Source organism: Allokutzneria sp. A3M-2-11 16 (assembly GCF_024213555.1).
In the GTDB taxonomy this organism is placed as follows: domain Bacteria; phylum Actinomycetota; class Actinomycetes; order Mycobacteriales; family Pseudonocardiaceae; genus Allokutzneria.
On the sequence record NZ_JANAVO010000020.1, the window covers coordinates 1 to 55,592 of the forward strand.

A 55,592-nucleotide genomic window follows, 5' to 3' on the forward strand; every position below is an offset into this window, starting at 1 on the left:
AGGGCCGGGGTTTCATCCCGTGCCCCCGAGAGGCCCAAGGGCACGCGCAAGGGGCCCCCAGGTCAAGCCGACCCCCAGGCTGGAAGCCCAGCGCCCCACGCTGGAAGCCCAGCCCACGAAAGCTGGAAGCCCAGCCCGACTGGAAGCCAAACCCCTAAGACTCAGCCAACCTCTCCCCCGCACTCTGCGTCTTCAACGGAATCTGCTTGATGAACAAAATAGCCACCAACGCCAACACCGCCATAGGCACACCAATCAAAAACAGCTCACTAGTAGCAACCCCATAAGCACTGCGCACCACCCCAGCCACCCCCTCCGGCAGCTGCGACAAATTCGGCACCACTCCATGTCCCGACACCGGAATTCCCGCCGCGGCGAAACCTTCAGCCGTCAAAGTGCCGACGCGGTTCGCCAGCACCGCGCCGAGCACGCTCACGCCGATGGAACCGCCGAGGCTGCGGAAGAAGGAGATCGACGAGGTCGCTGCGCCGAGGTCTCTCGGCGGCACGTCGTTCTGCGCCACCAGGACCAGGTTCTGCATGAGCAGGCCGACGCCGAACCCGAGGACCGCCATGAAGCAGCCGAGCAGCACCACCGGGGTGGTCGCGCTGATCGTGCCGAGCAGGCCGAGTCCGGCGATGAGCAGCACGCCGCCGAGCACCAGGTGCGACTTCCACTTGCCGGTGCGGCTGATCAGCTGCCCGGAGACGGTGGACGAGATCAGCATCGCGAAGATCATCGGCAGGCTGAGCAGCCCGGCCTGGGTGGGGGTCTTGCCCAGCGAGAGCTGGAAGTACTGGGACAGGAACACCGTTCCGCCGAACATCGCGACGCCGACCAGGAAGCTCGCGGTGATCGACAGCGTCACCGTGCGGATGCGGAACAGGCTCAGCGGCAGGACCGGCTCCGGCACGCGGGACTCCACGACCAGCGCCGCGACCAGGATCAGCAGGCCGCCGCCGACGAGGACCACCGTCCACCACGAACCCCACGGGAACTGGTTGCCCGCCAACGAGGACCACACCAGCAACGTGGAGACCCCGGTCATCAGCAGGGCGGCGCCGAGGTAGTCCACGCGCACCTCCTTGCGCGTGGTCGGCAGGTTGAGCGTGCGCTGCAGCAGCACGATCGCGACCGCGGTCAACGGGACGCCGATGAAGAAGCACCAGCGCCAGCCGAGCCACGGGGTGTCCACGAGCACGCCACCGATCAGCGGTCCGGCGACCGTGCCGACCGCGAACACCGCGCCGAGGATGCCGGAGTACCTGCCCAGCTCCCGCGGCGAGACGATCGTGGCCAGGATGACTGGGGCGAGCGCGGTGAGCCCGCCCGCGCCGACGCCCTGCACGATCCGGCTGACCAGCAGCACGTCGATGCCCTGGGACAGGCCCGCGACCAGCGAGCCGACCAGGAACAGCCCGAGCGAGAGCTGGACGAGCAGCTTCTTGCTGTAGAGGTCGGAGAGCTTGCCCCACAAGGGAACCGTGGCCGTCATGGCCAGCAGCTCGGTGGTCACCACCCAGGTGTAGGCCGACTGCGAACCGCCCAGGTCGGAGATGATCCTGGGCAGCGCGTTGGCCACCACGGTGGAGGCGAGGATGGACACGAACATGCCCATCATCAGCCCGGACAGCGCCTGGAGCACGACGCGGCGGCCGGGCTCCCGGTGCTCCTGCCGGGGCGCCGGTGGTGGCGCGGTCGCGGTGCTGGTCATGAGTTCCCCCTGGTTGGTCTGTGCGCGGGCACGGGCAGCCCGGCGCCGAGCGAGTCGATGGCGGCGCGGATCAGCTCGGCGGCCGGTCGCCGTCCGCCGTGGTGCGCCCAGAGCTTGATCGCGGACTTGACCGCCGCGCCGAAGGCGGCGAACAGCAGCGCGGGGTAGAGGTCCTCGGTGCCGTGGAGGCCGGTGCGCTCGGCGATCGCGTCGATCATCTTCCGCTCGCCGCTGAGCTGGCCGGAGACGACCCGCGCCATCAGGGCCGGGTGCCTGTCGACGATGGCGAAGCGGCTCAGCCACTCCTCGCGGTTCTCGTCGAAGAGGACCAGTTCCTCGGACATCATCCACAGCAGGGCGTCGAGTGGGCCGAGGTCGGCGGGCGCGTCCAGGAACCGCCGGACGAGCTGCTCACCGCGCTGTTCGGACTCCGGGTAGGCGACCAGGATCGCGTCCTCTTTGGACGGGAAGTAGTTGAAGAACGTCCTCGGCGAGACGCCCGCCTCGGCGCTGATGTCCTCGGCGGTGACGTTGTCCAGCCCGCGCTCGGCCACCAGGCGCAGGGCGGCCTTGGCCAGTGCCCGGTGCGTCTCCAGCTTCTTGCGGGCGCGCAGGCCCATCCCCTGGTCGGTCGGTGACATGCGACCACGCTAGCAAAAATCTTGCAGTCTCTGCACAGTTGCAGTCTCTGCACGTTTGTGCGGCCGCGCACACGCGCAACGGGGGCACCACCGCGCGACCCGCGGTGGTGCCCCCGTTGCGAGGACTGGGTGTTCGCCTAGTTCTTGGACGCCTCGAAAGCCTGGATGACGTTGCTCGGGATACGGCCCCGGTCGGAGACCTCGTGCCCGTTCGCCTTGGCCCAGTCGCGGATCGCGCGGGTCTCGTCCTTGCTGCGGGTCGAACCGGCCCGGCCCGGCGCGGTGCCCCGCTTCGCCCGGCCGCCGACCCGGCGCGCGGCGTCGACGTACTGCGCGAACGCGTCCCGCAGCTTCGCCGAGTTCTCCTCGTTCAGGTCGATCTCGTAAGCGACGCCGTCAATGGCGAACTCGACGCGCGAGATGTCCTCGCTACTGGTTCCGTCCAGGTCATCAATGAGCTGGACGATGGTGAGCTGAGCCATGATGTGCCCCCGTGAAGGTGTGGTCAGGTCGGGTTTGGCCGGTTATGTCGCCCCGTTGGGCGCGACAGTAGCAAATAACCCGCGCGGGGTTCGACATAGCCCGTCCCGCTTTTGCGCCGGGCGCCACCGTCGCATTCACGGACACGGCACCCGCCCTGGACCGTCGTCCGGGGTCAACCCCGTGGTCACGGCGTTGCGCACCGGCTGGGCGTCGGCCCTGATCGAAATGTGGAGGAAATCCCTCAATTGATTAGCGCGGCGGGCGCGCCGGACCCCGACCCCGTCTCACGTTATGTCACCTTGTCGCGATTGCGGGCGGCCCCGCAATCGCAACAGCGCGGCATAACGCCTCAGCCGAAGAACCTGCGCAGTTCGTCGAGGACCGCGCGCGGCTGTTCCTCCGCGAGGTAGTGACCGCTGCCCGCGACCTTGACCACCCGGAAGTCCGTCGCCTGTTTCGGCAGGACCTGACTCAGGCCATCGTGGCCGAGGCTGCCATTGACCAGGCCGAGCAGTGGGACGGACACCTTGGGATAGCCCTTCACGTCCTCGATGTCCTGGTTGAACGTCTGGTACCAGCCGTTGCCGCCGCGGATCGCGTCCGGGGTGGCGTAGGCCCGCGCGAACACCTGCCGCGCCCGTTCGTCCACGCTGGCCTGGTCCACGAGCATCCGGCCGAGCATCCAGTCCAGCATCTCCCGGGACCGGCCGCTCACCAGCTGCTCCGGCAGCCCCTCGACCTGGTTGAAGGCGAACCACCACAGGTGCGCGGCGCCCTTGGGGTCCGGCAGCAGCGTCAGCTGCCGCAGGCTCTCGTCCGGGTGCGGCACGTCGAGCAGCGCGAGCCTGCGCACCGCGGCCGGGTGGTTCGCGGCGAGGCTGTGGGCCACCATCGCGCCGATGTCGTGCCCGGCCAGGTTGACCTTGTCGTGGCCGAGCCTGCCGATCAGCGCGTGGATGTCGGCGGCCATGGTCTTCTTGTCGTACCCGACCCGCGGCTTGGCCGAGCCGCCCATGCCGCGCAGGTCCACCGCGATCACCCGGTAGTTCTTCGCCAGCTCCGGCATCACCTTGCGGTACTGCCACCAGGTCTGCGGCCACCCCGGCAGCAGGACGAGCGGTTCCCCCCGCCCGCCGACGACGTAGTGCAGCCGCGTGCCGTTGACGTCCGCGTGCTCGCTTCGGAAGTCCCCGGGCAGCGAGCGGGCGAGCGCGCCGTCCGACAACGCGTCCGGCGTGCCCGCACCGGTGCTGAGCACCAGCACGGCCGCGACGACTCCGGCCTTGAGGCGTAAGGACCAGCCCATACCGACTCCTTTAATAGATCGATCGTTCCAGAAAAAGGGCAGCACAAAGGACGCCCGGAGTATCAGTTGAGCAGCGTCAGCGCCTGCTCGACCGCGTCGGTCAACCGGCGCCGGTTGCCGGTCCTGGCGATCACCTGGAGGCCCTGCAGGAAGGTCACCAGGAACCGGGCGATGGCTCGCGGATCGCGGTCCCCGGCCAGCTCGCCCTGGCTCTGCGCCCGGATCAGCCCGCCGGTGAGCGCCGTCTCGATCGCGTCGTGACTGGCGTCGACGCGGCGCGCGGCCTGCTGGTCGTGCGGCAGGCACTCGACCGCCGTGTTGGTGACCATGCAGCCCTTGCGTTCCTCGTCGGCGAGGGCGTTCTCCACGAAGGACCGCAGCACCGCGCGGACCGCGGGCAGCGCGGGCCCCGACTGGGACAGCGCGGCGAGCGTGGTGCCGTCCATGCCCTCGCAGTAGCGGTCGAGGGCGCTCAGGTACAGCTCGTGCTTGCTGCCGAACGTGGCGTAGATGCTGGCCCGGCCGATGCCCAGGTGGTCGACGAGGTCCTGCATCGAGGTGGCCTCGTAGCCCCGCCGCCAGAACAGCTCCATCGCCGCCCGCAGCGCCACATCGGGGTCGAACTCCTTGGTCCTGCCCATGACGCAGACTGTAGCAACTCTGGAACGCTCGGTCCAGTAACCCTCGCACTCCGCCGCGCTTATTCCCTGAACGGGTCGTTCGGGGCGTTGAGGTCCCTGAACGGGTCGTTCGGGGCATCTAACGCCCCAAAGGCGAAGTCTCATTTGGTTGCATAACTGTGACCTGCTTCAGACGCCGCGCGGATGTCGCCAGGAGCTGGGTTGCGCACGTCGGCCGTTCTTCACTTCTGAGGCGGACGAGCTTGGCTGACTGCATCGGCCAAGGCCACTGGCGCAACGTCCTCGTTACGCGTCACGGGGTAGGTCAGCGTCGTCAGCCGAGCCCACAGCAGCCGATCAGCGGCTGTTGCCTCGCCCTGCCGTTCCACCGTGATCTGGTGATCAGCCACAGCGGTGGCGAGTCGCAGCAGGGCCGACTGGGCACCTTCGAACGTGAGATCCCCCGTAAGTTGGCGTACGCGGTGCACGATCTGTTCGAGGCGTAGGACGACCCGCGACCGAAACGTCAACGCACGCCCCTTCCAGCGCTCGTATTCAGCGACGGCATCACACCGTTGCCGCTCGGTGATCACACCAGCCTGGAAGGCTGCTCGGACCTCGCGAAGTTCAGCGTTGCGGTGGGCAAAGGTGATCTCGATCGTGCGATAGATCGACTTCAAGACGCGATGGGTCTGGATGACGCGTTCGTCAGTGATCATGGCCCGCCAGCGGGTGACGTCCGGCGACCGTAGTTCGATGCCGATCAGCTCTTCGGCTGTGATGTCATCATCAGGCTCATATGGCAGCCGCATGCCTTCTTCCTTCAGGCTTCAGCCGTTCCGGGTGCAGTACCTGGCGCCGAGTGGCCAGGAGCGCGATAGCGGCGTTGGTCCATGAACTCGATCAGCACATCATTTGCCGAATCGTCTCCGGCGTCCACATTGGACATGAACAACGCGAACAGTGCGCGGGCGGCGCTATCCTGGCAGTCGATCACTGGCTCAGCGAGTCGGCTCTGCGTGCTCGGCTTGTCGAGTGGATGGCTGTTCATCGCGCACCCTCTGGGAAGTTGCGCAGAACGCCGAGGCAGCCAACGCACGGTCGGCCGGACGGTGCTGACATGGGCAATGGTTCGACAATGTGCCCGCACAGGGCGACATAGCGCCCGGCGGGCTGGCCCTTGTGGAACGACGTGTCGGTGACGTGGTGCTCCCGCCCGTCGTACCCGCATGTGATCGCGTTGGCATAGATCCGCTTCTGCGGCTCCAGCGGCCTGGAAGCCAACAAGCGCTGCCGGGTCGGGATCGCGCGAACTAGGTCGATGAGAGTCCACGTACCGGTTGCGAGCGTGACGAGCGCCAGCGGGGCCAACGCCCACCATCCTTCTTGCGTCATCGCAGCCCCTCGCAGAGTGGATGTCCAGGCGGCGCCATAGGGGAGTTCGGAGCCATCGGCCGTCGGACACGGTCGGGCATCCGTGCCAAGACGGGTCATGCTCGACTAAAATCAGCGTGTCTCAGGCGCTCATTTCGTCGCCAGGTCGCGCCGGGGACACGTTGGGGACACTCCGAGGCCAGGCAGTTGGGAAGGGGCGGTGAGATGACAGCCAGTGATCAACGCGAGGGCTCTCCGCGTACGGTTCTTGAGCTAAAGATCCGCCAGCGAAATCAGACACTTGCGGAGTTCGCCACGGCCGCCGAAGAGTTCGCACGCACCTTCGGAGAACCGGGTTCGATCAGCGAGCGGCACTTGAAGCGCTTGATCGCTGGATGCAAGTCGGACGGTTCTCCGGTCGGTCGGCCTCGTCCGGCCACGGTGCGGCTGCTTGAACGAATGCTGGACCTCACCATTGATGAGCTGCTATCTCCGCCCGACACGCTACGGCGGGCCGACACTGGGGACGTGGAGCTAAAGCAGCAGTTGAGCGCTGCCCGCCGAGTGAATGCCGAAATCCTGACCTTGATACACGACCAACTCAACACCGTTCGTCACCTTGATCGACAGTTGGGCGCAACCACGGCGCACGATGAGGTAGCGATCAAGATTCGGCAGCTCATGCGCCTACGGTCACATAGCCTGACTCCGAGAATTCGTGAACGACTCGCGGCACTGCTTGCCGAGTTCGGCACGCTTGCTGGGTGGCAGGCGCTTGATATGGGCTCCGTGGCTAACGCGTGGCAGTTCTACGAACAAGCTAGAGACGCAGCCCGCGAAACCGAAGATGTGGCATTCGAAGTACACAGTGCCGCCGAACAAGCCTTCGTTTTAATCGAGGTCAACGAGGCAGCGTCCGCCGTTGAGCTGCTGCACAACGCCGAGCGGCGCGGCCAACGTGTCATCAGCCCCCTGCTCCAATCCTGGCTTGCAGCCGCGCACGGCGAAGCACTCGCGGCAGACGGAAAGCGATCGGCAAGCTTGCGTGCTTTCGACCGCGCATCGACGCTACTGCCGACAGATGTATCCACAATGGACGGGCCATTTGTGGTGCTCGACCCTGTACATCTCGCGCGATGGCGCGGGCATGCCCTCGCGCGCATCGGCGAACCGGAAGCGGTCGACGTTCTTTCATCTGCACTGAATTGCCTTGACCCTACGTTCACCCGAGCTGAGGCGGGACTGCGGGTCGACTTGGCAACAGCTTTCCTGGCCATGGGCGAGCGCGAACAAGGCCGCGCACACGCGGCTCGTGCGCGTACGTTGGCAGCCGAGATCGGATCGGTGCGCCAGCAACGGCGGATTGCCCAGCTCCGCGAACTGGCGAGCTAGCCATCGACTGATTGTCTATGGCAAGCAACGCTCTGTTTCTAGCCGCAGGACGAAAAAGAATTACTTCTCCAAGAGAATTGAATATCGATCCCCGCCGTCGACTTCCTGCCATCCGAATCAGCCATTAGCCATTTTCTTGGACTGGAGAAAACTTCGAGCAAGGTGGTCAAAACGTTTGACCGGAGACGCCAAATCGTGACCAAGTTTACTTGACTGCCCCATGCCGGTCGGGTAAACCAAAAGAGGATGCTAAAAGCGTCCAGCGGTTCGGTCACTAGCTCAGCTCTAGGAGTTGGGCAGCAGTGATAATTGTCGGCTTCGGCCGTTCACTTCGGTGAGACTCGCATGCGGGTGGTGTCTTTGATGTTTATTTACAACCGCAATAGGTTGGTGGCCGAACCGCCCTTATTGGAAGCCATCAAGAAGTTGGAGAACAGATCATTTGCCACATATTTGGCAAGAGTGCAGGCGCACAAGAGGATAGTCAGACTTAACGCTTCATGGAACACTTCACTAATTGCCCTAGCTACGTCAACGACCATCGCATCGACCGGCCAGCTGGTTGAACCCAAGATGTATGGCAACGGCGGGAACGCCCTGATGGTCGTTTTGTCAGTTTTCTCTCTGGTTGTCTCATTGGTGGTGTCCAGCGTAAATTACGGAGCTCGGGCACGATCAATGGAAGCTAGCTATAAGCGCATCCAGCAAATCTCACTCATGGCGGAGCGCCTACCTGTGATCGCAGTCGCAGAGAATCTGGCGCAGCGCTACATTGAACTCCAAAAAGAGTACGAGATCGCCATAGAATCCTCAGAGAACCATGCTAAAGGCGACCACGATCGCGCAACCGGGACGCTGACAAAAGACACTATTAAGAACTTCTTCCTAGACGTTCTCCCGTATCTCACCCTCTCAATCCCCGTTCTCCTGTTGATCCCATTTATTGGCTGGTTCTTCAATGGACTCTGAAACCGCTTCCTCTCTATTCAAGAGACTGACCAGTCAAGAGAGTTTGATGTCGACCTTTTCAGAGCAAGTCGAAAAGAAGTCGGCACGTGGTCGAGACGGGGTGTCTCCTGCGCTGTTTAGGGAGAATCTAAATTTCTCCTGCGAAGAGCTTTCGCGAAAACTGCGGTCGGGAGAGCATGAATTTACTCAGTATCGCGAGTTGCTTAAGTCCAAGGGGGCTGGCAAGCCGCCGCGAGTCGTTTCGGTTCCCACGGTTCGCGATCGTGTAGCCCTACGTGCGGTGGCAGAGGTTCTAGGCCGCGTTTATCCGGAATTCAAAGGATCTATTCCGCAAGCTAAAGTTCAGCTTGTAAAAGAGGCCCTCGAACTGGGTACTTATGATTCATTTATCCGGCTAGACGTCAAAGAGTTCTATCCCAATATTTCTCACGAAAGAGTGATTGCGCGCCTGCGTTGGCGAGTGCGAAAGAAGGAATTACTTTCGCTGATTTTGAAAGCTATCAAGACGCCCACTGTTCCTGATCGTGCGAAAAAGAAGGTTGAGCTTCAAGGCTCTGGCGTGCCGCAAGGATTGGCAATATCGAACATCCTAGCAGAGCTTGTAGCGAGGCCAATCGATGTCAAAATGCAAGCAGACGAGCGCTGTTTTTATGTACGTTTTGTCGATGATGTGCTGATTCTGTGCCACAGCAGCGATGTGGATAGCCTCAAGAAAAAGGCGGGCAGACTATTTCAGAAGGAGCACCTAGAAGTACATGATCCGAATGAGCGAGGCGGGAAATCTGGTGCGGGATCGATTTCCGAAGGCTTCGAGTACTTAGGGTATCGATTTTTCGGCACCAAGATTTCAGTGCGTTTTGCGAGCGTACATAAAGTCGAGTCATCATTGGCGCGCGCTTTTACAAGGTACGCTAAGTCTTCATCAGGAGAGTCTGAGAGGGTTGCGCTCGCCCGGTGCCAATGGAAAGCTAACCTAATTATCACGGGATGCATATACAAGAATACGGCTCGCGGATGGGTGTTCTATTTTCGGCAGGTGAACGACCTGACAGTTCTAAAAAATCTTGACATGACAGTGAAGAGATTTGCAGCACGGTTCAACTTGCCGGATACCCTCAAAGTCAAGACCTTCATGCGGACGTACTGGCAAATACGGTCAGGGCAACATGCCCTTTCCGGGAATTCATACGTGCCGAACTTTGATCTTATTAGTATCGATGAGATGAGGGTGATTCTTTCAGAAGCTTTTGCCTATCGCAATATTGAGCTTCTTTCCGATAAGGAAGTTGAGTTTCAATTCAACCGGCTTGCCGGAAAGGCGATCGCTGAACTTGAGGAGGATATAGGAGATCTTTCGTAGTCGTTGCGGCGAATCAAGTTGGATATGGCCAATTGCCGCAAGGATCTAGGGCGCCACTCTGCGGCGGACGTCGCAGTTCGCCAACAGAAACTCCTGGCGACCTACTCAGGCCGTAGGCTGCGCCCTGTGTCTGACGAGCATGGGTCGTGGAAGACGTTCGGTGAGCGGCTGGTCTATGACAACCGGTGGGTCAAGGTTGGGTTGACAGACGTTCAGGCGCCGAACGGGGAGCGCTGGGAGTACCACGTGGTGCACCTCGCGCGGATCGCTATTGCGCTGATCGTGAACGACCAGGATGAAGCGCTGATGTTGTGGCGCTACCGGTTCGCCACCGAGCAGTGGGGGTACGAACTGCTCGGCGGCATGGTCGACGACGGGGACGACTCAGCAGGGACGGCCGCGCGGGAAGCCGCCGAAGAGAGCGGCTGGAAGCCGGTCGGCGCACCCGAGCACCTTGTGAGCTTCGAACCGCTGCCGGGACAGGTCACGGCGCCGGTCGATGTCTATCTGTGGCGCGCGGCTGAGCATGTCGGCGAGCCAACCGACACCGAGGAAGTCGGGCGGGTCGAGTGGGTGTCGCTGTCCCGCGTGAACGAACTCGCGCAGCGCCAACAGCTACTTGGCTCCGGCACGCTGGTGTCCCTGCTCTACTACCTGAATTCACGCCGAGCGTGAATCGCCTGGCAGCACAAGCCGTTCGAGCCGGTGCCGGAGCCTCACGGAGCCGACCTGGGAGATGATCCGTCGGGCCTGCTGTGCGTAGGTCCGGGCGGCTTCCCGGTCGCCAGCGGCGCTATAGGCGGTGGCGAGATCGACGTAGATCGCGGCGCTTGCACGGACGAACGACGGTTGGGTGTCTGCAATCAGTCCTTCGAGGTGGCCAATCGCTTCTGGCGCACCAAGGTGAACGAGCGCGTTGCCGCGCCAGCGTTCGAGGTGAGTACCGCCGAGGAAGAGAAACGGTAGTTCGGGGTGAGTAACCTCGGTTGGTAGCAGCGCATCGGCTTCGTCGAACGCGCGCAACGCTCCATCACGGTGCCCGGCGATTGCGTGGGCTTCTCCCTCTGCGGCAGCGAGCCACGTGCGCAACAGGCGCGGCGCGTGCTCACTGATCGACCGTGCTTCCGCGAACAGCGCAAGCGCGTCGTCGATGTTGCCCGCGTCGATCAGCACATACGCCTGTTCAGCGGTGGCGTGGGCTAGCAGAGCTGCCGATCCGGACTCCAGTGCAGCGGATTTTGCGCGCTCGTAGTGTGTCCACGCCTGATTGAGCGAGCCGATATCGAGTGAGGTCCATCCGGCCAATGTGGACGCTTCGACAAGCACCGCCGCCAGCGGCGCACGATCGCGCCGCAACAACGTATGCCGCAACAGGTCTTCCACCTCGGTGATGTGGCCGCGCAGCCGATCGAGCCGGACAGCTGATCCGAACCGGCGGTCGGCATGTCGGACGCTATCGACCTCCTGACGGAACAGCGTGATGGTTCGGGCATCGACACGCTTGGCGATGATCAGCCGTTCGGTCAACTCCTCGCCGAACGCGGTGTCATCGGACGGGAAGCCAAGATCGGTGTCCGTGCGGCCGTAGATCTCGCGCAGGACGGCGCGCATCGGCGCCTCCGGCGTGACGTGCCCGTTCTCCCATCGGGATATGTCGGTCTTCCGGCTCGCGATGGAGCGCACGGCCAATCCATGCGCAAGGGCGCGGTCGTTGATCGCCCGTGCGAGTTTCTCTTGACCCCAGCCAAGCTCGACTCGTGCGGCCTGCAAGGGCGTTGCCGCAGTCATGATGACCGGTCCTGATAACGGCATCCATCTGCGGAAATAACACGAGTTAACACGGGATGTGTCAACCGCTGCCAGCTCCCGGCAGGCGCGAAGATGCCGTTTCGTTGAGGCATGGCACACGAAAGCAACGAACTCCGAACGGCCAATGAGGCCGAACGGGAAATGGGGTTTCGGCTAAGCGCCGCGATTCCCGTCACGCCGCACCAGTCCGGTGATATCTGTCTGAAGGTCGACAAGCTGTTCGGTGATCTCCGACAGCCGACGCTCGATCACGGCCAGGCGGGCCGACACGGCGTCCTCCATGTCTTCGCGCGGCTGTCCCAGGCTTGGCGGGATGCGCCCGTGCAGCACGGCCGCCAGGTGTTGAGGGTGCAGCCCGAGGGCCACGGACAGCGCCTCAAGGGTGCGGTCACTGCGCTTGCGCTCCACCGTGTGGTTCTGGATCTCGCGGACGATCGCCTGGGAGACCTGCGAGCGCTCGGCCAGTTCGCGTTGTTTCCAACCGAGCTCAAGGACGCGCTCGTTGATGGTCTTCGCGACCGCCGCCCAGTCTTCCGACACCCATTCCTCCGTGGTCCGCCTCAGCGCCGAGATTAGCGCTTGACGCGATTCCGCGGCGCCCCAATCAGGCATGCGTCGCGCATTTGGACCCCTCTGCGCATTCGCGCGACTAAATCAGCTTGTTTTTCTCGCTGAAATCAGCGAGTCGACTTAAGGACTTATCCAATGCAGAAGAAAATGCCCGACGCCGGTGGTCCGGCGTTCTACACGGTGGCCGACGCGGCGTGGATTCTCGGCGTCCACCGCAAGCAGCTCAATCGCGCGATCCGGGTCGGCGTCGTGCGTACCGTCCTGCGCCGTTCGCGGCTCGTGATCCCCGCCGCCGAGTTGCGGCGGGTGCTCGACAGGGGTGCGCGATGACCGACAACGACGAGGAGTTCTCCGACAAGGTGGCGGCCGATTTGGATCGGTTCGCCGACACGTCTACCGGCGAGCTGTGGGATGTGGTGTCGCGGGACGGGTTGTGTCAGTGGCTCTACACGTCCGGGGATGCGCCGGATTGGTCCGGCGACGACCGGGCGGACCGGCTGAGAGCGGCGCGGATCTGTGCGGGGTGCCCGGTTGCCGCCGAGTGTCTGGAGTGGGAGTTGCGCACCGCTGGCTACGCCACTGCCGGGATATGGGGTGTGCTCGACGCGGAGGATCGGCGTCGGGTGTTCCTGTCCTGGTCGCAGCGTCGGGGCGGGGGTGAGCGGCAGTGACGTCGATGAGTGTCACGACATCTCAGCTGGTTGCCGCTGGCGTGGTGTTGGTCGCGTTGTTCGTGTTGTGGTTGACCGTGGTGCGCAAGGCTCGTGCGGCACGGGAGGCGGCTCGTTCGAGTGTCCGGCTGTTGTCGTTGGCGGGGCGGGTGTTCTTCACGGCGGCGTTGATTGTGGCGGTTCAGTGGGTGGTGATCACGCATCCGGGGCGGAATTTCTGGACTGTGGTCGCTGCGTTGGGGTTGCCCGCGTTGCTGGCTGCGTTCGTGTTGGTTCGGGCGTTGACCGTCACCGCGCTGGATGACCGGCGGGGTGGTCGCCGATGACCTCCAACGTTCGGTCTGTCCACACGGGACAGAGCCAGGCTGTACCGCTGTCACGGGTAGAGAAGCTGGTCGCGGACGCGGCGGAGGCCGCCCGGCTTCGCGCCTACCAGACCCACCCGGATGTTATCGCTCTGCGGGTGGAACGTATCCGTGCTCAGGTGGATCGGTTGTGTTGGTCGGGGATCGTGCTGGGTTTGGCGTTCACGATGTCCAACGTTCAGCACTTCGCCGCCGCTGGATCGGCGTCCTGGTCGCTGCCGTGGTTGGCGGCGTGGTTGCTTGATCCGACGGTGTCCCTTGTGCTGCTGGCGATTCTGCGAGCGGAGCAGGTGACCGCCCGGTACCAGGTGGCGACGGGGCCGTGGGTGCGTCGCGCGAAGTGGTTCACCCTCGCCGCGACCTATGTCATGAACACGTGGTCGTCGTGGGCGGTTGGGTCTGTGGCTGGGGTGGTGCTGCATTCGGTGCCGCCGCTGGTGGTGTTCGTGGCCGCCGAAGCGGTCACCGACGTGCGCGACAAGCTCACCGAAGCCGTGCATGTCGCGTTCACCGATGCCGTGAACCGGACGGGCGTTCATGAACCGGCCGCGCCCCGTCGTGAACGACCAGCTCGACGGGCGTCGTTTGCCGACTACCTCAACCAGGCGCGGCAGGCGTGGACACCGGGCATCGAGGTCACCCCGGCGTGGGTGCGTTCGGTGACGGACTGCTCACGAGGGCTTTCGCCCCGCCTGGCTGCCGCCCTGGCAGCCGAAGTCGCCGGGGGTGCGCCGTGAACACCCCTGATGACAACGAGGCCGTGAACGGCGACGTGAACGCGTTGGTGCCCAAGGTGTTCGAAGCCGAACTCGTCCGCGACACCGTGAACGGTGAGCCGGACGAGCTGGGTGAGCCGGTTCGGGCGCGGCCGGTTCGAGCGATGTGGGCGTGGCTGGCCGCGCGGTGGAAGCGAGCGGTCCGCGCGGTGTCCACGTCGGACAGAGCCCGCCACATGCGTGCGGTGATGGCTTATCGGGTGCAGAAGGCACCGGTGGATTCCTTGCGGCTGGTGTGGTTCGCCCTGCGGGGTACCGGGCGGTGGGTCGTGAAGGCGTGGACGTGGTTCACCTACGGCGACCTTCGCGCGGACGCCCGTACTGCCCGTGTCGCTGGTGATCCTGAGGCACGGCGGCAGGCTCAGGAGTTGATTCGTGCCGACGCGAAAGCGCGGTGGGCACGGTTCGGGATTGTGTTGCAGCGCAGCATGATCACGGTCGCTGTCCTGGCCGTGTTGGGTGGGTTGTTGTGGTTGATCGCCTCGTTCCTCGATCGCGCGGACATGTGGGACTGGCTCGCGACCGTCTACGAGGTGATCGACACCCTGTGGCTGATCACCGCCACCACCGGCCCCTGGCTGACCGTGGCCGGAGTAGTCGGGGTGCTTGTCGCCGCGACCTGGGAAGGCAGGGACACGTCTCCGGGTGCGGGCTGGTTGGTGCGGCCCGAGCGTGAGGACGCGGATTCGTGGGTGGACGAGCGGATGGTGTCGAAAGCGTTGGCACACTTGGGAATCGCGCCACTGACCCAGTTCTTCAAAGGCGGCGGAGCGCTGCATTACACGATCGCCGCCCGCAAGGACGGGGACGGCACCGCAATGCAAATCCGCCTACCAGCGGTCGGAGTCACCGCCGATCACGTCGCGGACCGGCGGGACCGGCTGGCCGCGAACATCGGACGGGCCACGCTGGAGGTGTGGCCGACCATGGGCGATGAAGCCTGCATCCTCGATCTGTGGATCGGCGACAAGGGCGCGTTGTCCAGTGGTGCCGGGGAATGGCCGTTGCAGCACGACGGCACGGTGGATGTCTTCGACGGTGTCCCGTTCGGCCTGTCCCAGCGTGGGCTGGTCATCAACGCGCCGTTGATCGGCGCGAACTGGTTGGTCGGTGGCCGACCCGGACAGGGCAAGTCCGCCGCCCTGCGGACGCTGCTGCTCGGTGCGGCACTCGATCCGACTGTGGAGTTGTGGGTGTTCGTGATGGGCGAGTCTCCGGATTTCGACCCGTTCACACCGCGCCTGGCCCGCTACCACATGGGCATGGACGACTCGGTGGCCGAAGCCGCCGTGAAAGCCCTGTCGGACCTGTTGGAGGAGATGGAACGACGCGGCAAGGTGCTCGGTGAGCAGCTGGGCCGTCCGCCGAAGGTCTCCCGCAAGCTCGCCGACCGGCGCTCACTCGGGCTGCATCCGCTGATCATGGCGATTGACGAGTGTCACGAACTGTTCCAACACGAGAAATACGGCAAGGAAGCGGCGGCACTCGCTGTTCGGTTGATCAAGCGCGGACGCAAGTACGGGATCATCCTGCTGCTGGCGACCCAGTCACCGACCAAGGACAGCATCCCCCGTGAGGTGACCCGCAACGTCATGTGCGGCATGGCGTTCAGCGTCGCCGATCAGGTCGCCAACGATGGGTTGTTGGGGTCCGGCAAGTACGCGGCGGGTATCCGCGCGACTGAGTTGAGGATGGGCAAGGATCGCGGGACCGCCGTCGCGGTTGGCTTGACGGACAACGTGTTTGAGTTGGTGCGGACCTTCTATATCCCGTTCGAGGACGGGACCGACATGGTGTCCCCGGTGATCGCCCGCGCACTGTCCACAATGGAACAAGCCGGGCGTGAGATCACGGCGTCAGGCCGGTTGGAGATCGAGGCCGCGCCGGTCGATCATCTGGCCGACATCGCGCACGTTCTCGGCGGTGACACCCGCGCGAGGACTCAGGCGGTGCTCGGAAGGCTCGCCGCGCACAACCCCGAGGTCTACGACAACTGGAGCTTCTCCGACCTGAAAGCCGAACTGGCCACGCACGGCGAACGGCCGCGCAAGATTCGCGGACACATGTACGTCATCGCCAACGAGGTCTCCCGCGCGATCACCCGACGCGAGAGCGAAACAGGTGGGGAGACACCGGGGGAGGCAGTGGGGAGCGGGGGAGTTCTCCCCACCCGGCTCCCCCGCCAAACTCCCCCACCTGACCAGGCGAAACGTGGCAGGGGGAGGCAAACCCGCACCGGAGAGACACCACCGCAAACCCCCCAGAAACGCGGTATCCCGACCCAACCCGGCAGCCTCCCCGATGAGGAGATCGGGGGTGCCGATGGCGGCTAACCGAGCCAGATGCACGGATGAACAGACCGCACCCGCACTCCCCGCGAAGGAAGATCATGATGGACTGGCTGAGCCGATCGATGGTGAGGGACTGGAGTACTGGCGTCGGGCGTGCGCCACCATGCCGCCCATGACGGCCGAGGCGATCGAGCGGCTTGCCGTTGTCCTCCGCAGGATCGACCAGAGACGCCGCACCCAGTAAAGGACGACACAGAGAAGGGGACCTCCACGCCCGTGGAGGTCCCCTTCTCTGTGTCGTGTCTCTACTCAGCGGTGCCGCTGGGGTCTTCGGGGTCGTCGAACGTCAGCCGCTCGCGGTCGAAGACCCGTGCACCGGTCCGCGCGGCTGGCTTCAGGTACAGCACGTTCTTCTCCAACGCCGATGTCAGCATCGTCCGCCTCTCGCTGACGTCACCGTCGTCCCACTGCCGCGCGACCTCCTCCGGCGGCTGGGCCTCCACAGGGCCATCAGCGTTGCCGCCGGAAAGTTGATCCCGTTCCGCACGCAACCGCGCCAGATCAGCGGCCAGAGGCTTGTTCGCCCGGTCGAAGGCATCCAAGCGGATCTCACGTAGCCCGAGGCGTTCCGACAACGCCTCCTGAAGCTGTTCACACTCGCCGATCTCCGCACGGAGATCGGCAAGCCGATCGGCTACCCGTGCCCGAGCAGCGGCCACGGCCGAGGCGTGCCGGGAATCGGACTGCCGCGCGATCACCAACAGCCGCAACTCATGATCAATCGCGCGCCGGTCGCCGTAGACCTTGCCGCACCCGCGCCGCTGCTTGTTACAGAAGTACACCGCGCGCCGCTCCCCGGTGTCCTTGTACACGGTGTCTTTGGGGGCCGCTGACAACTTCATCCTGCACAGCCAGCACCGCAGAATCCCGGTGCCGATATAGCGTTCGCCGACCACCCGACCGCGTCGCCGCGCGGCGTAGATCGCCCGTAGCCGCTCGAAATCCTCCGGGTCCACGATCGGATCGCCTTCCATCCGACCGACCAGCTTCCCGTCATGCTCGATCAACCCGGCATTCATCGGCCGCGACAACACAGACTTCACTGTGACGGCGATCCACTCACGCCCCAACGCCGTGCGCAGCCCAGCCGCGTTCCACTCGTTGGCGATCGTGCCTTGGCCGATCCCCGCCAACTGGGCATCGGTGCCCTCCCGCAGGGCCGTCCGCTCCCGCTCGACCTGATCGGCCGTGACGTCGGGGCGGTCCTTGTCCGTCTCCTCCGGCCCAGGGACCCATGCCAGGTCCTTGCCTGGCCACCCGAACCGGCGCGGGCCACCGAGGTACCCGGCGCCCTGTTCCCTCTTGGTGGCGAACCGTCGCTTGATCCTCCGCGACGTGTCATCCGAGGACTTGCATGCTTGGGCGACCTCGATCCGCAGAATGAACCGGTCGTCCGCCCTCGACAGATCCCGCTCACCATGCGCCGAGTAGATCTTGAACCCGCGTTCCCCGAGTTCGATCAACTTCTCCAAGTCGCGCGGCTGCCGGAACAACCGGTCGGTGTGCCAGACCACGATGCCGTCCGACTCGCCCGACTCCACACGCTCAAGCAGCCGCTCCCACCCCGGTCGCCGGACGCTGCGCTTCCACGCTGACAAGCCGTCCTTCAACTGCTCGCCCAGGCTCGCGCCGATCCGCTCGATCACCTTCCGGTTGTCGGCCCACTGCGTGTCGATCTTCTCCAGTTCACCCGTCTCCGGCACCCGCGACAACCGGCCGTAGGAGTCCAGCACCAACGGCCGATCGCCACCCTGACCTGCGCTAACATCGCGTTTACTGCCCATGTGACGAGGTTATGACAGCAAATGAGACCTCGCCAACGCGTCATTGGCGAAGTGCCTCGTTGAGGCTGGGCAGGCTTCTGGATCGCGCGCTCACCCTGCCCCCCGTAGACCCTGGTTGAACAGGCATTCTTTGGTCAGCCCACGCTTCTTCAGCTCTCGATCTCCGCATCCGGATTGCCCCGAACGACGCGTTTGGGGCGTTGGGTTCCCCGAACGACCCGTTCAGGGCGTTAGCGGCCCCGAACGACCCGTTCAGGGCGCTCAAGTGCCTGAATGACTCGTTGAGGTACTTGAGCGCCCTCAATGACTCATTCAGCACGTAAGCGCGGGGAGGGGGTTAGACGGCGCGGGGGTCGGGGGCGCGGTGGCGGGAGCGGCGGGATGGGCGGGCGAGTTGTTCGGGGATGGCGTCCTGCCACAGGGCGGAGACGGTTCGCCGCGACTGGTCGGCCTGGCGGTGTTCCTGGACGCTGCCGAGCAGTTCGAGGAACCGGTCGTGGGCGTTCTGCGGGTCGAAGCCGTCTGCGGCCAGGGACGCGCGCGCGGCGCGCAGGGCGGTCGCCACGGGATCGGAGTCCGGAGTGACGGAGAGTCGCGACTCGGTCTGCGCGGCCACCGCCTCGAACTCGACCGCGATCAGCGCGGCAGCGGCGAACGGCAGCGGTTCGGTCGGGAGGCGCTCCAGCCCGGTCAGCGCGCGTTCGACCGCCCCCGTCAGGGCTTGAAGTGCGTCGTTCGTTACCACCCTGGCGATCCTAGGGGCGGGCGCACGAGCACCGGGGGCAGCGCGGCGCGATGATCACCCATCCTGGACGAGCGGCCACCGGATCATGGGTAGCCGCACCACCGCGATCACGCTCCGTCATCGAGGCGGGCGACCGTGCCCTGGGCGACCGCGCACAGCGTCGAAACGCCGGAGCTGTCCACGGTGGACAGGTCACAGCGGCAGACGACGCGGGTGCGCCCCGCACGGACCACCGAAGCGTGCGCGCGCAGCAGGACGCCGTCGGCCGGGCGCAGGTAGTCGATGGTGAAGCCGGAGGTCATCACGCGCGCCCCGGCCGCGGCGCCCGCGGCGAAGGTCAGCGCGTTGTCGGCCGCGTAGCCGAGCACGCCGCCGTGCAGGACGCCGTTCTGCTGGCGCAGCTCGTCGCGGATGTCGAGCTCCAGGGTCGCGGCGCCCTCGCCGAAGGCCGTGAGCCGGGAGCCGAGCAGCGCGCTGAACGGCTGGGCCGCCAGGACGCGCCGCGCGGTCTCCAGATCGGGGATGTCGTGCACGAGCCACCTCACTTTGATAGTGAAGTGAGCATTGCGAGCGCGTGGGTGTCTGTCAAGATCGACGCATGCCCGAGCCCGATCAGCGCCTGTTCTTCCTGCTCCAGCGGGCGGCGCACCAGTTGCGCACGGTGGCCGACCGGCGCTGCGTCGCCGCGGCCGGGATCACCACGGCGCAGCTCGGCGCGCTGTTCGCGGTGCGCGAGCGGCCGGGCGTCACCCAGCAACAGCTCGCCGCGGCGCTCGGGTTGCGCGAGTCCGCGGTCACCGCGCTGGTCGGCAGGCTCACCGCGGCCGGGCTGGTCACCAAGGGCACGCACCCGCGCGAGTACCGCGCCGTCGTGCTGGAGCTGACCGCGGACGGTGCCGCCGCGATCAGCGCCGCGCGACCGGAGATCGAGCGGTTCAACGCCGAGATGCGCGAGCTGCTCGGCGAGGACGGGTTCACCGGGACGGCCGCCGCCCTCGACCGGCTCGCCCACTGGCGGCCCTGACCGGCCCCGCTACGGTGGGCCGGTGGACGATGATCTCGCTGGCCTGCCGATCGAGCGCAAAGTCCGGTTGCTGACCGGGAAAACCATGTGGCGCACGCATGCCGAGCCCGCCATCGGCCTGCGCGAGCTGGTGATGTCGGACGGCCCGATCGGGGTGCGCGGCGAGAAGTGGGACGAGCGCGACCACTCGCTGGCGCTGCCCTCCCCCAGCGCGCTCGCGGCCACCTGGGACGCCGAGCTGGTGCACGGGCTCGCCGTGGCGCTTGCCGCGCAGGCCCGCCGCAAGGGCGTGGACGTCCTGCTCGCGCCCACGATCAACCTGCACCGTTCGCCGGTGACCGGGCGGCACTTCGAGTGCTTCTCCGAAGATCCGTTCCTGACCGCGCGGATCGGCGCGGCCTACATCCGGGGCGTGCAGTCCGGCGGGGTCGCGGCGTGCGCGAAGCACTACGTGGCCAACGACTCCGAGACCGACCGGATGACGCTGGACGCCCGCGTGGACGAGCGCACGCTGCGCGAGCTGTACCTCGCGCCGTTCGAAGCGGCGGTCGAGGCGGGTGTGTGGGTGGTGATGGCGGCGTACAACGCGGTCAACGGCACGACGATGACCGAGAACCCGTTGCTCGCCGAGCCGTTGAAGGGCGAGTGGGGTTTCGACGGCGTGGTGGTCTCGGACTGGGGCGCGGTGCGCTCGGTCGCCGCGTCCGCGAACGCGCCGCAGGACCTGGTGATGCCCGGTCCGCGCAGCCACTGGAGCCTCGGGCTGGCCGAAGGGGTCCGGTCCGGCGAGGTGCCCGAATCGGCGCTGGACGAGAAGATCCGTCGTCTGCTGCGGCTCGCCTCGCGGGTCAGCGGCCCCTCGACCGTGGAGCCCGGCGACGATCGCGAGCTGCTTCGCTCGGCGGTGACGGCCAGCACGGTGTTGCTGCGCAACGAAGGCAACCTGCTTCCACTGTCCACTGTGGAGCGAGTCGCGGTGATCGGCCCCAATTCGGCGGCCGTGCGCTTCCAGGGCGGCGGCAGCGCGGAGGTCTACCCGACCGCCGTCGTGTCCCCTGTGGACGGCCTGCGCGCCGCGCTCGACGGCGTCGCCGAGGTCGTGCACTCCCCCGGCGTCCGCACGACCACCAAGCCGACTCCGCTGCACCGGGGCAACTCCACCCACCCGGTCACGGGCGAGCCCGGACTGCTCGTGCGCGTGCTGGGCGCCGATGACGCGGAGCTGCTCACCGAACACCGGCTCACCGGCAGGCTGCCGGAACCCAGCCGCGCCACGGGTGAGGAAACCGTCGAGATCCAGGCCGTGCTGCACCCCGACGTCTCCGGCGACTGGCAGGTCTCCTTCGGCGCGTGGGGCCCGGTTTCCCTTGTGGTGGACGGGAAAACGCTCGTCGACGAGGTGATCGAGGTCGACACGGACGATCCCGCGACGCTCTTCCTCGACCCGACCTGGCGCACGGTCACCGTCCCCCTGGAAGCCGGTAAGCCCGCGCACATCGTGGCCCGCCGCCAGCTCTCCCCCGACTCCAGCCGCGCCTCCGTGCTCTCCGCCGACGCCCCGCACGGCGACCACGAGTTCGCCGAGGCCGTGGAACTGGCGCGCACGAGTGACGTCGCGGTGGTCGTGGTCGGCACCACCGACGAGTCGGAGAGCGAGGGGTCGGACCGGTCCACGCTCGCGTTGCCCGGCAGGCAGGACGAGCTGGTGCGCGCCGTGTGCGCGGCGAACCCCAGGACGGTGGTCGTGGTGAACTCCGGAGCCCCGGTGCTGCTGCCGTGGCGCGAGGACGTGCCCGCGATCGTGCTGAGCTGGCTGCCCGGCCAGGAGGCGGGCGCGGGGCTGGCCGACGTGCTGCTCGGCGCGGCGGAACCCGGCGGGCGGTTGCCGACGACCTGGCCCGCCGAGGACGTCTCGGCCGAGTCGGTCACGCCGGTGGACGGCAGGCTGGAGTACTCCGAGGGCCTGGACATCGGTCACCGCGGGTGGCTCCGGGACGGCGCCGAGCCCGCGTACTGGTTCGGGCACGGGCTGGGCTACACGTCGTGGGAGTACGAAGAAGTCCTTGTGGAGGAAGGAAATCGCGTGCGCGTACGGCTGACCAACACCGGGTCGCGGGCCGGACGCGAGGTCGTGCAGGTCTATCTCGCGCGGCCGTCCTCGAAGATCACGCGACCAGTGCGGTGGCTGGCCGGTTTCGCCGCCGTGACGGCCGCACCGGGCGTGACCGCCGAGGCCGTCGTGGACCTTCCGGACCGCGCCTTCCAGCACTGGGCTGACGATAAGTGGGAGCGGGAGCCCGGTCCGTTCGACATTTTGGTGGGTCACAGCGCGGGCGACATCAGGCTGCGGGCGGCGTCCTGGTAGGAAAGCGCACCATGAGAACGATCCGACTGGTCGCGGTCGCGGCCGCACTGGCACTGGCGGGCACCGCGTGCGGCGGGGGCGGCGGGGGCTCCACCACTCCCGCCGGGCCCGGCGGCAACGACGGTGCGACCGCCCCGGAGACGACGAAGAAGCCGCAGACCTTCGCCGACCTACCGGGCGAGGCGCTCACCTTCCAGGGGAGCTCGCGCAGGGGGGTCAACAAGGCCAAGGTCTCGGTCAAGGTCCTCAAGACGGAGTGGACGGACGACTACACCGGCCACATCAAGCCCGCGCCCGCCGGGTCCACCTTCCTCAAGGTGTACTTCGCGGTCGCCTCGGCCGACCCGGCCGTGGAGGTCGAGGACTTCGGCCCGCGCGACCTGAACGCGCGGTGGGCCACCTCGCAGGCGCCGTCCGTCCAGTGCCCCACCGGTGCGTACAACCCCATCTTCGTCACGGGGTACTGCCACGTGGAGACCGAGATGGGCACCACGAACCTGGCCCCGCTCGCCGGCGACTGGGCCAAGGAGGTCTTCCACTCCTCGCACAGCGTCGACGCGCAGATCAAGCCGAACACCGCCTACGTGACGCTCGGCCTGTACAAGATCCCGGACGCGGTCAAGGGCGACCTCTCCGTCTGCGCCTCCGGCATGCACAAGACCGGCTCGGAACAGGGCACCCCGTGGCCCTGCCAGAAGCTGCAGCTCCCGCCGCGCCCCTGAGCGCCCGACAGGTTCTGACCGCGCGGTCCATTCTCTGACCGTGCGGTCAGAACCTACCTTCATCGAGCGGCAGCGGCGCGCGCAGGTCCTGGCGGGCGCCGCCGCGTGCATCGCCGAGCACGGCTACGGCAAGACCTCGCTGTCCCTGATCGCGAAGCGGATCGGCGTCAGCAAAGGCGTGCTGCTGGGCCTGGGCTCCAGCCGCTTCGCCCCGACCACCCTGGGTGGGCTGGACCTGGGGCCCGCGCTCAACATCGCGAGCGCGAAGGCGCTCGGTGTCGTGGTGCGGAAGGCGTTCGGCGGCGTGGTCGGCGAACTGCGCGGCAAGCTCGGGCTGCGGCCCGGAAACGCGCCGGAACCGTTGGTGCTGCACGGTTTCAGCCCGTCCGTGGTGCCACTTCCGGCGGCCGGGTTCTGGTGGCCGCCCACCCGGGAGGACTGGACGCCACCGCGCGAGCTGGTCGCGCTCGTCCTGGCCGTCGGCGCGAGGCGATCGCCACGCGATTGTCCACAGAGGACGGTGCGGCGGCGGTCACTTCGGCTCTGGCAGCGGTTCGCCGGTCTCCAGCAGCGTCTTGAGGCTCGACAGCAGCGGCAGCCAGCCCTCGCTCACCATGCCGAGCAGGGTGCTGTCCGGCCCGAAGCCGTCGTGCAACACGGTGAGCTTGACCAGCTCGCCGGCGGGCTCCAGGTCGAAGCTCACCTTGGAGCGCGGTTCGGCGTTGAGCGCCGCGGCCGTCTCGGCGTCGATCTTCTGCTCGGCGACGAACTCCGGCGTGAAGCTGTGCCAGGTGTAGGACAGCCTGCGGTACGGATCGGACTCCAGCACCACCTGCTCCGGGCCGGACATCCGCACGTCGCCCATCACCCAGGTCACCCGCGAACCCTTCGCCCAGTCCGTCTCGAAGGTGACGCCCCAGTACCGGCTGGTGAAGGCGGGATCGGTGAGCGCCTGCCACAGGCGCTCCGGCGTGGTCTTGATGTAGGTGGTGTAGCTGAACTCGGTGTCGCTCATGGTTTCCTGCTCCAATGCGGTCTTGAGATCGGCCAGCGCTCGCACACGGGCCCTGGCGTACTGGCCGATCCAGCGATCGGCGATGGCGTTGATCGGCTCGGCGTTGAGGTAGTGCAACTTCTCCCGCCCCCTGCGCGCGGTGACCACCAGGCCCGCCGCCTCCAGCAGCGCCAGGTGCTTGCTGACCGACTGCCGGGCCATGTCCAGCCCGGAGCACAGCTCGCGCAGCGTCTGCCCGTTGCGCGCGTTCAGGCTGTCCAGCAGGCGCCGCCTGCTGGCGTCGCCGAGCGCCTTGAACACCTCGTCCATCGCGTCTCCCAATATGCAGCCTTCCGGCTGCCTGAAATATAGGCAGCTGTTTGGCTGCATGTCAACCTCGGCGCTCCCGGACCGCGAGCCCGAGCGCCACCAGGACCAGGAGCACCGCGCAGCCCAGGGCCGCCGCGAGCCCGGCCCGGTCCCCCGCCTCCGCCGCGACCACGTGCAGCGCGGCGACGAGCAGGGCCGCGCCGATCGCGGTGCCGATCCGCTGACCGGTCTGGAGCACCGCGCCCGCCACCCCCGCCATCTCGCCGCGCACGTTCTCCAAGGTCATCGTGGTGTTCGGGGAGATCACCATGCCGCCGCCGAGCCCGGCGACCGCGAGCGCCAGCGTCACCGACAGGCCCAGGCCCTGCGGCGGCACGGTCAGCACGAGTGCCCCGGCGACGGCGAACCCGGCCGCCACCAGGCACAGGCCGACGATCGTCAGGCGGCGCCCGAAATCGGCCACCCGACGGCCCGCGAGCGGGGCGGACACCGCGGAGGCGAGGGCGAACGGCGTCACCACGAGGCCGGACTCCAGCGCGGTGTAGCCCTCCCCCGACTGGAAGAACATCGACACCACCACGAAAACCCCGGTGAAGCCGCAGAAGTAGGCCGCGCCGATCGCCGCTCCCGAGGAGTACCCGGCGGTGTCGGTGAACAGCCGGGTGTCCAGCAACGGCGACCGTCCACTTCGGACGGTGTAGCGCTCCCACCGGACGAACGCCCAGCCGAAGACCGCCGCGAACGGGAGCGGCCACCAGACCCCGTCCTCGAACAGCACCAGGGGGAGCAGCACGCAGAGCACCGCGAGACCGAGCAGCAGCGCGCCGAGGAAGTCGATCTCATCGCGGATCCGCGCGGGGCGACGGCGGTCGACCGGCAGCAACCGCACCGCGAACACCAGCGCCAGCACCCCGATCGGCAGGTTCACGAAGAACACCCAGCGCCACCCGTGCTCCACCCCGAACGCCGCGATGATCAGTCCGCCGAGGACCGGGCCGACTGCCGTGGACACCCCCGCGCAGGCACCGAACAGGCCGAACGCGCGTCCGCGCTCCGGGCCGCGGAACAGGTCCTGGATCAGCCCGGTGTTCTGCGGGGTGAGCAACCCGGCCGAGGCACCCTGGAGCAACCTCGCCACGACCAGCGTGGTCGTGTCCGTCGCCATCCCCGCCAGGGCGCTCGTCAGCACGAAGCCACCGAGGGCGAGCAGGAACATCGTCCGGCGGCCCAGCGCGTCCCCGAGCCGACCGCCCGCGACCAGGGTCAGGCCGAAGGCGAGCGCGTACCCGGAGACGACCCACTGGACGGCGCCCGGCGAGGCTTGGAGGCCGGACTGCATCGACGGCAGGGCGACGTTGACGATGCTGACGTCGAGCAGGCCCATGAACCCGGCGCTGAGGCTGACGGCCAGGGCTTTCCAGCGGCGGGGGTCGGGCGGGTCGTGAGTCATGATCGCAGTCTGGCGCGGGTGGGGTGCGGGTGCAGTTCCTGGGGGCTTGGTTTCGGTGTGGGCTTAGCCCGTGTCCTGCAAGCCCCCGCCCGCACTCCGCCCACCAAGTAAACTCCGTCCCATGCCCCACACCCGCCCGCACACCCCAACCCCCGCAGGCGCCGTCTAGAGAACCCCGTTTCGTACTCATAACGGGAAAAAGAGCGCTCCAAAAACCCGTTTTGAGTACGAAACGGGAATTTGGGCTGCGCTGGGGATGGTTCGGGGCGAGCGGTCACGATCGTTGGGGAGCGCTTGTGGGACGCGTGGGCTAGTCGTCCCACTCCCATTGGATGCCGACGACGCCGGAGGTGCCGTCCGCGACGAGGACGTGGACGCCGTTGCGCTCGTTGAGCTTCAGCTCGCCGGTGATCCGCTTCGGGCTGTAGAGGTCACCGCGCTCGTAGGACTGGCAGCGGGTGGGGCGGCGGTCCGGGTGGAAGCGGACCTCCATCACGTACTGCTTCTCGTGGTAGCGGAACGCGTGGGCGAACTCGGTGCTGCGAACGGGATGGCTGTTGACGCCCCGGTACTCGAAAACCCATGTGTCACCGGCGCGGAGGGTGTGGCCGAACAACAGCTCGGCGACCATCACCGGGGAGCCGGGGTGCCTGCGGACGCGGCCGATCTCGCAGTTCTCCAGCGCCTGCACGCCGACCTTGTCGATCACGGTCTCCTCGCCGCCGAAGTAGCGGACCAGGAAACGGTCGACGCCGTCGCGGCGGGCGCGGATCGCGGTGCGGCACAGGTAATGCGCGAAGCAGCCGTGCTCGTCGATGACGACGCGGTTGTAGCGGTTGAGCACGGCGAGGTGCTCGGGCTGGGTGTCGTCGATCTCCGACAGCAGCTCGCCGAGCGGGCCGACGTGCTCGCTCAACCGCTGCGGCGTGGCGCGGGCGAGCAGGGTCACCAGCGACAGCTGGGGCAGGAACAGCACCTCCTCCAGCGCGCGGACCACGTGCTCGGAATCGGCGCGGCCGGGGCGGCTGTGGCCGTGCTGCCAGTTGCTGAGGCTGGAGAGCCCGATCGAGACGCCGTGCCTGCGCAGGTGCGCGCGCAACCGCTCCAGGGTCAGCCCGCGTTCCTTGATGGCCAGCCGCAGCGCCGCGTGGAAGGGGCCGGTGCGCAGGAGAGCGCCGAGCTCGCGAGAACGCCCGGTCTGGGTCACGCCCGGGAGTGTAAGCCGATCAGGGCCGTCAGATCCCGGTCTGATGCGGAGGCGTGTTCTCTGGATCGAACAGGGTCCGCGCGGGCCACCGGCGCAGCTCCGCGTCGGTGGGATCGCGGAGCTCCGAGTACACCTCGCGGCCGTCCTCGACGGTGTCGCCGAGCAGGTCCAGCGTCGCGACGTCGATCAGCTTCCACTCGACCCGGCGGCCGTAGCCGTTGAGGTAGCCGTGCTCGTCGCGGCGGGCGATCTCCAGCGCTCTGGCCTGGGCGTCCTCCCACAGCCGGGCGCCGGAGTCGGGCACCTCGAAGACCCAGACGGAGCGGCTGACCGTGCTCAGGCCGTCGCACTCGACCGTCGAGGCGTACCGCGCGGACGCGCTGAACCAAGGCATGTCCCCAGCATGCCCGATCACGACCAGGCCAGCTCCAGCCGGTTCGCGGCGGTGACCAGCTCCCCCGGCGGCAGCAGCGCGTAGGTCAGTCGAACGCTCGGCCGCTCCACGGGGCCGAAGCGGCTCCCGGCGAGGACGCGGACGCCGTGGCTCATCGCCGAGGACACCAGCTCCTCCTCTCGATCGTCTACAGTGGACTGGATCCAGAGGTAGAACCCGCCTTCGGGCACGGCGAGGGCGAACCGGTCGCCGAAACGGTCGCGCAGCCCCTCGGCGAGGGTGTCCCTGCGGTGCACCAGCTGCGCGCGCAACCACATCAGGTGGCTGTCATAACCGCCGTCGCGCATCAGCACGGCGACGGCCAGCGAGGCGAGGTGGTTCAGCGAACCGCCAGCGGCCACCACCCCGGTCCCGGTGAGCCGGTCGACGACCTCGCGCTCGGCGATCAACCAGCCCAGCCGCAACCCGGCCGCGAGGGTCTTGGCGAAGCTGCCGAGCCGGATCACGCCGCGCTGCCTGGTCAGCCCGCCGAGCGAGCAGGGCGGGCGCCGGGGTCCGAGGCCGAGATCGGCGTAGGCGCAGTCCTCCACCAGCATCAGGCCGTGCCGCGCGGCCACCTCGACGATCTCCTTGCGCCGCTGGACGGGCATCACCAGGCCGGTCGGGTTCTGGAAGGTCGGGTTGAGGTAGGCGAAAGCGATCCGGCCGCCCTCGGCGGTGATCGCCGCGTCCAGCGCGGCGGGGTCCATGCCGTCGCCGTCGGCGGGCACCTCGCGCACCCGCAGCCCGGCGTCGGCGAGGACGCGCTTGGCGTGGTCGTAGCCGACCTGGTCGACCAGGACCACCTCGCCCGGCCCGGCCAGGGTCGTCGCGAGCAGGTGCAGCGCGGCCGAGACCCCGGAGGTGATCATGACCTGGTCCGGTTCGCAGGCCACGCCGTCCGCCCGCGCCGCCCGCACGGCCAGCGCCTTGCGCAGCGCGAGCGCGCCCCGGTCGGCGCCGTTGGCCAGTGCGGCCGAGCCGAACTCGGCGAGCGCCACCGAATAGGACTCGCGCAGCAGGTCCACCGGCAGCAGGGACGGGTCCAGATAACCGGGGCCGAGGTCGAGGATTTCCGGCGGGGCGACGTCCTGAACCGTTCCGGCACGCCACCACCTTCGGTGCGACAGGGGGCCGGCGCCACCGATCGCCATGCTCATCCGAATTCGGCCGTTCTCGTGCGCACGTGCCGCTTCGTATTCACGCACTCCCCGATCCCCTGCACCGACACCGCGACCGTAGGGAGCCGTTGCCGCTGGTGACAAGCTCGGGAAGTGAGCGACCTGGGCGTTTCGCCCACAAATCAAGCCTTTGACCACGGGAGTGGGCGACGAGCACGGTATTCGACCAGTGAGCGCCCGGAGTGGCCATTTCGGGCCCGGAAAAGAATGCGAGGTTCCGGCCCGTGTCAACACTCTCGGATGTATCAGAACGACCGGCGGTGAAACAGGACCCGCCGGAGCCGGTGCGCTGGCTGCCGCTGATCGGCGTGTGCGCCGCGCTGGTGGCGGGGCTGCTCGCGGTCGCGGGGCGCTACGGCTACTACATGGACGAGCTGTACTTCCGGGTCTCCGGCGGGCACCTCGACTGGGGCTACGCCGACCAGCCGCCGCTGGTGGCGCTGCTGGCCAAGGTGCAGGTGACGCTGTTCGGCGACAGCGTGTTCGCGTTGCGGATCATCCCGGCGCTGTTGGCCGGGGTCACGGTGCTGGTGACCGCGCTGATCTCGCGGGAGCTGGGCGGTTCGCACCGGGCGCAGCTGCTCACCGCCGTGGCCACCGCCGGATCGCTGGCCTCGCTCGTCGCCGGGCACGTGCTGCACCCGACCGCGGTCGACCACGTCGCGTGGATCACCGTGTGCTGGCTGGTGATCCGGCTGATCCGCACCTCCGACACCCGGCTCTGGCTCGCGGTCGGCGCGGTGGTCGGCGTCGGCCTGCTGGCGAAGTACCTGGTGCTGCTGCTGGTCTTCGGGCTGGGCGCGGCGCTGCTGCTGGTCGGCCCGCGCCGCTTCGACGGTCGTTTCGCCGCCGGGGCGGGGATCGGTGTCCTGCTGGCAGCGCCCACCCTGGTCTGGCAGGCGCTCAACGGCTGGCCGCAGTTCGGCATGGCCTCGGAGCTGTCCAGCCCGTTCGGCGTGGAGAGCGTGATCGGCCTGCTGATCGGTTCGGTGCTGATGATCGGCCCGCTGCTCACCCCGGTGTGGGTGATCGGCCTGGTCGCGGTGTTCCGCAGGCCGCAGTGGCGGCCTTACCGCGCGTTCGGCGTGGCCTACCTGCTGATCTTCGCGTTGCTCGCGGTGCTCGGCGCCCAGGCCCGCTACACCGAGGGCCTGCTGACGGTGTTCCTGGCGATGGGCTGCGTGGTCGTGGCGGAGTGGGCGTCGAAGCTCTCGCGCTCGGTGCTGATCGGCGCGGCGGTCGTCGGCAACACGGCGATCGCGGCGGTGCTGTCGCTGCCCGTGCTGCCGATCGAGGCGTTCGGCGAGGACTCCCCGCTCGGCGGCTTCGGCGAACCGCAGCTGGGCCAGGTCGGCTGGCCGGAGCTGACCGCGCAGATCGGCGAGGTCTACCACGCGCTGCCCGCCGCCGACCGCGCCCGCGCGGTGATCTACGGGGAGAACTACGCGCAGGCGGGCGCCGTGGACCGCTACGGACCGGGCCTGGGACTCCCGTCTGTCTACAGTGGACACAATTCGTACGCGGACTTCGCCCGGCCCGCCGACGACAAGACGGTGGTGATCGCGTTCGGCGCGGAGCAGGGCAAGCTCACGCCGCTGTTCGCGAAGTGCGAGGTGGCTGGTCAGTTCCGCCACGAGCTGCCGGTGACCGACCGCGGCAGGGACATCCTCGTCTGCCGCGACCCCGTGCAGCCGTGGTCCCAGCTCTGGCCCCGCTTCCGTTGGCTCGGCACATTCTGACCCAGCCGCGGTTGGTGCGTCTTCAAGTACCCCGAACCCCCGCAAACGATCACCGCTAACCGCCCCCAACCTCCGGCGCGTTCGAGGGTTGGGGGCGGTTTGCGACTGCGGGGAGGGGGGTCGGGTGTACTTGAAGACGGGGGAACTAGTGGACCCAGCCGGATAGGTAGTGGGCCCAGTCTTCGGGGGTGGCGGCGAAGTCGACGTAGACCGCCGCTCCTAGTCGTCGGCCTGGCGTTACGCCGAGGCGAATGCCGCGGACGGCCGCGGCCACGGTTTCGGCGCGGGTGTGCATGGGGCCGTCGTGGTAGGCCGGGACGCCGATCAGCACGTCGACCTCCGGCGGCACGACCTGAAGCGCCAGGCGGGTTTGGGCGCGGAGGTAGCCGGTGTACGCGGCCTCGACGGGAATGCCGGAGTCGTAGGACATCACCGCGATCTGGTCCACCCTCCGGGCGACCTCGCCGATGTAGGTCGCCGACCACCAATGCGGTTTGCCGCGCAACGTCTGGCCGAGGAAGTTCGTCCCGCGCACCGGCTCGATCTGGTTCGCCGAGACCGACAGCACCTTCCCCCGCGCACGCGTCATTTCCCGCGCCGTGGACAGGACTTCGAGCAGATTGCGATCTCCCTCGGGAACCGGCTCGAAGTTGTAGTGCACACCGTCGAATCCGTCGTCGAGCACCTGTCGTCCGCTGTCCACGATGCGTGCGCGGGACGCGGGATCGCCGAGGTTCAACCGGCCTTCGTCGACAACGTTGCCCAGCCACGCCTGCACCCTGACTCCGGGCAAAGCCCTGTGCAGCGCGTCGACCAGCCACCGCGCGGAGGGGCGCAGCGCGGGATCCAGCGACCCGTCGTCGGACAGCGGCCCCGAATGCACATACAGGTCACGGAACTTCGCCTCGCGCACCCGCGCCACCAGTCCGTCCACATCGGACTGTGACCGCCGTCCGTCCACCCAGGCATGGCCCATCCACAGCGCGTCCGTGCCGCTCGCCCGCTCCGCCGAAGCCAGGTTCTGCGCCACCAGCCAACCCCCGCCGCCCGTGACGACGAGCACCGGCGCGAGGACGACCGCCAGCACGACGACCGCGCGGCGCACTCTCAGCCGCACCACGGCCACCACCCAGAGCGCGGCCACCGCCAGCAGGAGCACGACCCAGAGCACGCTGTCGAAACCCAGCAACACCCTGGCTTCGAGCACCACTCCGGTCAGCACGACCGTGGCCAACGCGAACGCGGCCACCCATAAAGACTTCGGCATGTGCCCGAAGCTACCCACATAGAGACTGTTAAGCATTGCTTGCCACCCGGGGAGCGGGGCGCGCATCGTGTCGCGGGTGACCGAGGTGACGCAGGAGATCCGGCAGCCGAGCCGCACCGGCAGCACCGCGACCCGCAGGGCGGTCGAGGAGTTCGGGCTCACCTGCGTCCTGTTGTTCCTGGTCGTCAGCTCCAGCCGGTGGGTCCTCGATCCCGCGTCGCCCCTGCACGTCCCCGATCTCGGGCTGGCCCTCGCCGTCCTCGGGGTGTTCAGCGGCCTGGTCGTAGCCGGACTGATCCTGTCCCCGCCGGGCAAGCGCTGCGGCGGCCACATGAACCCGGCGATCACCATCGCGGTGTGGCTGCTGGAAGTGTTTCCAGGGCGGCAAGTCCTGCCCTATGTGGCCGCACAGTTCGCCGGTTCCGTGGTCGGCGTGGGTCTCGCCTACCTGACCTGGGGCGAGGCCACGGAGTACATCGGTTTCGCTGCCGTGCGCGCGGCGCCGGGCTGGGATGCCTCCTCGGTGTTCCTGGCGGAGACCGGCATCGTGATCGCGGTGGTCGTGCTCGTCGGGTACCTGCTGGCGCGCCCGTCGCGCACGCGACTGATGCCCTACGCGATCGGCGTCGTGGTGACGTTCGTGATCACCGTGTTCGGTCCGCTCAGCGGTGGATCGGCCAACCCGGCGCGGCAGTGGGGCCCCGCCCTGTTCGCCTCCGGGCTCGGCGGCGATCTGTGGATCTACCTCACTGCTCCGGTCCTCGGCGCCGTACTGGGCGCGGGCACCCACTACCTACTCGCACGACGCCAAGCTCGCGCCCTCGTAAGCGCCCAGCCCCCATCGTGACGCCTCCCCCGCCACATCACCCGCGAAGCCTCAGGAACCCGTTTCGTACTCTTAACGGGTTTTGGGAGCGCTCTTTTTCCCGTTATGAGTACGAAACGGGAGATCTCTAGACGGCACCCGCCGAGGATGGGATGGACGGGCGGGTGGAGTGCATGGGCTGAGTTTACTTGGTGTGCGGAGTGCTTGGGGGGTTTGCGGGTGCTAGGGCGATGTCGAAGCGCGCGTGGCGGAATGGGGCGGTGACGCCGTGGCGGGCGGCCTCGGCGGGGTCGTCTACGGTCACGAAATCTACGATCAGGTCGCGCTTCACGGCGAACACGGTGTCGGAGTCGATGTAGGCGCTGTCGGCGGCGAACGCGTGCGTGGTGACCGGGTGATGTCCTTCTGCCGCAACGATGAAGTGCACGTGGGCGGGCCGATAGGGATGCCGTCCGGCGACGTCGAGCAGCTCGCCGACGGGGCCGTCGACGGGAATCGGGTAGGGCGCGGGGCGCACCGTGCGGAACCGGTAGCGGCCCTCCTCGTCCGCGGTGAACAGGCCGCGGCCGTTGCCCTCGGGCAGGGTTCCGGGCTGCTGCACGTCGTAGAAGCCCTTGTCGTCGGCCTGCCACACGTCCACGCTCGCCCCGGGCAGTGGATTGCCGTGGGTGTCGGTGATCCGCCCTTCGATGACGCAGGGCGTGCCGTCCGCGACGAGGTCGATGGAGTCGCCGAGTTCGCGCGGCGGACTGGCCACCATGTGGAACGGGCCGAGGACCGTCGCCGGGGTGGCACCGATAGTCGTGTGCTCCGCTTCCAGCGTCTCGACCAGCATCGACACGCCGAGCACGTCGGAGAGCAGGATGAACTCCTGGCGGGTGTCGGTGCACGTCCGGCCGGTGCGGGTGAGGAAGTCGATCGCCTGCTCCCACTCGGCCATGCTCGGGCGGATCTCGCGCACGAAGGCGTGCAGGTGCCGGGTCAGGGCTTGCAGCACCTCGCGGGCGCGAGGGTCCCGGGCGGCGTCGAAGCTGGCGCTGACGATCTCGGCCGACTTCTCTGCGGTGAAGTCCATCGGCCCAGCCTAGCCCGGGGTGTCAAGTAGCACTTAACACTGGCGCCGGGTACCGTCGCGGCGTGTCCCCACCCGATCCCGCCCCGCTCGGCGAGCGGCTGCGCACCGCTCGCGCCACCGCCGGGCTGGGCGTGCGCGAGCTGGGCCGCCGGGTCGGCGTGAGCGGCAGCATGATCAGCCAGATCGAGAAGGGGATCAGCCGCCCGTCGATCAGCACCCTGTACGCGATCACCAACGAGCTCGGCGTGACGCTGGACGGCCTGTTCACCCCCGCCACCCCGGCCGAGCCCGCCACCGTGCGGCGCGACGGCGAGCACGAGGTGCTGCCGCTGGGCGATGGCGTCACCTACACCCTCCTCGGCGGCGACAACGACCGCGCGCTCCGCTTCCTCCGGATCCGCTTCGAGGTGGGTGCGGAGTCGGGAGCCGAGGACAACCCCATGTGCCACGGCGGCAGCGAGTACGGCTACGTGCACGCCGGGCACCTCGGTGTCACCGTCGACGCCGAGACCTACGTGCTCGGGCCCGGGGACACGATCACGCTGGACCCCCAGCTCCCGCACCGCATCTTCAACGTCGGCGACACCCCGGCGGAGCTGTTCTGGGTGTTCGCGGGCCGCTGATTTCCCGATCCACGGGAATGGGATAGGCCGCGATTCGGCGCGCTGTCTAGCTTCCCGCCATGGGAACGACAGCCGACACCGTGATCGCCGGAGTGGTCCACACGGCGAAGGGTTCCTTCGAGCGCGGCGCGGTGTTCATCCGCGACGGCGTGATCACCGAAGTGCGCACCGGAGCCCTGTCCGACACCGGGAGCGCGCGCCTGATCGACGTCGGCGAGTCCTACGTGCTGCCCGGTGTCGTGGACGCCCACGTGCACTCCTACTCCCACGCCGGTGAGGGCCTGCGCGCGTCGACCTCGGCCGCGGCGGCGGGCGGCGTCACGACGATCGTGGAGATGCCGTTCGACGCCACCGGGCCGATCAACAACGTGGAGCGGTTGAAGGCGAAGCTGCACAAGGTCGCCGATGAGGCGGTGGTCGACGTCGCCCTGCTCGGCACCCTGGAGCCCGGTGGTGGCTGGCGCCGGGCGGAGGAGCTGGTCGGCGCGGGCGTCGTCGGCTTCAAGGTGTCGCTGTTCGACACCGACCCGATCCGGTTCCCGCGGATCACCGACGCCGAGCTGCTCGACGTCATGAAAGCCGTCGCCGACAACGGTTCCACCCTGTGCACCCACGCGGAGAACAACGAGATCATCAAGGCGCTGCTCGCCGACGAGCGGCGGCGGACCTCGACCGATCCCCGGGTGCACGCGGCGACCCGCCCGCCGGTCTCGGAGACGCTGGGCGTGCTCACCGCGATGGAGATCGCCGCACACCAGGGCACCGCGTTGCACCTGTGCCACCTGTCGCTGGGCCGCTCGACGGAGCTGGTGTCGTGGTACCAGGGCCAGGGCGTGGACATCACCTTCGAGACCTGCCCGCACTACCTCCTGCTCACCGAGGAGGACATGGTCGCGGCCGGGGGCCGCCTCAAGATCAACCCGCCGCTGCGGGAAGCCACCAACCAGGAGGCGATGTGGCGGGCCGTGACCACCGGCCTGGCGACGGTGATCTCCTCCGACCACGCGCCGTGGCCCGCCGACCTCAAGGACCACGAGCGCATCCTCGACAACCACTCCGGCGTTCCCGGCACGGAGACCATGGTGGCGACCACGCTCGGCGCCTGCCTGCGCCGCTACGGCGCGGGTCCGGAGCTGGCCAGGACCGTCGAAGCGCTCACCTCGGCCCCGGCCGACCGCTACGGCATCGGCCACCGCAAGGGCAAGCTCGCACCCGGCTACGACGCCGACGTCACCGTGCTCACCCCGACCGAGGACTGGCGGATCGACGGCTCGGCGCTGCACTCGAACGCCGGGTGGAGCCCGTATAACGAACACCTTCCCGGAGCACGCGTCACACTCACCGTCAGCCGCGGCGACGTCGTCTGGGACGCCGCGGCCGGTCTGACGGCCGCCCCGGGCCGTGGCAGGCAGGTGCTTCGGAGGTGAACCTGACCTTGGTGCGCAAAGCGTCAACGGAACTGTCCTCATTGGAACGCGGGCTGCAGATCCTCGCGTTCGTCCAGGACCACGGCCAGGTCGACACGGCGGAGATCATCGCGGGCCTGGACATCCCGTCCTCGTCCGCCTACCGGTACGTGCGGTTGCTGCGCAACGCCGGTTTCCTCGCCGAGGTCGACGGCAAGCTGATGCCGAGCGAGCGGCTCGCCGACTCCTCGGAGCACCGCTCCGAGCACCTGATCGACACCGCCCGCCCGCTGCTGACCATGCTGCGCCGCCGCTCCGGTCTGAACGTGGCGCTCACAGTCCGCGTGCACACCGCCGCCCTGTGCCTGGACACGCGCCGCACCGGCACCGGGAGCGTGGCGTTCCGCCCCGGCGAGATCTTGATGCTGCACGCGGGGGCCAGCGCGACGCCGTTGCTCGCGGCCGCCCCGCAGGTGGTCCAGCAGCAGGTGTTGCGCGGCAAGCTCCAGCGGTTCACCGCGGCCACACCGGACGCCGCGGCGCTGCGCGTCGAACTGGCCGCAGCCACCGAGCGCGGCTACCACGTATCGCGCGGCTGGCTCACGCCTGGCATGACCGCGGTCGGGATGGCGGTGGTCGTGGCCGGGTCGTGCATGTGCGCGTTGTCGCTGATCGGCCGGGACGGCGAGCTGACCGATGTGTCCGACGCCGTGGCCCTGCTGCGCGAAGCAGTCGACGAACTCAGCAAGAGCCTGCCGCAGTGGAGCTCCCCCGACGACGAAGGGCAGTACCGATGATCGCCGCCGCGCGTGGGACCACGCTGCGCTGCCGTTCCTGGCGGGCCGAGGCGTTGCTGCGCATGTTGGAGAACGTGCTGGAGGTCGGCGAGCGTCCTGACGACCTCGTTGTCTATGCGGCGCAAGGCAAAGCGGCCCGTGATTGGCCCGCCTACCACGCGATCGTGCACGCGCTGACCGAGCTGGACGAGGACCAGACGCTCGTGTTGCAGTCCGGTCGCCCGGTCGGCGTGCTGCGGACCCATGTGGCCGCGCCGATGGTGGTCTCGGCGGTCAACAACACCGTGGGCAACTGGGCGACCGAAGAGGTGTACTACCGCCGGGTCGAGGCGGGGCAGACGATCTGGGGTGGCCTGACCGCGGCGGCGTGGCAGTACATCGGGCGCCAGGGCGTGCTCGGCGGGACCTACGAACTGCTGCGGGCGGTGATGCGCCGGCACTTCGCCGATCGTCCGCCGAACTGGATGCTGACCGCGGGCATGGGCGGGATGGGCTCGGCGCAGCCGATCAGCGCGCGGATGCTGGGCTTGAGCTCGCTGGTCGTCGAGATCGACCCGACGAAGATCGAGAAGCTGCGCGCCGCGGGCGGGCTGGACCACGTCACCGACGACCTGGACACGGCGCTTTCCCTTGTCAGTCACCAAGCCCCGGTCGCGGTGGGCCTGCTCGGGAACGCGGCGACGGTGTTCGCGGAGATCGCCGCGCGCGGTGACGTGCTGCCCGACATCGTGACGGACCAGACCGCCGCGCACGATGCCCGGCACGGCTACGCCCCCGAGGGGCTCGACGTGCGGGAATGGCAGGCTGCGCGCGAAGCCGATCCGCAGGACGTCGAACGGCGCGCGAAGCTCGGCATGGCCAAGCAGGCGTTGGCGATGCTCGACCTGGCTTCTCGTGGCGCGGTCGTCTTCGAGAACGGGAACAACCTGCGCGTGCAGGCCGCTTCGGTGCTGGATTCCGTTCAGGCGGAACAAGTTCTGGCCATTCCCGGGTTCATGGAGGGCTACTTGCGGCCGTTGTTCTGCCATGGGATCGGGCCGTTCCGCTGGGTGGCGCTGTCCGGGGACGAGACCGATCTGTCCATAGTGGACGAACTCGCCGCCGGGATGTTCCCGAGTCGCCCCGAGGTGGCCGAGTGGATCGCACTGGCCCGGGAACACGTTCCGCCGCAAGGACTTCCAGCTCGGTCGTGCTGGCTGGGCTACGGCGAGCGCTCCCAGCTCGCGGTCGCGGTCAACGACGCGGTGCGCTCCGGACGGATCAGCGCGCCGGTGCTCTTCAGCCGCGATCACCTGGACTCGGCGGGGATGACGCACCCGCGGATCGGCACCGAGGGCATGCGGGACGGCTCGGACGGCGTGACCGACTGGCCGCTGCTGGACGCGATGCTGCTCGCCACCGGTGGCGCCGATCTGGTCGCCGTGCACTCCGGAGGCGCCGGGTACGCGGGCTGGATGCAGTCGGCCGGGGTGTCGGTGGTGGCCGACGGCAGCATCGGCGCCGCTTCCCGGCTGCGGCTCGCGCTCGACCTGGACTCGGGTCTTGGCGTGCTGCGCCACGCCACCGCCGGTTACCCGGAGGCCGAGGAGGCGATCGCGAACTCGGCCGCCGCCGACACCGGCGCCGCGCCGCTGCGATGGATCGACATCAAGCAGGAGGAGAACCAGTGATGCGGGTACTGACCAGTGACGACGCCCGCCACGGCGTGCTCGGCGGAGGCGTTTTCGCCTGTGGCGGCGGGGGTTGGCGGCACCACGGCGAGCTGATGGGCGGGCTGGCCACCTCGATCGGCAGCCCCGTTCTGTCCACTGTGGACGAGCTACCGGCGGACTCGTGGGTGGCGACCGTGACCGCGATCGGCGCGCCCGCCGCGAAGAACTGGGAGATCAAGCCGGTCGACTACGTGCACGCGTTGCAGCGGTTGATGGAGGTGTGCGAGCACCCGATCAGCGCGGTGATGACCGCGCAGAACGGTTACTCCACAACGCACAACGGCTGGATCCAGTCCGCGGTCCTCGGCGTGAAGGTGCTCGACGCGGCGGGCGACGTGCGCGCGCACCCCACCGGCAAGCTCGGCTCGATGGGGCTGACCACGCGGCCGGGCTATGTGTCCACACAGGTCGTTTCCGGCGGAAACCGGGAACTGCACGGGCATTTCGTGTCGGTCAACCAGGGCAGCGTGGAGACCTGTGACGACGTGTTGCGCGATATTTCCGTGCGCACAGGCGGTTTCATCGCCTCGGCGCGCAATCCCGTCGAGCTGTCCTGGGTGAAGCAGCACGCGGCGCTCGGCTCGATCTCCCTCGCGCTCGAACTCGGCGCGGCGATGGAGGCGGCGGGCGGGCGCGGAGACGCCGTCGTGGACGTGGTGTGCTCGACGATCAACGGCAAGGTGCTCGCGCGGGGCCCGCTCGGCAACGAGGTGGAGCTGGTCACCCGCGGGGGTTGGGACCACGGCACGTTCCGCATCGGGGACTGCACGGTGCCGTACCTCAACGAGTACATGGCGGTCGACCGCGACGGCGAGCGCGTGGCGACCTACCCGGACACGATCGCGATCCTGCGCGCGGAGGACGGTTTCCCGCTCGCGGTTTCCGAGGCGCACGAGGGCATGGAGGTCGTGCTCATCGTCGCGGACTCGCGCAGTCTTCCGCTGTCCACGTCGGCGATCGACCCGGTTGCGGTCGGCGAGTGCGAGCAGATCATGGGCATCCCGTTCCTGGAGTACCTGCCGTCATGACGGACCTGGACCTGTTGGCGCCCAACACAGAACGGCTCTCTGCCCGGATCGCGGAGCTGGCCGGGTTCCACGACTCCACGTTCCCCGGGTGGAGCCGGGAGGTGTTCTCCGAGCCCTACCGCGCGTCGCGGCAGTGGGTGCGCGAGCAGATGGCCGACGCCGGGCTGGACGTCGTGATCGACGCGGCGGGCAACATCGTCGGCAGGCTGCCCGGTCGCCGCGGCGGAGGTCCCGCACTGGTCACCGGCTCGCACACCGACACCGTCCGCCAAGGCGGGCGTTTCGACGGCATCGTCGGCGTGATGGCCGGGATTGAGGTGGCGCGGCGGTTGCGCGAGACCGGCGTCCAGCTGGAGCACGACCTCGTGGTGGTGGACTTCCTCGGCGAGGAGGCCAACGACTTCGGCATCTCCTGCATGGGTTCCCGCGCGATCGCCGGAGTGCTGCGGCCGGACCACCTCGACCGGACCGACGGCACCGGGCTGCGGCTCGGCGACGCGCTGGCCGGATTCGGGCTCGACCCGGACGCGGCGTTGCGCCAGGGCTGGAAATCCGGGGACGTGCACGCCTACGTCGAACTGCACGTGGAACAGGGACCGTTGCTGGAGCAGAGCGGGACCGCGATCGGTGTGGTGACCGCGATCGCCGGGATCGACCGGCTGCTCGTGCACTTCGCCGGGCTCGCGGGGCACGCGGGCACGACCCCGATGGCGGACCGGCGCGACGCGCTCGTGTCGGCCGCGGCGGCGGTGCTCACCGTGGAGCGGGTCGGCTGCGGCGCGCCGGTGCACGGGGTCGCCACCTCCGGGCACATCGAGTCCTCCCCCGGCTCCATGGGCGTGATCACCGACGAAGCCCGGCTGTGGGCGGAGATCCGCAGCGTGGACCGGACGTGGCTGCACGGGGCGCGCAAGCAGATCGTCGACGAGATCACCGCCGAGACCCGCGCCCGCGGCGTGGACATCGACGTGGACTGGCTCACCGACCAGGACCCCGTGCCCACGTCCGGGCTGGTGCAGGACGTGATCGCGCAGGCCGCCGATCACCTCGGCGACTCCTGGAAGGCGGTGCCGTCCGGGGCCGGGCACGACGCCGCCCACCTCTCCCGGCTCGGACCGATGGGCATGATCTTCGTGCCGTCCGTCGGCGGGCGCAGCCACTGCCCGGAGGAGCTGACCGCGGCCGAGGACATCGCCCGCGGCGCGCACGTCCTGGCCAGCACCCTGATCACCCTTGACCGGCGCGAAGAAGTGCGCCACGCGTAGAGGCGGAGGGCCGACCTTGACTGCCAGTCCGTTACAAACCCCTGAGCAGGCCACAGTGGCGCGGCGCGCGGTCGTCGCCGCCTCGGTGGGCAACGCGTTGGAGTGGTACGACTTCTCCGTCTACGCGTTCTTCGCGGGCTACGTCGCCCGGGACTTCTTCACCGGCGGCGACGCGACCACCGCGCTGATCAACACCTTCATCGTCTTCGGCGTCGGGTTCGTGGCCCGGCCGCTGGGCGCGGTGGTGATCGGGATCTACGGCGATCGCAAGGGGCGCAAGGCCGCCCTGATGCTGTCCATCGCCACGATGGGCCTCGGCACCATCGTGCTCGCCGCCACCCCGCCCGCCGCGGTGATCGGAATCGGCGCGCCGATCCTGCTGCTGATCGGGCGGCTGCTGCAAGGCTTCTCCGCGGGCGGGGAGATCGGCGGGGCCGCCGCGTTCCTCGTCGAACACGCTCCCCCGGGGCGGCGCGGCCGGTATGCCGCGTGGCTCCAGGCCTCGATGGGGATCTCGAACCTGATCTCCGCGATCGTCGGGGTCACCATCACCACCTGGCTGCCCGACTCCGCCGTGCAGGACTGGGCCTGGCGCATCCCGTTCATCGTCGGCCTGCTGATCATCCCGGTCGGCGTCTACATCCGGCGCAGCCTGCCGGAGACCGAGGTGTTCGAACGGAACCGGACCGAACAGGAGGGTGGACCCAGCCCGCTCAAGCGACTGCTCACCGAGTACCCGAAGCAGCTGCTGACCGGGTTCCTGTTCTCCGTGCTGTGGACCGTCTGCGTCTACGCGTTCGTCATCTACCTGCCGACCTACTACCGCGATCCGGCCGCCGGGTTGGGCTTCACCTCGCAGCAGTCGTTCCTCGCTTCGCTGGTCGGCAACGTCGTCCTGGTGATCGGCTGCATCGTCGCCGGGCGGTCCGCCGACCGGTACGGAGCGCGACGGGTACTCACCTTGGGTGCGAGCGGGCTGCTCGTGATTCCGTTGCTGTGCCTGCTTTTGTTGCACGCGGCGCCGAGCGTTCCGGTGCTGCTGGTGGTGCATTCTGTGCTGTGCGCGAACGTCGCGGCCTTCGTCGGCGTCGCTCCGTCCACGATGCCCCGCGTCTTCCCCGCCGCGGTGCGCACGACCGGGCTCGCGCTGAGCTACAACGTCGCCGCGATCTTCTTCGCCGGGTTCACCCCGGCACTGCTGACGTGGGCCACCGCGCGGTTCACCGTGTACGCGCCCGCGCTCTGGGTGACGCTCGGCGTCGTCGCCTGCCTGGTCTCACTTCCCGCGCTGTTCCGGCACATCGCTGCCGTTGACGCTGCCGAAACGGCGGAGGCATCCCATGCGTAACTGGTCGGCCGCACTCGTCGTCCTCCTGGTCGCTTTCGTCGTGCCCGCCTCGGCCGCGGGGTTGCCCGCGCCAGTGACGGTGCAGCTGGACGGGGACCACCTCGACTGGCCGACGATGATCCGGCTCCTGCACGCCGATCGGGTGTCCGTCCGCCTGGCGGACCCGACGCGGCAAAAGATGATCGAGAGCCGCCGTGGCGCGTTGGCCACAGTTGAGGCGGGGCAACGGGTCTACGGCTGGAACCAGGCTTTGGGCCCGTTGAAGGACCGCCCGCTCGGCCCGGATGAGCAACGCGAGTTCCAGCGACGCGTGCTGCGCTCGCACGCCGCCGGTGTCGGCCCCGCGCTGCCCTTCCTCCTCGCGCGACTGGCTTTGGTGTTGCGGGCCAACGCAATGGCGCGCGCGGCCATGGGCGTCCGGCCCGAACTGGTGGACCGGATGCTCGGCATGGTCAACAACGGCGTGGTTCCCGTGATGCCCGAGATCGGCTCGCTCGGCACCGGCGACCTCCAGCCGATGGCGGCGGCGGGCCTCGCCATGATGGGCGAGGACGTCCCGGTTTCCTACCGTGGCAAGCAGATGCCCGCCAAGACGGCGTTGCGCACGGCCGGGCTTCCGCAGCAGTTCCCGTTGGAGGCAGGAGAAGCGCTGCCGGTCGTCAGCGGCGGCAGCGTGCTCACCGCGCGCTACATCGACGCGATCGACCGGTCCGGGCGCGCCCTCGACAGCTTCACCGCCGGGTTCGCGCTGTTCCTCGAAGCGACACGCGCGGAACAGGGCGCTTTCGACGAGCGAACCCACGTCGAGCGGCGCATCCCCGAGGAGGTCGACGCCGCGCGGCAGATCCGCTCGCTGGTGTGCGGAACGCGGTGGATGACCGACGAGGGACGCCGCGTCTCCGGGGAGCCCGACCCGCGCGTCCAGGACGCCACCTCGGTGCGCGCCGCCCCGCACATCCTCGGCGCGTTCCGCCAAACCCTGCACACCGCGAAGGAAACCGTGACGCGGGAGGCGAACGCGTCCACCTCCAACCCGTTGCTGTTCGCCAAACCCGGCGGCGGCTACGAGTTCGTCATGGGCGGCAACTGGGCCGCCGCGCGGATCGGCCACGAGATCGACTCGCTCAACGCGCAGGTGGCCGATCTCGGTGTGCTGTCGGAGAACCTGTCCGGCAGACTGATCGCGCCGAAGTGGAGCTACGGCCTGCCAGCGAACCTGGCGGGCGGTCCCATCGGCCTCAACTCGGGCATGGTGCAGGTGGTGACCGTCGCCTCCGCGCTGGTACCGGAGATGCAGCTCGCCGCCAACCCGGCGGGCACGTTGTCCCGGCCCGTCAAGGGCGGCCAGGAGGACCACAACACCATGGCCATGGCGTCCATGCGCGGCCTCGCCGCGAACCTCGACCGCCTCGACACGGTGCTCGGCGTGCAGGTCATGCTCGGCGCACAGGGAATCGACCTGGTCCGGCCGAAAATGGCTTCTCTGCAACCGGGTGGCGGTACTTCGGCGATTTATTCTCTTGTGCGTCAACGCATTCAGCAGCTTGCTGACGATCGGTACATGACGCCGGACGTCGAGGCCGCCACCGCGCTCGTGCGCGATGGGTCGCTGTCTCGCGCTGTGCACGCTGCTGCTGCGACGCCTTGTGCGGCGTGATTTGGGCTTGCGGTGGGGCTTCCTTGCATGGGCTGGGGTTCCAGCGTTTGTGGCTGGGCTTCCTGCTTGCGCGGGCTGGACTTCCAGCGTTCGCGGGCTGAACTTCCAGCGGAGTCGGCTGGACTTCCAGCGTGGGGCGCTGGGCTTCCAGCGTGGGGGTCGGCTTGACCTGGGGCCCCTTGCGCGTGCCCTTGGGCCTCTCAGGGGCACGGGATGGAACCCCGGCCCTCGCGATGAGCGTATGGCACGCGCTCCCCAGGTAAAGCCGACCGTTTCGTGGGCGGCCTGCGGTGGGGCAGAGCCTGGGTTTTTCCTTGTGTGGCACCGATTTGACATACTGAAAAGTTGTGATTGAGTGGAGGTATCCGCACTGGAGGGAGGTGTGATCATGTTGGATACCAAGGCAATCAAGGATCTACTCGCCGCGCAGCTGGCGGCCAACGACTCCTACCAGTTGCCCGAGAACGACCACCTGGAGTTCCTGCTGGAGTTGGAGACGATCGGCAGGCTCCTGACCGCGGTGAAAACCGACGCCAACACTCAGGCTGATGACCGTGTCCTGCACGCCACCTACGGGTGTAAAGACCTGGCGATGCTGTTGTGCGGCAAGCTGAAGATCCACCCGAGTGAGGCGAAGCGGCGCACGAGGTTGGTGCGGGAGTTGCCGAATCTCCCCCACACCCGCGACGCGATGTATGCCGGGGAGATCAGTGGCGAGCATGCGTTGGTGATCTCGGATGCCATCAAGCGTCTCCCGTCGGAGTATGTGGCGGATGCGGATCGGGTGTTGGCTGATGTGGCGTCGACGTTGGACCCGCAGTTCCTCATGCGCGCCGGAAAATACGTGCGGACCGTGGTCGACCCCGATGGTGTCTACCGCGATGAGAAGGACGCGATTGCGCGGCGTGCGGCGCGGATGTTCCGGGACAAGGACGGAAGCCTGTCTTTCAGTGCCACGGTGGGTCCGCTCGATGGCGAGAAGATCTTCAACTTCCTGATGGCGTTGTCCAAACCCAGGAGCGTGGACGGGGAGAAAGACCCCCGTACCTTCGAACAGCGGTTGGCCGATGCCTTCGTCGAAGCGATGACGATCGCGATGACCGCCCGCGACCTCCCCGGACTCCCGCGCTCCCTACTGGTCGTCACGATGGACGCCGACAACCTGAAGGACAAGACCGGGTGCGCCCGGACTGACACTGGGCAGCCGGTGTCCCCGGGACTGGCCCAGCACACCGCCTGTGACGCCGACATCGCCCACATCGTCCTCGGAAGCGAAGGGGAACCCCTCGCCTACGGACGCACACGACGACTCGCCTCACCGGCTCAGCGGAGAGCACTCGCGGTGCGGGACAAGGGATGCGCCTTCCCCGGCTGCGATCGGCCCCCGGCATGGACGGAAGCTCATCATGTGGTGCACTGGATCGACGGCGGGCCGACCGACCTCGACAACCTCGTCCTGCTCTGTGTGTATCACCATCATGTGATGCACGAACAGGATTGGGTGATCATCTTCGAGCAGGGGATACCGGCGTTCATCCCGCTGAAGTGGATCGACCCTGACCAGGCACCGTTACGGAACATCAGGGTGGATTGCCCACTGACGCTATAACCCCAGGAACGGCGCAGCGCTGGAACGTGAGGGTTCCAGCGTGGTGCGGGCGTGGGCTGAAAAGTAAGGGGCGCAAGGGAATCGAGGCTTTACCTGGGGTGCGCGTGCCATACGCTCGCGCGCGAGGGCCGGGTTCCTCCCGTGCCAGCCGGGAATGCCGGTGTTGTCGCCGACGACGAAAGACACGGGCTCACCGCCGAAAGAACTCTCCGGCTCCCGCCGATCGGACCACGTGGCAAGCGCATGACGCCCGACTGCTCACGTCCCGTGCCGTGCGCACCTCAACTGCGGCGCCCCGCTCTGCCACGGAATGAGGGCGGTCGCTTGAAGCTCCGGCCGAACCGGAACGCCCGCGAGAAGGACTCCATGGTCACCGGCACCACGATCATCAAGAGGACGACGGCGAGCAGTCCACCGCTCTCAGTCCCCTGGAACAGCCACTCCGTCCAGCTCGCCCGGTCCCGCGGAGCCGAGTAGCCCGCCCAGACGAGAGTCCACAGCCAACCAGCGGCCAACGCCAACAGGACGGCTGATCGCAAGGCGCCCCAGTCCCTGCGGAGGCGGCGGCGTTCGTTGTCCAGGAACCTGTCCGTCAGGTTCTCGAAGTGGGACAGCAGATCGCCGCGCACGCGACTGCCGGTTGGAGTGAGTTCGACGAGTTCACCTACCGCCTTGAGCTGCTTCGTCTCGCGCGTCCGCTTGCGGCCCTCCTGCGCGAGGAAGAGCAGCAAGGTGATCAGGGGTGCCAGCGCCACGCCGAGGACGCGGAACACCATCTCGACCGTCATGACCGCGACGATCCCGCACTGATGATCATCGACGCCACGTCCGTGACGGCATTCGCCTGATTTGATCAGCCGACGGAGGTCGTTTCGCGCCGGTAGAAGTACTGCATGAGCCCGTCCTTGAAGCTGGCGACCTTGTCGTAGAGCGCGCGGGCCTCGGCGTCCTCCAGGGTGTTCCAGTACAGGCGCGGGGCGCCGTGCTCCTCGGCGTCCCGCGCCACCCACTCGATCATGGCCGACGCGACACCCCGACGCCGGACCTCCGGGGCCACGAACAGATCGGCCATGTAGCACCTCCCAGCACCCCAGATGCTCGCGTGGAACACGTAGTGCGCCACGCCGACCGCCTTGCCGTCCAGCCGGGCCAAGATCCCGCGCACCTGCCCGCCGTCGAGCAAACGCCCCCAGGTCTGCTCGTAGCCTTCGTCGCTGACCTCGGTGCCGAAGAACGAGTGGTGACCACGGGCCAGCACTTCCCAGTCGGCGCGGTCGGAAGCGGTCACGAAGCTGATCTCCACCATGGCGCCCCATCCTGCCGCACCCCCAGGGCGGCGGAGCGGGGAAATCGGTCTCTCCCGAAGGAAGAGACCGATTCCGCGTCGCCTAGCAGGTGAACGTTCTCGACTCGGTCGTCTTCGAGCCGCCCTCGCTCAGCGCGTCGATGATCCCCCGGTACGTGTGCCTGCCGGTGCCGGTGCAGTCGAAGGTGATCGGCACGGTGCGGTTGCCCGTCCAGTGCGCCGTTGCCTTGTTCTGCCAGATGTTGCCGATCACGTGCCACTGCAGGACCCCGCGCCACCGCGACGTGGACGGGCACCCCAGCGACTGCCCCTTCACGGTGATGGTGTTGCCGGACTTCGCGGGCGCGGTCATGCCGAACTGGCACGCCTCGACGCCGCCCCCGGATGCGGTCGCCGACGGGGCCCCGGCGAGCAGTGCGATCGCGGCCATCCCGACACAGAGTGTCTTCTTCACGCGTTCCCTCCTCGTATCGCTGAAGAAAGCCACTTCATCGTCGGGGGGATCGCGGGGCGGCGTGGCCACCCGAACAACCCACAAACGCCTCAGAGTTCGTCCAGCGACACCAGGCCGTCCTGGATCGCGCGCGCCACGAGGGTCGCCTTCGTCCGCGCGGGCCGACCGGCGTTGGCGTACTTGATCCGCACCCGGTCGAGGTAGCAGTTGATGGTGTTGACGGACAGGTTCAGCACCTTGCTGACCGTGTCCTTCGACTCGCACTGGAACCACTCCAGCAGCACGTCGACCTCGCGCGGGGTCAGCCTCGGGCGGCCGGAGCGGCTGTCGGTGCCCATCGCGCCGGCGAGGATCGGTGGTACGTAAGGAACGTGCCGCGCCGCCGCCCGGATCGCCTCGATCAGGTGCGCCTCGCCCTCGGCCTTGGTGAGGTAGGTGGCCGCGCCGAGTTCGAGGCAGGTCAACGCGATGTCCTGGTCCTCGCGCATGGTGTAGACGACGACCGGCCGCCCGGAGTCGGCGAGCCTGCGCAGATCCCCGTACCCCGGACCGGGTCCGGTCAGGTACAGGTCCAGCACGACCACGTCCGCCGCGCGGCCGGGATCGTGCCACGCGGCCCCGGCGTCGGGCCCCCGGCCGAGCACGCTGATCGGCGGATCCGCCGCCGCGCACCAGGCGGACACCCCGGCCAGGATCGCCGGATGGTCGTCGACGATGATTACGCTGGTTCCCCTGTGTGATGCCATATCGCTCGAACCCCCAGCCGGTCGGCGCACGGCAGCCGCGTGACGCTGACCAACCCCTTCCCCTCGTTCGGGGCGGCCGACGCGGGAGCGTCCGCCACCACGCTCACCGTGACTGTCGAAGCGCGCCGGGCGACCGTTACCCGGGCGGACGACCGTGCCGCGCTCAGCACGGCCAGCACCGGCTCGGTCAACGCCCGCCGCGCACCGAGCGGTGGGACGGAGCACGCGCCCATGACGGCGAACCGCACCACCAGGCCGCGTCTTTCCGCGACCTCGATGCAGGCTCGCAGCTCGTGCAGCAGCGGATCGGGGGTGTCGTCGTGCTCGGCCAGCAACCTCCGCATCCTGGCGGCCTCCGCCGCGCAGCGCTGCCGCACACCGTCGTCGGCCGGGTCCAGTCCCCCACCGGACAGCCCGGCGAGCAGCGGCACGGTGGTCGCCGTGAGCCCCGCGTAGCGCTGCTGACGGTCGGCGTGCAACTGCTCCGCCATGACCTCCGCGGTGCGATGCCGCTCCTGCTCGTCGGCGATCCGCGTCGCCGTGACGACCATGCGGCGCAACGCGGACACCGCGACACCGACCGCGAACGGGAGACCGAAAACGCTGAAGTTCGAGATCGCGAGCCGGGCCAGCGCTTCCGGCTCGGCCAGCCCAGCGGACCACAATTGCAGTGGTGCTACTGCATAACCGGCGGCGAGGTAGCCCACGAGCACGTGGATCGGGCGGCCCCACAACAACAGCACGCCGAGCCAGGCTGACAGATCGTCGGCGCCGTGCGGCGACCCCACCAGATGTCGCGGTTCCACCGCCGCGGTGGCCACCACCGCTCCGACGAACACCACGACCAACAGGACGCGACTGGTCCGGTTCGTGGCACCGATCACCGCGGTGACACCGGCGAGGACCACGAACACCACCGCTTCGACGGCGGGCGACCGGTACATCCACGTGTTGGTGACGAGCATCGGCAAGTAGAGTCCGAAAAGGACGGTCACCGTGATCACCAGGGTGGCCAACCGCATTCCATCGAGCAGTCGTGCTGTCGCGCCCTCAACCACGGGGCCACTCCAGCCGCACGGTGGTCCCCCGGCCGTCGCGGGACTCGACGATCGCCCGACCTCCAGCCCGTGCCAGGCGACCCACGATAGAGCCCGACAGCCCGTGCGCTCCCGGAGAAACCCGCGCGGGATCGAATCCGCGCCCTTCGTCGACGACCTCGACCACGGCCCTGTCCTGGTGCCCGACCAGGCGCAGCACCACTTCGCTGACTCCGGCGTGGCGCCACGCATTGGTCAACGCCTCCCGCGTGGCGAGGAACAACGCGATCGCCGCGGCCGAGGGCAGCGCGACCGACCCGCTCATCTCTTGCCGGACGTTCAGGCGGCTTTCCCGGGCGGCACCGTCCAACAACGCAGGCAGGTCAACACTGTCCACTGTGGTCAGTGGTGCCTCGGTGAGCACCTCGAGGTCCCTGTCGGCCTGCTCGCACAACCACATCTCGCGGCGCGGCACAGTCCCCATTCCGACCATCAGCAACGTCGTCGCGGTCGTATCGTGCAGCAGGGCGAGGAACTCGCGATGGTCGGCTCGCCGCGCGGCCGCGACAGCCGCCTCACGCCGCTCGCGTTCCTCCTGCGCGTGCAACTGATCCGTCGTGCGCGCAGCACGCCTGAGGATGCCGAAGAGCCCGCGGGACAACCCCGCCGTCGCCACGATCCAGACGCACAACGGGAGCCCTGCCGACCACTCCATCGGAGCGGCGATCACCGTCCCGGCCACATGTGCGCCAACGAGAAGCGCCGTCGCCACCAACCCGAACGTCAGGCTCGTGTGCCATTGATAAGCAGCCGCCGCGATCGTGCTCACGACGAGCGTCCAACTGGTGCCGTCGTACACCGCCGAGCCGAACACGGTCCACGGCTGCGTCACGCAAAGCCCAATGATGACAACGAGATCGACGCCAGGGTGTCTCAGCAGGAACACGTAGGCGCTGGTCCACAGCACCAGTAGAACTGCTACCGCGGCCGTGCTCAGTCGCATGTCCGGCGGCACGGCGAGCACCGCGAGCGGCGCGCAGACGAACACGACCGCGATCCGCGCCACCGCCGCGTACCGAAGCCCGAAGCGCTCCAGCGCCCGCTCCACATCCGGTGAAGCTACCGCGTGTCGGCGGTGTTCAACTTCCGATCGAGATTTCGGCCGAGGACGTCACGGATGTAGATCTCGACGAACTCCGGCAACCACGGCGATTCGGCGATCCTCCCGAAGACCTCGGTGAGGCGTTCGTCCGGCGCGCTGGTCAGGTGGACGATGCGCCAGAGGTTCACCGGCCGGTCTTCCTCCCCGGACACCGCGTGCTCGACGTGGAAGATCGGCTGATCGGCATCGGCGTGCAACTGCCGACCGTGCTCGTCGTCGCACTCGGCGGTCCCGATGAAGGTGACCGCCTGGCGAACGTGGTCGAGTGCGGTCCGCTCCAGCACCAGCCCGTAGCTGTCCGGGTTCAGCCAGCGGCGTTGCCGCGAGCGCCGGACGAACACGTCGTCACCGCCCCAGGCCGCCGCGCTTCCGGCTTCAACCACGAACGGGATGAACAGATCCGGCCGCCGCGCTTTCCGCACCTCGTTGTCCCACAACATGGTCCGGGTGAACACCAGCGGCTCGTCGAGCCGGTACCGCTCGGCGAGCACCCGGTTGACGTCCAGGGAGGGCAGGGTGAAGCGGGTGTTGCCGGGCTCGGCCCACGCCCGCTCGAACACGTCCTCGTGGTTCAGCATGATCAGCGCCCTCCAGGTCGGCGAAGCTGAGCGTTGAGCCGCGCGGCCTGCCGCGTGAGGTGCTCCCGTTCGGGGAGGTTCGGCGCCGACCGGGCGGCGTCGGCGTAGAACCGGGCCGCGGTCACCAGGTCACCGTCGCGCTCGTGCAGGTACGCCACGGCCGCGGCGTGGCGGGGCAGGTCGGGGTCGAGTCCTGCCAGGGCGGCCAAACCGGCTCGCGGACCGTCCGCCTCGCCGACCGCGACCGCGCGGTTGAGGCGGACCACCGGGTTGTCGGTGAGACGCGACAGTTCGTCGTACCACTCGACGATCTGCGGCCAGTCGGTCTCCTCGGCTGTCGGGGCGTCGGCGTGCAGCGCGGCGATCGCGGCCTGCGCCTGGAACTCCCCCAGCCGGTCGCGGGCGAGCGCCGCCTGGAGCACGGCGACGCCTTCGGTGATCAGCCGGGTGTCCCACAGATCGCGGTCCTGCTCGGCGAGCGGCACGAGGCTGCCGTCGGCGCGGGTCCGGGCCGGGCGCCGCGCGTGGTGCAGCAGCATCAGCGCGAGCAGGCCCGCCACCTCCTCGTGCTTGATCCTGTCCGCCAGCTGGCGGGCGAGCCGGATCGCCTCGGCGGCGAGGTCGACGTCACCGGAGTAGCCCTCGTTGAAGACCAGGTAGAGCACGCGCAGCACGGTGCCGACGTCGCCGGGCTGGGTGAACCGGATGTCCGAGACGGTCCGCTTGGCCCGGCTGATCCGCTGGGCCATGGTCGCCTCGGGCACGAGGTACGCCTGCGCGATCTGCCTCGTCGTCAGGCCGCCGACCGCGCGCAGCGTCAGCGCGACCGCCGAACTCGGCGTCAGGGACGGGTGCGCGCACAGGAAGTACAGCTGGAGCGTGTCGTCCACCGCCGCACCCGGGCCGGGCTCCGGCTCGGCGTCGACGAGCTCCTCGCGCCGCCGCCGGGAGGTCTCGGCGCGGGCGGCGTCGAGGAACTTGCGCCAGGCCACGGTGACCAGCCAGCCCTTGGGGTCCCGCGGCGGATCGTCCCGCCACCCGCGCAGGGCTTCGACCAGGGCGTCCTGCACGGCGTCCTCGGCCGCCGCGAAGTCTGCTCCGCGGCGGACGAGGACCCCGATCACGGCGGGCGTGAGGGCCCGGACCAGGGCCTCATCCACCGTGCGTCACTCGGTGATCGTCGGGGGCGCGGTCAGGAACGGCCGCACCTCCAGCCACTCGTGGATCGGCTTGCCGCCCGCGCCCGGGGCCGCGGACAGCTCCCCCGCCAGCTCCAGCGCCCGCTCGTGGCTCTCCACGTCGATCACCATCCACCCGGCGATCACGTCCTTGGTCTCCGCGAACGGGCCGTCGGTGACCGGCGGGCGCCCTTCGCCGTCGTAGCGGACGAAGGTGCCCTCCGGGGACAGCGCCTGGCTGTCGACGAACTCGCCGGTGCCCTCCAACCGAGCAGCGAAGTCCCGCATGTACTGGATGTGGGCCGAGACCTCCTCGGGGGTCCACTGGTCCATCGGGGCGTCGTTGACCGATGCCGGAGCGCCGCGGTAGTGCTTGAGCAACAGGTACTTGGCCATCGTGGTCTCCTAGGTGCGTCGCGGCCCATTGTGGCCGCCTCCGCCCCTGGGACGGAGCCGCACCCGGGTTCTCGACATCCCTCCGAGACTTTTTCCGCTCAGTCCCGCGTCACCGCTGGGCGATCTTGCCGGAGCACTTCTCCTCCAGCTCCTTGGTGGCCGCGGCCTCGACCTCCTTGGTCCCCTTGATCTCGCCGGACTTCTTCCTGCCGTCGAGCCAGGCCTGGATGTCGTCCTTGCTGTAGTGCTTGATCATCACGTCCGCGACGCACTCCAGGGCCGCCTGGGGCAGGTCCTTGGACTCGGCCTCGGTCTTCATCTTGGCCACCACAGCCGACTGGTTGACGACGCCACCGCCACCACCGCCGCAGGCGGCGAGCCCGGCGGCGAGAAGGGCGCTGACGGTGATACGGGCCGCGATCGACGAACGCACGGATTGCCTCTCGGAGTTCAGTGGACGAACGGGGTTCAGGACGCGGGACATCAGGAAGGCATCCGCTCGCAGGTGGCGATGATCGGGTCGGTCTTGGTGGCGGCTGCCTTGCCGTCGACGGTCAGCTTGCAGCTGACCTCCTGCCGGGTGATGTTGCCCTCGTCGTCGACGGCCGATTCCGCGGTGACCGAGAAGGAGGTGCGGACGTCCTTGTCGACCTTCACTTCCTTCTTCCACGGCAGCTGCACGTTGGCCACGCTCTTCGGCACCACCGAGCCGCTCTCGTTGTAGGTGATCGACGAAGCCTTGCCGGTGCCGGTGGCCTCGTAGACCACGGTGAGGGTGTCCGAGGAGGACTCGGAGTTCCCGGAGCCACCACCCGCACAGCCGACCGCGGCGAAGGCGGTGACAACGAGCCCGAGAACATGGATGGAGCGCATGTAAATCCCCTAGGAAATTTCGAAAGTTGTTCAGGTGCGAACACCCGGTAATGAGGTCGCAGAACATAAGCGCGCCCACCACATCCGGCCCATATGCGAACCACACGGACCCCCGCCCGGTTGTTCGACCGCACTGCTGTCAGTCGAACAATCCTTGTGGACGCAGGCGAACGGCGGCACCTGCGCCCTTATGCGGGAATTCGTTGCGACAGAAGCAATCTTGACCCCCTACCAGGGGCGTCTTAATTTCAGCACAGGGCCGTACACCCCCTGCAACGGCCCGCTGAGAGGTTTGCCATGTCACATACGAGACGATTATTGACGATCGCTTCGGTATTCATTCTTTCCCTGGTCTCGCCAATCACGGAATACGGCGACGTCCGGGACGCGGCGCACGAAACGCCCTCCGCCGTTCCGCTGGCCGGACCCCGCCCGGCGTTCGCCGCGCCGTGGCCCTGCAACCAGGTGCGCGACTACTACCACCACGCCACCGAGGTCAGCAACGCGCTCGACTTCAACATCGCGGGCACCGCCGACCTGGGGACGCCCGCGCTCGCCTCCGCACCGGGACGCGTCGTCTCCGCGCGGGTGAACGGCGGCTACGGCAACGAGGTGGTGGTCGACCACGGTGGCGGCTGGTCGAGCCGGGTCGCCCACCTCAGCCGGTTCTCGGTGGGCCTGGGCCAGCAGGTCGCGCGCGGCCAGGAACTCGGCAAGGTCGGCTCGACCGGGAACTCCACGGGCCCGCACCTGCACTACGAGCAGATCGCCGACGGCGTGCGGGTGCGGATCGTCATCGACGGCGTCGCCCTGCCCTACAGCCAGGCCACCCGCCAGCACACGAGCCGCAACTGCGTGAACGGGCCGCTGCGCGATGGCACCTACCGGATCAGGGCCGAGATCGGCGGGCACGACCTGGACGTCTTCGAGTGCCGGACCAACGACGGCGCCGACGTGCGCATCTGGTACCGGATCGCGAGCAGCCCCTGCCAGCGCTGGCAGGTCACCAGCGTCGGCGGCAGCACCTTCAAGATCGTGGACGGCAACAGCGGCAAGGCGCTGGACGTGGCGGGCTGCTCCACCGCCAACGGCGCCGTGGTCCACCTGTGGCCGTACTACGGCGGGGCCTGCCAGCAGTGGCGGATCGAACCGAGCGGCACCAGCTACAGCGTGATCGGCGTCGGCAGCGGGAAGTCGCTCGACGTGGCGCAGTGCTCGCCCGCGCCGGGCGCCGACGTCCACCTGTGGCCCTACCACGGGGAAGCGTGCCAGCGCTGGCACTTCGACCCCGTGTGAGCCTCATCCGTGCCGGGGTCCGGCTCGCCCGCCGGACCCCGGCACGCGTCCAACCGCCTGCCCGGATTCGGTCGAATGGCTACGCCCGTCCGGGGAGGAGCGCGCGGAACGCGTCCTCGTGCTCCCTGCGACGACGGGTATCCCGTTCGAAGACTTCGCGGGCCACGTCCGCGAGCGCGACAGCCGGAGCCTCCAGGTCGAGCTTGCTGGCCTCCGCCACGCGCTCCCGCCAGTCCGCTGGCACGTCGTCGAGTCCGTTGAGCGCTCCGGAGATCGCGCCGCCCATGCTGGCGATGGAGTCGCAGTCACGGCCGTAGTTGACGCTGCCGAGGATCGTGCCGCGGGTGTCCCCGCGCGAGACCACGAGCATGCCCAGCGCGATCGGCAGCTCCTCGATCGAGTGCAGGCGACTGGGCGTGCGGGCACCGAGGCCGGGCTTGGTGTACTCCGGCCCGACGGTGTCGAAGGGCTCAACGGCGTTGCGCAGCACCGGGATCGCGGCCTCCCAGTCGTCGTACCCGGACGCGACCTCGCACACCGCCGCGATCGCCGCGCGCGTCCCGTCCTTGGCCAGCCGCAGGCAATCCTCGACGACTCTGTCCACAGTGGACTCCGGGTGGAACGCCGAAGCCACCGCGGCCGCGAAGACCGCGGCGGCCTCCCTGCCGTAGCTGGACTGGTGTGCGCCCGCGATCTCGACGGCCTCGGCGTACGCGGCGTCCGGATTGCCCGCGTTGATCACGCCGACCGGCGCCATGTACATCGCGGCGCCGCAGTTGACGATGTTGCCGACCCCGGCCTCACGCGGATCGATGTTGCCGTAGTGCAGGCGCGCGACGATCCACTTCTCGGCCAGGAACAGCCGCTGGAACGGCAGCGCCTCGGCTTCGAGCTCCGGAACCCACACCTTGTTCCCGATCAGTTCCGGCACCAGGTGATCGGCGATCGAGTGCGCGTCGATGTGGTCGCGGACCTTGGTGTAGACCCGGACCAGCGCGTGGGTCATCAAGGTGTCGTCGGTGATGTAGCCGTCGCCGTTGTGAAACGGCGCGATCGGCCGCGCTTCGCGCCAGTTCTCGTAGAAGGGCGGCACGATCCCTCGGATGCGGCCGCCGTAGCGCTCGACCAGGTCCTCCGGTGTCCAGCCCTCGGCGGGTCCACCGAGCGCGTCACCGACAGCGGCCCCGACCAGGCAGCCCTTGGCGCGGTCCTCCAGCGATTTCGCCACCACGATCCGTCCTCCTCCGCTCGCTGCCGCCCTGTCGTCATTGGACCAGTCACCGCTCGTTCGAGGAGGTCCCGGTTGAACGCTTCGGGAAGGCTTGGCAACCTCGTGCCCGTGATCGATGTCGCGAAGGAATACCTGCACGGGGATCTGCGCGAGGTCCGCGAGGCGGTGCTCGGGAAGCTGGACGGGCTCTCCGAGTACGACGCCCGTCGCCCGCTGACCGGCTCCGGGACCAACCTCCTCGGCCTGGTCAAACACCTCTCGACCTGGGAGGCCCGCTACTTCGGCGAGGTGTTCGGGCGCCCGTACCCCGAACACCTGCCCCGGTGGGACGACGAGTCCGCGCGCGG

General features: G+C 68.3%; 58 protein-coding genes and 1 pseudogene (1 of these 59 running past the window's edge). 26 read left to right on the plus strand and 33 right to left on the minus strand.

The genetic code is table 11. From position 1 onward, the window contains the following. Positions 1 to 154: 154 nt before the first annotated feature. From NLX83_RS37310 to NLX83_RS37345, 8 genes are all read right to left on the minus strand, one after another. Positions 155 to 1,714, minus strand: a complete 1,560-nt coding sequence (locus NLX83_RS37310) for an MDR family MFS transporter (RefSeq protein ID WP_254239994.1) — start codon at positions 1,712 to 1,714, stop codon at positions 155 to 157. Further along, positions 1,711 to 2,355 carry a TetR family transcriptional regulator gene (locus tag NLX83_RS37315; RefSeq protein ID WP_254239995.1) on the minus strand — a complete coding sequence of 215 codons (645 nt, stop codon included), beginning with the start codon at positions 2,353 to 2,355 and terminating at the stop codon, positions 1,711 to 1,713. Before NLX83_RS37315 ends, NLX83_RS37310 begins: the two co-directional genes overlap by 4 nt. A 137-nt stretch (positions 2,356 to 2,492) precedes the next feature. After that, positions 2,493 to 2,837, minus strand: a complete 345-nt coding sequence (locus NLX83_RS37320; protein WP_254239996.1) for a histone-like nucleoid-structuring protein Lsr2 — start codon at positions 2,835 to 2,837, stop codon at positions 2,493 to 2,495. Positions 2,838 to 3,187: 350 nt separating this feature from the next. Then, the gene (locus NLX83_RS37325; protein WP_254239997.1) at positions 3,188 to 4,144 is read right to left on the minus strand and encodes an alpha/beta fold hydrolase; all 957 of its coding nucleotides are present in this window, start codon (positions 4,142 to 4,144) and stop codon (positions 3,188 to 3,190) included. 62 nt (positions 4,145 to 4,206) lie between these two features. Then, positions 4,207 to 4,785: a TetR/AcrR family transcriptional regulator gene (locus NLX83_RS37330; protein ID WP_254239998.1), complete on the minus strand. Its 579-nt coding sequence runs from the start codon at positions 4,783 to 4,785 to the stop codon at positions 4,207 to 4,209. A 221-nt stretch (positions 4,786 to 5,006) separates the two neighbouring features. Next, entirely contained in the window at positions 5,007 to 5,576 is a 570-nt protein-coding gene (locus tag NLX83_RS37335) for a hypothetical protein (RefSeq protein WP_254239999.1), read from the minus strand. An 11-nt stretch (positions 5,577 to 5,587) separates the two neighbouring features. Further along, complete coding sequence (locus tag NLX83_RS37340) at positions 5,588 to 5,815, minus strand: hypothetical protein (RefSeq protein WP_254240000.1); 228 nt, start codon at positions 5,813 to 5,815, stop codon at positions 5,588 to 5,590. Then, on the minus strand, positions 5,812 to 6,159 hold the full coding sequence (locus tag NLX83_RS37345; RefSeq protein ID WP_254240001.1) for a hypothetical protein: 348 nt from the start codon (positions 6,157 to 6,159) through the stop codon (positions 5,812 to 5,814). Before NLX83_RS37345 ends, NLX83_RS37340 begins: the two co-directional genes overlap by 4 nt. 204 nt (positions 6,160 to 6,363) lie before the next feature. On the opposite strand from NLX83_RS37345, the gene NLX83_RS37350 reads away from it, so the two are divergent. From NLX83_RS37350 to NLX83_RS37365, 4 genes are all read left to right on the plus strand, one after another. Continuing rightward, positions 6,364 to 7,530, plus strand: a complete 1,167-nt coding sequence (locus NLX83_RS37350; protein ID WP_254240002.1) for a hypothetical protein — start codon at positions 6,364 to 6,366, stop codon at positions 7,528 to 7,530. A gap of 345 nt (positions 7,531 to 7,875) precedes the next feature. Next, the gene (locus NLX83_RS37355; RefSeq protein ID WP_254240003.1) at positions 7,876 to 8,499 is read left to right on the plus strand and encodes an SLATT domain-containing protein; all 624 of its coding nucleotides are present in this window, start codon (positions 7,876 to 7,878) and stop codon (positions 8,497 to 8,499) included. After that, positions 8,489 to 9,859, plus strand: coding sequence for a reverse transcriptase domain-containing protein (locus tag NLX83_RS37360; RefSeq protein ID WP_254240004.1), 1,371 nt, complete (start codon positions 8,489 to 8,491; stop codon positions 9,857 to 9,859). Before NLX83_RS37355 ends, NLX83_RS37360 begins: the two co-directional genes overlap by 11 nt. Before the next feature lie 126 nt (positions 9,860 to 9,985). Next, entirely contained in the window at positions 9,986 to 10,534 is a 549-nt protein-coding gene (locus NLX83_RS37365; protein ID WP_254240005.1) for an NUDIX hydrolase, read from the plus strand. Here NLX83_RS37365 and NLX83_RS37370 read toward each other — a convergent pair. Both NLX83_RS37370 and NLX83_RS37375 read right to left on the minus strand, forming a co-directional pair. Next, positions 10,520 to 11,647 (minus strand): tetratricopeptide repeat protein, encoded by a 1,128-nt coding sequence (locus NLX83_RS37370; RefSeq protein ID WP_254240006.1) that lies wholly within the window; start codon positions 11,645 to 11,647, stop codon positions 10,520 to 10,522. The two genes, NLX83_RS37365 and NLX83_RS37370, sit on opposite strands and share 15 nt — an antisense overlap. A gap of 174 nt (positions 11,648 to 11,821) precedes the next feature. Then, a complete protein-coding gene (locus NLX83_RS37375) occupies positions 11,822 to 12,208 on the minus strand; it encodes a helix-turn-helix domain-containing protein (protein ID WP_254240007.1) in 387 nt (128 codons plus the stop codon). 165 nt (positions 12,209 to 12,373) lie between these two features. On the opposite strand from NLX83_RS37375, the gene NLX83_RS37380 reads away from it, so the two are divergent. From NLX83_RS37380 to NLX83_RS37400, 5 genes are read left to right on the plus strand one after another with little or no spacing between them, the layout of a single operon-like run. After that, the gene (locus NLX83_RS37380) at positions 12,374 to 12,568 is read left to right on the plus strand and encodes a helix-turn-helix domain-containing protein (protein ID WP_254240008.1); all 195 of its coding nucleotides are present in this window, start codon (positions 12,374 to 12,376) and stop codon (positions 12,566 to 12,568) included. Next, a complete protein-coding gene (locus NLX83_RS37385; RefSeq protein ID WP_254240009.1) occupies positions 12,565 to 12,909 on the plus strand; it encodes a WhiB family transcriptional regulator in 345 nt (114 codons plus the stop codon). Before NLX83_RS37380 ends, NLX83_RS37385 begins: the two co-directional genes overlap by 4 nt. Positions 12,910 to 12,914: 5 nt before the next feature. Further along, positions 12,915 to 13,235 carry a hypothetical protein gene (locus tag NLX83_RS37390; RefSeq protein ID WP_256565043.1) on the plus strand — a complete coding sequence of 107 codons (321 nt, stop codon included), beginning with the start codon at positions 12,915 to 12,917 and terminating at the stop codon, positions 13,233 to 13,235. Then, positions 13,232 to 14,011 (plus strand): hypothetical protein, encoded by a 780-nt coding sequence (locus tag NLX83_RS37395; protein ID WP_254240011.1) that lies wholly within the window; start codon positions 13,232 to 13,234, stop codon positions 14,009 to 14,011. The genes NLX83_RS37390 and NLX83_RS37395 overlap by 4 nt, the downstream gene beginning before the upstream one ends. Beyond that, a complete protein-coding gene (locus tag NLX83_RS37400) occupies positions 14,008 to 16,383 on the plus strand; it encodes an FtsK/SpoIIIE domain-containing protein (protein ID WP_254240012.1) in 2,376 nt (791 codons plus the stop codon). The genes NLX83_RS37395 and NLX83_RS37400 overlap by 4 nt, the downstream gene beginning before the upstream one ends. Before the next feature lie 263 nt (positions 16,384 to 16,646). On the opposite strand, the gene NLX83_RS37405 is transcribed toward NLX83_RS37400, so the two are convergent. The 3 genes from NLX83_RS37405 to NLX83_RS37415 form a co-directional block, all read right to left on the minus strand. Beyond that, a complete protein-coding gene (locus NLX83_RS37405; RefSeq protein WP_254240013.1) occupies positions 16,647 to 18,185 on the minus strand; it encodes a recombinase family protein in 1,539 nt (512 codons plus the stop codon). A 337-nt stretch (positions 18,186 to 18,522) separates the two neighbouring features. Next, positions 18,523 to 18,930, minus strand: coding sequence for a hypothetical protein (locus tag NLX83_RS37410; RefSeq protein ID WP_254240014.1), 408 nt, complete (start codon positions 18,928 to 18,930; stop codon positions 18,523 to 18,525). A gap of 107 nt (positions 18,931 to 19,037) precedes the next feature. Then, a complete protein-coding gene (locus NLX83_RS37415) occupies positions 19,038 to 19,475 on the minus strand; it encodes a PaaI family thioesterase (protein ID WP_254240015.1) in 438 nt (145 codons plus the stop codon). Between the two features lie 53 nt (positions 19,476 to 19,528). Between NLX83_RS37415 and NLX83_RS37420 the strand changes: the two genes are divergently transcribed. The 4 genes and pseudogenes from NLX83_RS37420 to NLX83_RS42380 all read left to right on the plus strand — a co-directional run. Then, positions 19,529 to 19,954: a MarR family winged helix-turn-helix transcriptional regulator gene (locus tag NLX83_RS37420; protein WP_254240016.1), complete on the plus strand. Its 426-nt coding sequence runs from the start codon at positions 19,529 to 19,531 to the stop codon at positions 19,952 to 19,954. A gap of 22 nt (positions 19,955 to 19,976) precedes the next feature. Next, positions 19,977 to 22,319 carry a glycoside hydrolase family 3 C-terminal domain-containing protein gene (locus NLX83_RS37425; protein ID WP_254240017.1) on the plus strand — a complete coding sequence of 781 codons (2,343 nt, stop codon included), beginning with the start codon at positions 19,977 to 19,979 and terminating at the stop codon, positions 22,317 to 22,319. 11 nt (positions 22,320 to 22,330) lie between these two features. Then, positions 22,331 to 23,041, plus strand: coding sequence for a hypothetical protein (locus NLX83_RS37430; RefSeq protein WP_254240018.1), 711 nt, complete (start codon positions 22,331 to 22,333; stop codon positions 23,039 to 23,041). 40 nt (positions 23,042 to 23,081) lie between these two features. After that, positions 23,082 to 23,180: pseudogene (locus tag NLX83_RS42380) on the plus strand (hypothetical protein); the annotation flags it as partial. On the opposite strand, the gene NLX83_RS37435 reads toward NLX83_RS42380, so the two are convergent. From NLX83_RS37435 to NLX83_RS37460, 6 genes are all read right to left on the minus strand, one after another. Beyond that, the gene (locus tag NLX83_RS37435; protein WP_254240019.1) at positions 23,165 to 23,470 is read right to left on the minus strand and encodes a hypothetical protein; all 306 of its coding nucleotides are present in this window, start codon (positions 23,468 to 23,470) and stop codon (positions 23,165 to 23,167) included. The pseudogene NLX83_RS42380 and the gene NLX83_RS37435 overlap by 16 nt on opposite strands. Before the next feature lie 103 nt (positions 23,471 to 23,573). Further along, the gene (locus NLX83_RS37440; RefSeq protein WP_254240020.1) at positions 23,574 to 24,365 is read right to left on the minus strand and encodes an ArsR/SmtB family transcription factor; all 792 of its coding nucleotides are present in this window, start codon (positions 24,363 to 24,365) and stop codon (positions 23,574 to 23,576) included. Positions 24,366 to 24,426: 61 nt separating this feature from the next. Beyond that, positions 24,427 to 25,815, minus strand: a complete 1,389-nt coding sequence (locus tag NLX83_RS37445; protein WP_254240021.1) for an MFS transporter — start codon at positions 25,813 to 25,815, stop codon at positions 24,427 to 24,429. A 310-nt stretch (positions 25,816 to 26,125) separates the two neighbouring features. Next, on the minus strand, positions 26,126 to 27,022 hold the full coding sequence (locus tag NLX83_RS37450; RefSeq protein ID WP_254240022.1) for a helix-turn-helix domain-containing protein: 897 nt from the start codon (positions 27,020 to 27,022) through the stop codon (positions 26,126 to 26,128). Positions 27,023 to 27,050: 28 nt separating this feature from the next. Next, complete coding sequence (locus NLX83_RS37455; RefSeq protein WP_254240023.1) at positions 27,051 to 27,416, minus strand: DUF4288 domain-containing protein; 366 nt, start codon at positions 27,414 to 27,416, stop codon at positions 27,051 to 27,053. A 17-nt stretch (positions 27,417 to 27,433) separates the two neighbouring features. After that, positions 27,434 to 28,663 (minus strand): aminotransferase class I/II-fold pyridoxal phosphate-dependent enzyme, encoded by a 1,230-nt coding sequence (locus NLX83_RS37460; RefSeq protein WP_254240024.1) that lies wholly within the window; start codon positions 28,661 to 28,663, stop codon positions 27,434 to 27,436. 233 nt (positions 28,664 to 28,896) lie between these two features. Here NLX83_RS37460 and NLX83_RS37465 point away from each other — a divergent pair, with 233 nt between their 5' ends. Next, a complete protein-coding gene (locus NLX83_RS37465) occupies positions 28,897 to 30,375 on the plus strand; it encodes an ArnT family glycosyltransferase (protein WP_254240025.1) in 1,479 nt (492 codons plus the stop codon). Positions 30,376 to 30,520: 145 nt separating this feature from the next. Here the strand turns inward: NLX83_RS37465 and NLX83_RS37470 are convergent, their stop codons facing one another. Next, complete coding sequence (locus NLX83_RS37470) at positions 30,521 to 31,642, minus strand: hypothetical protein (RefSeq protein WP_254240026.1); 1,122 nt, start codon at positions 31,640 to 31,642, stop codon at positions 30,521 to 30,523. A gap of 76 nt (positions 31,643 to 31,718) precedes the next feature. Between NLX83_RS37470 and NLX83_RS37475 the strand changes: the two genes are divergently transcribed. Further along, the gene (locus NLX83_RS37475) at positions 31,719 to 32,489 is read left to right on the plus strand and encodes an MIP/aquaporin family protein (RefSeq protein WP_254240027.1); all 771 of its coding nucleotides are present in this window, start codon (positions 31,719 to 31,721) and stop codon (positions 32,487 to 32,489) included. A gap of 163 nt (positions 32,490 to 32,652) precedes the next feature. Here the strand turns inward: NLX83_RS37475 and NLX83_RS37480 are convergent, their stop codons facing one another. Beyond that, the gene (locus NLX83_RS37480; protein ID WP_254240028.1) at positions 32,653 to 33,543 is read right to left on the minus strand and encodes a dioxygenase family protein; all 891 of its coding nucleotides are present in this window, start codon (positions 33,541 to 33,543) and stop codon (positions 32,653 to 32,655) included. A 62-nt stretch (positions 33,544 to 33,605) separates the two neighbouring features. Between NLX83_RS37480 and NLX83_RS37485 the strand changes: the two genes are divergently transcribed. From NLX83_RS37485 to NLX83_RS37525, 9 genes are all read left to right on the plus strand, one after another. After that, the gene (locus tag NLX83_RS37485) at positions 33,606 to 34,166 is read left to right on the plus strand and encodes a cupin domain-containing protein (protein ID WP_254240029.1); all 561 of its coding nucleotides are present in this window, start codon (positions 33,606 to 33,608) and stop codon (positions 34,164 to 34,166) included. A 59-nt stretch (positions 34,167 to 34,225) separates the two neighbouring features. Continuing rightward, on the plus strand, positions 34,226 to 35,593 hold the full coding sequence (locus NLX83_RS37490) for a dihydroorotase (RefSeq protein WP_254240030.1): 1,368 nt from the start codon (positions 34,226 to 34,228) through the stop codon (positions 35,591 to 35,593). Beyond that, a complete protein-coding gene (locus NLX83_RS37495; protein ID WP_254240031.1) occupies positions 35,590 to 36,369 on the plus strand; it encodes an IclR family transcriptional regulator in 780 nt (259 codons plus the stop codon). Before NLX83_RS37490 ends, NLX83_RS37495 begins: the two co-directional genes overlap by 4 nt. Continuing rightward, positions 36,366 to 38,039 (plus strand): urocanate hydratase, encoded by a 1,674-nt coding sequence (locus NLX83_RS37500; RefSeq protein WP_254240032.1) that lies wholly within the window; start codon positions 36,366 to 36,368, stop codon positions 38,037 to 38,039. Before NLX83_RS37495 ends, NLX83_RS37500 begins: the two co-directional genes overlap by 4 nt. Beyond that, a complete protein-coding gene (locus NLX83_RS37505; RefSeq protein WP_254240033.1) occupies positions 38,039 to 39,109 on the plus strand; it encodes an S-methyl thiohydantoin desulfurase domain-containing protein in 1,071 nt (356 codons plus the stop codon). The genes NLX83_RS37500 and NLX83_RS37505 overlap by 1 nt, the downstream gene beginning before the upstream one ends. Continuing rightward, the gene (locus tag NLX83_RS37510) at positions 39,106 to 40,374 is read left to right on the plus strand and encodes a M20 family metallo-hydrolase (protein ID WP_254240034.1); all 1,269 of its coding nucleotides are present in this window, start codon (positions 39,106 to 39,108) and stop codon (positions 40,372 to 40,374) included. The genes NLX83_RS37505 and NLX83_RS37510 overlap by 4 nt, the downstream gene beginning before the upstream one ends. 55 nt (positions 40,375 to 40,429) lie before the next feature. Then, on the plus strand, positions 40,430 to 41,722 hold the full coding sequence (locus tag NLX83_RS37515) for an MFS transporter (RefSeq protein ID WP_254240035.1): 1,293 nt from the start codon (positions 40,430 to 40,432) through the stop codon (positions 41,720 to 41,722). Next, the gene (locus NLX83_RS37520; RefSeq protein ID WP_254240036.1) at positions 41,715 to 43,379 is read left to right on the plus strand and encodes an HAL/PAL/TAL family ammonia-lyase; all 1,665 of its coding nucleotides are present in this window, start codon (positions 41,715 to 41,717) and stop codon (positions 43,377 to 43,379) included. The genes NLX83_RS37515 and NLX83_RS37520 overlap by 8 nt, the downstream gene beginning before the upstream one ends. A gap of 388 nt (positions 43,380 to 43,767) precedes the next feature. Beyond that, entirely contained in the window at positions 43,768 to 44,988 is a 1,221-nt protein-coding gene (locus NLX83_RS37525; protein WP_254240037.1) for an HNH endonuclease signature motif containing protein, read from the plus strand. Positions 44,989 to 45,269: 281 nt separating this feature from the next. On the opposite strand, the gene NLX83_RS37530 is transcribed toward NLX83_RS37525, so the two are convergent. From NLX83_RS37530 to NLX83_RS37580, 11 genes are all read right to left on the minus strand, one after another. Further along, the gene (locus tag NLX83_RS37530) at positions 45,270 to 45,776 is read right to left on the minus strand and encodes a hypothetical protein (protein ID WP_254240038.1); all 507 of its coding nucleotides are present in this window, start codon (positions 45,774 to 45,776) and stop codon (positions 45,270 to 45,272) included. Positions 45,777 to 45,841: 65 nt separating this feature from the next. Then, complete coding sequence (locus NLX83_RS37535) at positions 45,842 to 46,294, minus strand: GNAT family N-acetyltransferase (RefSeq protein WP_254240039.1); 453 nt, start codon at positions 46,292 to 46,294, stop codon at positions 45,842 to 45,844. 82 nt (positions 46,295 to 46,376) lie between these two features. After that, positions 46,377 to 46,748 (minus strand): hypothetical protein, encoded by a 372-nt coding sequence (locus NLX83_RS37540; RefSeq protein ID WP_254240040.1) that lies wholly within the window; start codon positions 46,746 to 46,748, stop codon positions 46,377 to 46,379. Positions 46,749 to 46,837: 89 nt separating this feature from the next. Further along, complete coding sequence (locus NLX83_RS37545) at positions 46,838 to 47,494, minus strand: response regulator transcription factor (protein ID WP_254240041.1); 657 nt, start codon at positions 47,492 to 47,494, stop codon at positions 46,838 to 46,840. Then, positions 47,467 to 48,552: a hypothetical protein gene (locus NLX83_RS37550; RefSeq protein ID WP_254240042.1), complete on the minus strand. Its 1,086-nt coding sequence runs from the start codon at positions 48,550 to 48,552 to the stop codon at positions 47,467 to 47,469. The genes NLX83_RS37545 and NLX83_RS37550 overlap by 28 nt, the downstream gene beginning before the upstream one ends. Beyond that, positions 48,545 to 49,639, minus strand: coding sequence for a sensor histidine kinase (locus NLX83_RS42155; RefSeq protein WP_254240043.1), 1,095 nt, complete (start codon positions 49,637 to 49,639; stop codon positions 48,545 to 48,547). The genes NLX83_RS37550 and NLX83_RS42155 overlap by 8 nt, the downstream gene beginning before the upstream one ends. A gap of 11 nt (positions 49,640 to 49,650) precedes the next feature. Then, positions 49,651 to 50,271, minus strand: coding sequence for a hypothetical protein (locus NLX83_RS37560; protein WP_254240044.1), 621 nt, complete (start codon positions 50,269 to 50,271; stop codon positions 49,651 to 49,653). A 2-nt stretch (positions 50,272 to 50,273) separates the two neighbouring features. Further along, positions 50,274 to 51,431: an RNA polymerase sigma factor gene (locus NLX83_RS37565; protein WP_254240045.1), complete on the minus strand. Its 1,158-nt coding sequence runs from the start codon at positions 51,429 to 51,431 to the stop codon at positions 50,274 to 50,276. A gap of 6 nt (positions 51,432 to 51,437) precedes the next feature. Beyond that, positions 51,438 to 51,845: a YciI family protein gene (locus NLX83_RS37570; protein ID WP_254240046.1), complete on the minus strand. Its 408-nt coding sequence runs from the start codon at positions 51,843 to 51,845 to the stop codon at positions 51,438 to 51,440. Between the two features lie 109 nt (positions 51,846 to 51,954). Next, positions 51,955 to 52,278, minus strand: coding sequence for a hypothetical protein (locus tag NLX83_RS37575; protein ID WP_254240047.1), 324 nt, complete (start codon positions 52,276 to 52,278; stop codon positions 51,955 to 51,957). Between the two features lie 50 nt (positions 52,279 to 52,328). Beyond that, on the minus strand, positions 52,329 to 52,718 hold the full coding sequence (locus NLX83_RS37580; protein WP_254240048.1) for a hypothetical protein: 390 nt from the start codon (positions 52,716 to 52,718) through the stop codon (positions 52,329 to 52,331). A gap of 297 nt (positions 52,719 to 53,015) precedes the next feature. Between NLX83_RS37580 and NLX83_RS41680 the strand changes: the two genes are divergently transcribed. Continuing rightward, the gene (locus tag NLX83_RS41680) at positions 53,016 to 54,014 is read left to right on the plus strand and encodes an RICIN domain-containing protein (protein WP_305884227.1); all 999 of its coding nucleotides are present in this window, start codon (positions 53,016 to 53,018) and stop codon (positions 54,012 to 54,014) included. 79 nt (positions 54,015 to 54,093) lie between these two features. Here NLX83_RS41680 and NLX83_RS37595 read toward each other — a convergent pair whose 3' ends face one another. Further along, positions 54,094 to 55,245 carry an ADP-ribosylglycohydrolase family protein gene (locus tag NLX83_RS37595; protein ID WP_254240049.1) on the minus strand — a complete coding sequence of 384 codons (1,152 nt, stop codon included), beginning with the start codon at positions 55,243 to 55,245 and terminating at the stop codon, positions 54,094 to 54,096. Positions 55,246 to 55,347: 102 nt separating this feature from the next. Between NLX83_RS37595 and NLX83_RS37600 the strand changes: the two genes are divergently transcribed. Beyond that, a protein-coding gene (locus NLX83_RS37600) for a DinB family protein (protein ID WP_374118861.1) crosses the window boundary here: on the plus strand, positions 55,348 to 55,592 show its 5' portion. Its footprint extends 289 nt past the window's final position; only the first 245 of its 534 coding nucleotides appear in the window; its start codon is at positions 55,348 to 55,350; its stop codon lies beyond the right edge, outside the window.

What these genes read in the sequence shown, in the direction of transcription:
- NLX83_RS37430 (WP_254240018.1), top strand. Translation starts at nt 22,331, where the DNA reads ATGAGAACGATCCGACTGGTCGCGGTCGCGGCCGCACTGGCACTGGCG.
- NLX83_RS37440 (WP_254240020.1), bottom strand. Translation starts at nt 24,365, where the DNA reads ATGGACGAGGTGTTCAAGGCGCTCGGCGACGCCAGCAGGCGGCGCCTG.
- NLX83_RS37395 (WP_254240011.1), top strand. Translation starts at nt 13,232, where the DNA reads ATGACCTCCAACGTTCGGTCTGTCCACACGGGACAGAGCCAGGCTGTA.
- NLX83_RS37510 (WP_254240034.1), top strand. Translation starts at nt 39,106, where the DNA reads ATGACGGACCTGGACCTGTTGGCGCCCAACACAGAACGGCTCTCTGCC.
- NLX83_RS37580 (WP_254240048.1), bottom strand. Translation starts at nt 52,718, where the DNA reads ATGCGCTCCATCCATGTTCTCGGGCTCGTTGTCACCGCCTTCGCCGCG.
- NLX83_RS37380 (WP_254240008.1), top strand. Translation starts at nt 12,374, where the DNA reads ATGCAGAAGAAAATGCCCGACGCCGGTGGTCCGGCGTTCTACACGGTG.
- NLX83_RS37340 (WP_254240000.1), bottom strand. Translation starts at nt 5,815, where the DNA reads ATGAACAGCCATCCACTCGACAAGCCGAGCACGCAGAGCCGACTCGCT.
- NLX83_RS37570 (WP_254240046.1), bottom strand. Translation starts at nt 51,845, where the DNA reads ATGGCCAAGTACCTGTTGCTCAAGCACTACCGCGGCGCTCCGGCATCG.
- NLX83_RS37345 (WP_254240001.1), bottom strand. Translation starts at nt 6,159, where the DNA reads ATGACGCAAGAAGGATGGTGGGCGTTGGCCCCGCTGGCGCTCGTCACG.
- NLX83_RS37360 (WP_254240004.1), top strand. Translation starts at nt 8,489, where the DNA reads ATGGACTCTGAAACCGCTTCCTCTCTATTCAAGAGACTGACCAGTCAA.
- NLX83_RS37355 (WP_254240003.1), top strand. Translation starts at nt 7,876, where the DNA reads ATGCGGGTGGTGTCTTTGATGTTTATTTACAACCGCAATAGGTTGGTG.
- NLX83_RS37505 (WP_254240033.1), top strand. Translation starts at nt 38,039, where the DNA reads ATGCGGGTACTGACCAGTGACGACGCCCGCCACGGCGTGCTCGGCGGA.
- NLX83_RS37560 (WP_254240044.1), bottom strand. Translation starts at nt 50,271, where the DNA reads ATGCTGAACCACGAGGACGTGTTCGAGCGGGCGTGGGCCGAGCCCGGC.
- NLX83_RS37315 (WP_254239995.1), bottom strand. Translation starts at nt 2,355, where the DNA reads ATGTCACCGACCGACCAGGGGATGGGCCTGCGCGCCCGCAAGAAGCTG.
- NLX83_RS37530 (WP_254240038.1), bottom strand. Translation starts at nt 45,776, where the DNA reads ATGACGGTCGAGATGGTGTTCCGCGTCCTCGGCGTGGCGCTGGCACCC.
- NLX83_RS37420 (WP_254240016.1), top strand. Translation starts at nt 19,529, where the DNA reads ATGCCCGAGCCCGATCAGCGCCTGTTCTTCCTGCTCCAGCGGGCGGCG.
- NLX83_RS37480 (WP_254240028.1), bottom strand. Translation starts at nt 33,543, where the DNA reads ATGGACTTCACCGCAGAGAAGTCGGCCGAGATCGTCAGCGCCAGCTTC.
- NLX83_RS37390 (WP_256565043.1), top strand. Translation starts at nt 12,915, where the DNA reads ATGAGTGTCACGACATCTCAGCTGGTTGCCGCTGGCGTGGTGTTGGTC.
- NLX83_RS37335 (WP_254239999.1), bottom strand. Translation starts at nt 5,576, where the DNA reads ATGCGGCTGCCATATGAGCCTGATGATGACATCACAGCCGAAGAGCTG.
- NLX83_RS37520 (WP_254240036.1), top strand. Translation starts at nt 41,715, where the DNA reads ATGCGTAACTGGTCGGCCGCACTCGTCGTCCTCCTGGTCGCTTTCGTC.
- NLX83_RS37320 (WP_254239996.1), bottom strand. Translation starts at nt 2,837, where the DNA reads ATGGCTCAGCTCACCATCGTCCAGCTCATTGATGACCTGGACGGAACC.
- NLX83_RS37455 (WP_254240023.1), bottom strand. Translation starts at nt 27,416, where the DNA reads ATGCCTTGGTTCAGCGCGTCCGCGCGGTACGCCTCGACGGTCGAGTGC.
- NLX83_RS41680 (WP_305884227.1), top strand. Translation starts at nt 53,016, where the DNA reads ATGTCACATACGAGACGATTATTGACGATCGCTTCGGTATTCATTCTT.
- NLX83_RS37445 (WP_254240021.1), bottom strand. Translation starts at nt 25,815, where the DNA reads ATGACTCACGACCCGCCCGACCCCCGCCGCTGGAAAGCCCTGGCCGTC.
- NLX83_RS37470 (WP_254240026.1), bottom strand. Translation starts at nt 31,642, where the DNA reads ATGCCGAAGTCTTTATGGGTGGCCGCGTTCGCGTTGGCCACGGTCGTG.
- NLX83_RS37405 (WP_254240013.1), bottom strand. Translation starts at nt 18,185, where the DNA reads ATGGGCAGTAAACGCGATGTTAGCGCAGGTCAGGGTGGCGATCGGCCG.
- NLX83_RS37525 (WP_254240037.1), top strand. Translation starts at nt 43,768, where the DNA reads ATGTTGGATACCAAGGCAATCAAGGATCTACTCGCCGCGCAGCTGGCG.
- NLX83_RS37330 (WP_254239998.1), bottom strand. Translation starts at nt 4,785, where the DNA reads ATGGGCAGGACCAAGGAGTTCGACCCCGATGTGGCGCTGCGGGCGGCG.
- NLX83_RS37325 (WP_254239997.1), bottom strand. Translation starts at nt 4,144, where the DNA reads ATGGGCTGGTCCTTACGCCTCAAGGCCGGAGTCGTCGCGGCCGTGCTG.
- NLX83_RS37535 (WP_254240039.1), bottom strand. Translation starts at nt 46,294, where the DNA reads ATGGTGGAGATCAGCTTCGTGACCGCTTCCGACCGCGCCGACTGGGAA.
- NLX83_RS37385 (WP_254240009.1), top strand. Translation starts at nt 12,565, where the DNA reads ATGACCGACAACGACGAGGAGTTCTCCGACAAGGTGGCGGCCGATTTG.
- NLX83_RS37350 (WP_254240002.1), top strand. Translation starts at nt 6,364, where the DNA reads ATGACAGCCAGTGATCAACGCGAGGGCTCTCCGCGTACGGTTCTTGAG.
- NLX83_RS37370 (WP_254240006.1), bottom strand. Translation starts at nt 11,647, where the DNA reads ATGACTGCGGCAACGCCCTTGCAGGCCGCACGAGTCGAGCTTGGCTGG.
- NLX83_RS37500 (WP_254240032.1), top strand. Translation starts at nt 36,366, where the DNA reads ATGATCGCCGCCGCGCGTGGGACCACGCTGCGCTGCCGTTCCTGGCGG.
- NLX83_RS37545 (WP_254240041.1), bottom strand. Translation starts at nt 47,494, where the DNA reads ATGGCATCACACAGGGGAACCAGCGTAATCATCGTCGACGACCATCCG.
- NLX83_RS37490 (WP_254240030.1), top strand. Translation starts at nt 34,226, where the DNA reads ATGGGAACGACAGCCGACACCGTGATCGCCGGAGTGGTCCACACGGCG.
- NLX83_RS37310 (WP_254239994.1), bottom strand. Translation starts at nt 1,714, where the DNA reads ATGACCAGCACCGCGACCGCGCCACCACCGGCGCCCCGGCAGGAGCAC.